The 54,542-nt window shown below is 68.5% G+C and carries 58 protein-coding genes (2 of these 58 running past the window's edge); 31 read left to right on the top strand and 27 right to left on the bottom strand.

Annotated features, from left to right (window positions below):
• The 3 genes from ACN5W5_RS22710 to ACN5W5_RS22700 all read right to left on the bottom strand — a co-directional run.
• Positions 1–1,086: the 5' portion of a TRAP transporter large permease gene (locus tag ACN5W5_RS22710; protein ID WP_420050706.1), read on the bottom strand. The gene continues 198 nt to the left of window position 1, outside the view; only the first 1,086 of its 1,284 coding nucleotides appear in the window; its start codon is at positions 1,084–1,086; its stop codon lies off the left edge, out of view.
• Positions 1,086–1,637 (bottom strand): TRAP transporter small permease, encoded by a 552-nt coding sequence (locus tag ACN5W5_RS22705; RefSeq protein WP_420050705.1) that lies wholly within the window; start codon positions 1,635–1,637, stop codon positions 1,086–1,088. Before ACN5W5_RS22705 ends, ACN5W5_RS22710 begins: the two co-directional genes overlap by 1 nt.
• 74 nt (positions 1,638–1,711) lie before the next feature.
• Complete coding sequence (locus ACN5W5_RS22700) at positions 1,712–2,692, bottom strand: TRAP transporter substrate-binding protein (RefSeq protein WP_420050704.1); 981 nt, start codon at positions 2,690–2,692, stop codon at positions 1,712–1,714.
• A 178-nt stretch (positions 2,693–2,870) separates the two neighbouring features.
• Between ACN5W5_RS22700 and ACN5W5_RS22695 the strand changes: the two genes are divergently transcribed.
• The 13 genes from ACN5W5_RS22695 (at position 2,871) to ACN5W5_RS22635 (ending at position 12,897) form a co-directional block, all read left to right on the top strand.
• Positions 2,871–3,599: a FadR/GntR family transcriptional regulator gene (locus tag ACN5W5_RS22695; RefSeq protein ID WP_420050703.1), complete on the top strand. Its 729-nt coding sequence runs from the start codon at positions 2,871–2,873 to the stop codon at positions 3,597–3,599.
• A 116-nt stretch (positions 3,600–3,715) separates the two neighbouring features.
• Positions 3,716–5,044, top strand: coding sequence for a glucarate dehydratase (gene gudD / locus ACN5W5_RS22690; RefSeq protein WP_420050702.1), 1,329 nt, complete (start codon positions 3,716–3,718; stop codon positions 5,042–5,044).
• Positions 5,045–5,082: 38 nt separating this feature from the next.
• Entirely contained in the window at positions 5,083–5,967 is an 885-nt protein-coding gene (locus ACN5W5_RS22685; protein WP_420050701.1) for a 2-hydroxy-3-oxopropionate reductase, read from the top strand.
• 59 nt (positions 5,968–6,026) lie between these two features.
• Positions 6,027–6,791: an HpcH/HpaI aldolase family protein gene (locus ACN5W5_RS22680; protein WP_420050700.1), complete on the top strand. Its 765-nt coding sequence runs from the start codon at positions 6,027–6,029 to the stop codon at positions 6,789–6,791.
• 20 nt (positions 6,792–6,811) lie between these two features.
• A complete protein-coding gene (locus tag ACN5W5_RS22675) occupies positions 6,812–7,633 on the top strand; it encodes an NAD-dependent epimerase/dehydratase family protein (protein WP_420050699.1) in 822 nt (273 codons plus the stop codon).
• 21 nt (positions 7,634–7,654) lie between these two features.
• Positions 7,655–8,002, top strand: a complete 348-nt coding sequence (locus ACN5W5_RS22670) for an EamA family transporter (RefSeq protein WP_420050698.1) — start codon at positions 7,655–7,657, stop codon at positions 8,000–8,002.
• Entirely contained in the window at positions 7,999–8,160 is a 162-nt protein-coding gene (locus ACN5W5_RS22665) for a hypothetical protein (RefSeq protein WP_420050697.1), read from the top strand. The genes ACN5W5_RS22670 and ACN5W5_RS22665 overlap by 4 nt, the downstream gene beginning before the upstream one ends.
• A 137-nt stretch (positions 8,161–8,297) precedes the next feature.
• The gene (locus ACN5W5_RS22660; RefSeq protein ID WP_420050696.1) at positions 8,298–9,047 is read left to right on the top strand and encodes an SDR family NAD(P)-dependent oxidoreductase; all 750 of its coding nucleotides are present in this window, start codon (positions 8,298–8,300) and stop codon (positions 9,045–9,047) included.
• A 40-nt stretch (positions 9,048–9,087) separates the two neighbouring features.
• Positions 9,088–9,666: a BON domain-containing protein gene (locus ACN5W5_RS22655; protein ID WP_420050695.1), complete on the top strand. Its 579-nt coding sequence runs from the start codon at positions 9,088–9,090 to the stop codon at positions 9,664–9,666.
• Positions 9,663–10,202 carry a ferritin-like domain-containing protein gene (locus tag ACN5W5_RS22650; protein WP_420050694.1) on the top strand — a complete coding sequence of 180 codons (540 nt, stop codon included), beginning with the start codon at positions 9,663–9,665 and terminating at the stop codon, positions 10,200–10,202. Before ACN5W5_RS22655 ends, ACN5W5_RS22650 begins: the two co-directional genes overlap by 4 nt.
• Before the next feature lie 250 nt (positions 10,203–10,452).
• Positions 10,453–11,049, top strand: coding sequence for an NnrU family protein (locus tag ACN5W5_RS22645; RefSeq protein WP_420050693.1), 597 nt, complete (start codon positions 10,453–10,455; stop codon positions 11,047–11,049).
• 74 nt (positions 11,050–11,123) lie between these two features.
• Positions 11,124–12,248 carry a PQQ-dependent sugar dehydrogenase gene (locus ACN5W5_RS22640; protein ID WP_420050692.1) on the top strand — a complete coding sequence of 375 codons (1,125 nt, stop codon included), beginning with the start codon at positions 11,124–11,126 and terminating at the stop codon, positions 12,246–12,248.
• 364 nt (positions 12,249–12,612) lie between these two features.
• Positions 12,613–12,897 carry a hypothetical protein gene (locus ACN5W5_RS22635; RefSeq protein ID WP_420050691.1) on the top strand — a complete coding sequence of 95 codons (285 nt, stop codon included), beginning with the start codon at positions 12,613–12,615 and terminating at the stop codon, positions 12,895–12,897.
• Between the two features lie 16 nt (positions 12,898–12,913).
• Here the strand turns inward: ACN5W5_RS22635 and ACN5W5_RS22630 are convergent, their stop codons facing one another.
• From ACN5W5_RS22630 to ACN5W5_RS22600, 7 genes are all read right to left on the bottom strand, one after another.
• The gene (locus ACN5W5_RS22630) at positions 12,914–13,105 is read right to left on the bottom strand and encodes a hypothetical protein (RefSeq protein WP_177138852.1); all 192 of its coding nucleotides are present in this window, start codon (positions 13,103–13,105) and stop codon (positions 12,914–12,916) included.
• 410 nt (positions 13,106–13,515) lie between these two features.
• A complete protein-coding gene (gene egtB / locus ACN5W5_RS22625) occupies positions 13,516–14,811 on the bottom strand; it encodes an ergothioneine biosynthesis protein EgtB (RefSeq protein WP_420050690.1) in 1,296 nt (431 codons plus the stop codon).
• Positions 14,808–15,365 (bottom strand): methyltransferase domain-containing protein, encoded by a 558-nt coding sequence (locus ACN5W5_RS22620; protein WP_420050689.1) that lies wholly within the window; start codon positions 15,363–15,365, stop codon positions 14,808–14,810. Before ACN5W5_RS22620 ends, egtB begins: the two co-directional genes overlap by 4 nt.
• A 105-nt stretch (positions 15,366–15,470) precedes the next feature.
• Positions 15,471–16,298, bottom strand: a complete 828-nt coding sequence (gene phnE, locus ACN5W5_RS22615; RefSeq protein ID WP_420050688.1) for a phosphonate ABC transporter, permease protein PhnE — start codon at positions 16,296–16,298, stop codon at positions 15,471–15,473.
• Entirely contained in the window at positions 16,295–17,143 is an 849-nt protein-coding gene (locus ACN5W5_RS22610; protein WP_420050687.1) for a PhnE/PtxC family ABC transporter permease, read from the bottom strand. The genes phnE and ACN5W5_RS22610 overlap by 4 nt, the downstream gene beginning before the upstream one ends.
• Before the next feature lie 96 nt (positions 17,144–17,239).
• Positions 17,240–18,070 carry a phosphonate ABC transporter ATP-binding protein gene (locus tag ACN5W5_RS22605; RefSeq protein WP_420050686.1) on the bottom strand — a complete coding sequence of 277 codons (831 nt, stop codon included), beginning with the start codon at positions 18,068–18,070 and terminating at the stop codon, positions 17,240–17,242.
• 15 nt (positions 18,071–18,085) lie between these two features.
• Positions 18,086–18,949 carry a putative selenate ABC transporter substrate-binding protein gene (locus tag ACN5W5_RS22600; RefSeq protein ID WP_420050685.1) on the bottom strand — a complete coding sequence of 288 codons (864 nt, stop codon included), beginning with the start codon at positions 18,947–18,949 and terminating at the stop codon, positions 18,086–18,088.
• Between the two features lie 164 nt (positions 18,950–19,113).
• On the opposite strand from ACN5W5_RS22600, the gene egtD reads away from it, so the two are divergent.
• Entirely contained in the window at positions 19,114–20,115 is a 1,002-nt protein-coding gene (gene egtD, locus ACN5W5_RS22595; protein ID WP_420050684.1) for an L-histidine N(alpha)-methyltransferase, read from the top strand.
• A gap of 68 nt (positions 20,116–20,183) precedes the next feature.
• Here egtD and senA read toward each other — a convergent pair whose 3' ends face one another.
• Positions 20,184–21,422: a selenoneine synthase SenA gene (gene senA / locus ACN5W5_RS22590; protein ID WP_420050683.1), complete on the bottom strand. Its 1,239-nt coding sequence runs from the start codon at positions 21,420–21,422 to the stop codon at positions 20,184–20,186.
• Here senA and senB point away from each other — a divergent pair.
• From senB to ACN5W5_RS22535, 11 genes are all read left to right on the top strand, one after another.
• Positions 21,421–22,401 (top strand): selenoneine biosynthesis selenosugar synthase SenB, encoded by a 981-nt coding sequence (senB, locus tag ACN5W5_RS22585; RefSeq protein WP_420050682.1) that lies wholly within the window; start codon positions 21,421–21,423, stop codon positions 22,399–22,401. The two genes, senA and senB, sit on opposite strands and share 2 nt — an antisense overlap.
• A gap of 189 nt (positions 22,402–22,590) precedes the next feature.
• Positions 22,591–23,727 (top strand): acyl-CoA dehydrogenase family protein, encoded by a 1,137-nt coding sequence (locus ACN5W5_RS22580; protein WP_420050681.1) that lies wholly within the window; start codon positions 22,591–22,593, stop codon positions 23,725–23,727.
• Between the two features lie 26 nt (positions 23,728–23,753).
• Positions 23,754–24,617 carry a phosphate/phosphite/phosphonate ABC transporter substrate-binding protein gene (locus tag ACN5W5_RS22575; RefSeq protein WP_420050680.1) on the top strand — a complete coding sequence of 288 codons (864 nt, stop codon included), beginning with the start codon at positions 23,754–23,756 and terminating at the stop codon, positions 24,615–24,617.
• Complete coding sequence (locus tag ACN5W5_RS22570) at positions 24,601–25,818, top strand: ferritin-like domain-containing protein (RefSeq protein ID WP_420050679.1); 1,218 nt, start codon at positions 24,601–24,603, stop codon at positions 25,816–25,818. The genes ACN5W5_RS22575 and ACN5W5_RS22570 overlap by 17 nt, the downstream gene beginning before the upstream one ends.
• A gap of 35 nt (positions 25,819–25,853) precedes the next feature.
• Positions 25,854–26,927 carry a selenide, water dikinase SelD gene (gene selD, locus ACN5W5_RS22565; RefSeq protein ID WP_420050678.1) on the top strand — a complete coding sequence of 358 codons (1,074 nt, stop codon included), beginning with the start codon at positions 25,854–25,856 and terminating at the stop codon, positions 26,925–26,927.
• Positions 26,928–27,117: 190 nt separating this feature from the next.
• Complete coding sequence (gene lepB / locus ACN5W5_RS22560) at positions 27,118–27,786, top strand: signal peptidase I (protein WP_420050737.1); 669 nt, start codon at positions 27,118–27,120, stop codon at positions 27,784–27,786.
• A 55-nt stretch (positions 27,787–27,841) separates the two neighbouring features.
• The gene (locus ACN5W5_RS22555; RefSeq protein ID WP_420050677.1) at positions 27,842–28,147 is read left to right on the top strand and encodes a hypothetical protein; all 306 of its coding nucleotides are present in this window, start codon (positions 27,842–27,844) and stop codon (positions 28,145–28,147) included.
• 10 nt (positions 28,148–28,157) lie between these two features.
• A complete protein-coding gene (locus ACN5W5_RS22550) occupies positions 28,158–28,619 on the top strand; it encodes a methyltransferase family protein (protein ID WP_420050676.1) in 462 nt (153 codons plus the stop codon).
• A 21-nt stretch (positions 28,620–28,640) separates the two neighbouring features.
• On the top strand, positions 28,641–29,339 hold the full coding sequence (locus ACN5W5_RS22545; protein ID WP_420050675.1) for a haloacid dehalogenase type II: 699 nt from the start codon (positions 28,641–28,643) through the stop codon (positions 29,337–29,339).
• 77 nt (positions 29,340–29,416) lie between these two features.
• A complete protein-coding gene (locus tag ACN5W5_RS22540; protein ID WP_420050674.1) occupies positions 29,417–29,881 on the top strand; it encodes a rhodanese-like domain-containing protein in 465 nt (154 codons plus the stop codon).
• Positions 29,882–29,959: 78 nt separating this feature from the next.
• Positions 29,960–30,946, top strand: a complete 987-nt coding sequence (locus ACN5W5_RS22535) for an MBL fold metallo-hydrolase (RefSeq protein ID WP_420050673.1) — start codon at positions 29,960–29,962, stop codon at positions 30,944–30,946.
• Here ACN5W5_RS22535 and ACN5W5_RS22530 read toward each other — a convergent pair.
• On the bottom strand, positions 30,915–31,970 hold the full coding sequence (locus ACN5W5_RS22530) for a LysR substrate-binding domain-containing protein (protein ID WP_420050672.1): 1,056 nt from the start codon (positions 31,968–31,970) through the stop codon (positions 30,915–30,917). The two genes, ACN5W5_RS22535 and ACN5W5_RS22530, sit on opposite strands and share 32 nt — an antisense overlap.
• Before the next feature lie 84 nt (positions 31,971–32,054).
• Between ACN5W5_RS22530 and ACN5W5_RS22525 the strand changes: the two genes are divergently transcribed.
• The gene (locus tag ACN5W5_RS22525; protein ID WP_420050671.1) at positions 32,055–33,053 is read left to right on the top strand and encodes a Bug family tripartite tricarboxylate transporter substrate binding protein; all 999 of its coding nucleotides are present in this window, start codon (positions 32,055–32,057) and stop codon (positions 33,051–33,053) included.
• Positions 33,053–34,153 (top strand): CaiB/BaiF CoA transferase family protein, encoded by a 1,101-nt coding sequence (locus ACN5W5_RS22520; protein WP_420050670.1) that lies wholly within the window; start codon positions 33,053–33,055, stop codon positions 34,151–34,153. Before ACN5W5_RS22525 ends, ACN5W5_RS22520 begins: the two co-directional genes overlap by 1 nt.
• Here ACN5W5_RS22520 and ACN5W5_RS22515 read toward each other — a convergent pair.
• Together ACN5W5_RS22515 and ACN5W5_RS22510 are read right to left on the bottom strand one after the other, a co-directional pair.
• Positions 34,146–34,463, bottom strand: coding sequence for a hypothetical protein (locus ACN5W5_RS22515; RefSeq protein ID WP_420050669.1), 318 nt, complete (start codon positions 34,461–34,463; stop codon positions 34,146–34,148). The two genes, ACN5W5_RS22520 and ACN5W5_RS22515, sit on opposite strands and share 8 nt — an antisense overlap.
• Positions 34,464–34,542: 79 nt before the next feature.
• Positions 34,543–35,256 carry a hypothetical protein gene (locus tag ACN5W5_RS22510; RefSeq protein ID WP_420050668.1) on the bottom strand — a complete coding sequence of 238 codons (714 nt, stop codon included), beginning with the start codon at positions 35,254–35,256 and terminating at the stop codon, positions 34,543–34,545.
• Between the two features lie 183 nt (positions 35,257–35,439).
• On the opposite strand from ACN5W5_RS22510, the gene ACN5W5_RS22505 reads away from it, so the two are divergent.
• Entirely contained in the window at positions 35,440–35,820 is a 381-nt protein-coding gene (locus ACN5W5_RS22505) for a hypothetical protein (protein WP_420050667.1), read from the top strand.
• Between the two features lie 49 nt (positions 35,821–35,869).
• On the opposite strand, the gene ACN5W5_RS22500 is transcribed toward ACN5W5_RS22505, so the two are convergent.
• The 4 genes from ACN5W5_RS22500 to ACN5W5_RS22485 all read right to left on the bottom strand — a co-directional run bounded on the left by ACN5W5_RS22500 (position 35,870) and on the right by ACN5W5_RS22485 (position 40,382).
• Positions 35,870–37,222: a ferritin-like domain-containing protein gene (locus ACN5W5_RS22500; RefSeq protein ID WP_420050666.1), complete on the bottom strand. Its 1,353-nt coding sequence runs from the start codon at positions 37,220–37,222 to the stop codon at positions 35,870–35,872.
• 411 nt (positions 37,223–37,633) lie between these two features.
• A complete protein-coding gene (locus tag ACN5W5_RS22495) occupies positions 37,634–38,026 on the bottom strand; it encodes a VOC family protein (RefSeq protein WP_420050665.1) in 393 nt (130 codons plus the stop codon).
• A gap of 266 nt (positions 38,027–38,292) precedes the next feature.
• On the bottom strand, positions 38,293–39,486 hold the full coding sequence (locus tag ACN5W5_RS22490; RefSeq protein WP_420050664.1) for an FAD-dependent oxidoreductase: 1,194 nt from the start codon (positions 39,484–39,486) through the stop codon (positions 38,293–38,295).
• A 23-nt stretch (positions 39,487–39,509) separates the two neighbouring features.
• Positions 39,510–40,382: a DUF3047 domain-containing protein gene (locus ACN5W5_RS22485; protein WP_420050663.1), complete on the bottom strand. Its 873-nt coding sequence runs from the start codon at positions 40,380–40,382 to the stop codon at positions 39,510–39,512.
• Between ACN5W5_RS22485 and ACN5W5_RS22480 the strand changes: the two genes are divergently transcribed.
• Positions 40,348–41,244, top strand: coding sequence for a hypothetical protein (locus tag ACN5W5_RS22480; protein ID WP_420050662.1), 897 nt, complete (start codon positions 40,348–40,350; stop codon positions 41,242–41,244). The genes ACN5W5_RS22485 and ACN5W5_RS22480 overlap by 35 nt on opposite strands.
• 33 nt (positions 41,245–41,277) lie before the next feature.
• Here the strand turns inward: ACN5W5_RS22480 and ACN5W5_RS22475 are convergent, their stop codons facing one another.
• Together ACN5W5_RS22475 and ACN5W5_RS22470 are read right to left on the bottom strand one after the other, a co-directional pair.
• On the bottom strand, positions 41,278–42,090 hold the full coding sequence (locus ACN5W5_RS22475; RefSeq protein WP_420050661.1) for a DUF547 domain-containing protein: 813 nt from the start codon (positions 42,088–42,090) through the stop codon (positions 41,278–41,280).
• 31 nt (positions 42,091–42,121) lie between these two features.
• Positions 42,122–44,290, bottom strand: coding sequence for an FAD-dependent oxidoreductase (locus ACN5W5_RS22470; RefSeq protein WP_420050660.1), 2,169 nt, complete (start codon positions 44,288–44,290; stop codon positions 42,122–42,124).
• Positions 44,291–44,354: 64 nt separating this feature from the next.
• Between ACN5W5_RS22470 and ACN5W5_RS22465 the strand changes: the two genes are divergently transcribed.
• The gene (locus ACN5W5_RS22465; RefSeq protein ID WP_420050659.1) at positions 44,355–45,116 is read left to right on the top strand and encodes a YiiX/YebB-like N1pC/P60 family cysteine hydrolase; all 762 of its coding nucleotides are present in this window, start codon (positions 44,355–44,357) and stop codon (positions 45,114–45,116) included.
• A 42-nt stretch (positions 45,117–45,158) separates the two neighbouring features.
• A complete protein-coding gene (locus tag ACN5W5_RS22460) occupies positions 45,159–47,888 on the top strand; it encodes a cation-translocating P-type ATPase (RefSeq protein WP_420050658.1) in 2,730 nt (909 codons plus the stop codon).
• Between the two features lie 40 nt (positions 47,889–47,928).
• Here the strand turns inward: ACN5W5_RS22460 and ACN5W5_RS22455 are convergent, their stop codons facing one another.
• The 7 genes in view from ACN5W5_RS22455 to ACN5W5_RS22425 are tightly spaced (at most 34 nt apart) and all read right to left on the bottom strand, a layout consistent with a single transcriptional unit that may run on beyond the window.
• The gene (locus tag ACN5W5_RS22455) at positions 47,929–48,381 is read right to left on the bottom strand and encodes a hypothetical protein (RefSeq protein WP_420050657.1); all 453 of its coding nucleotides are present in this window, start codon (positions 48,379–48,381) and stop codon (positions 47,929–47,931) included.
• A gap of 24 nt (positions 48,382–48,405) precedes the next feature.
• Entirely contained in the window at positions 48,406–50,247 is a 1,842-nt protein-coding gene (locus ACN5W5_RS22450) for an ATP-binding protein (RefSeq protein WP_420050656.1), read from the bottom strand.
• A gap of 12 nt (positions 50,248–50,259) precedes the next feature.
• Positions 50,260–50,970, bottom strand: a complete 711-nt coding sequence (locus ACN5W5_RS22445) for a PspA/IM30 family protein (RefSeq protein ID WP_177138783.1) — start codon at positions 50,968–50,970, stop codon at positions 50,260–50,262.
• A gap of 34 nt (positions 50,971–51,004) precedes the next feature.
• Positions 51,005–51,874 (bottom strand): hypothetical protein, encoded by an 870-nt coding sequence (locus ACN5W5_RS22440; RefSeq protein ID WP_420050655.1) that lies wholly within the window; start codon positions 51,872–51,874, stop codon positions 51,005–51,007.
• Positions 51,875–51,890: 16 nt separating this feature from the next.
• Positions 51,891–53,462, bottom strand: a complete 1,572-nt coding sequence (locus tag ACN5W5_RS22435) for an extracellular solute-binding protein (RefSeq protein WP_420050654.1) — start codon at positions 53,460–53,462, stop codon at positions 51,891–51,893.
• A 32-nt stretch (positions 53,463–53,494) separates the two neighbouring features.
• Positions 53,495–53,974, bottom strand: a complete 480-nt coding sequence (locus ACN5W5_RS22430; protein ID WP_420050653.1) for a hypothetical protein — start codon at positions 53,972–53,974, stop codon at positions 53,495–53,497.
• A gap of 4 nt (positions 53,975–53,978) precedes the next feature.
• Positions 53,979–54,542 carry the 3' portion of a methyl-accepting chemotaxis protein gene (locus ACN5W5_RS22425; RefSeq protein ID WP_420050652.1) on the bottom strand. 93 nt of this gene lie beyond the right edge of the window, so only the last 564 of its 657 coding nucleotides appear in the window; its start codon lies off the right edge, out of view — the gene reads right to left on this strand; its stop codon occupies positions 53,979–53,981.

Raw genomic sequence — 54,542 nt, 5'->3', positions numbered from 1 at the left:
CATGATCATGCCGAAGTGCACCGGGTCGACGCCCATCATCTTCACCACCGGCAACAGGATGGGCGTGAGGATCAGGATCAGCGGCGACATGTCCATCAGCGTGCCCAGCACGATCAGCAGCACGTTGATCAGCGCCAGGATCACGTATTTGTTGTCCGAGAGTTCCGTGAGGAAGGTCGTGACCCGCAGCGGGATCATCATCAGCGTCATGATGTAGCCGAAAGCCGCGGCAAAGCCGATCAGGATCATGACGATGGTCACGGTCTTGACCGTGCGGTGCATCAGCTTGGGCAGGTCGCTCCACCGGTAGTCGCGGTAGATGAACATGGTCACGAAGAAGGCCCAGACCACCGCGATGGACGCCGACTCGTTGGCCGTGAAAACGCCCGAGAGAATGCCGCCCAGGATGATGACCATGGTCATCAGACCCCACAGGGCTTCACCGCAGATCTTCAACGCCTGGCGCAGTGGAATCACCTCACCCTTGGGGTAACCGTGCTTCTTCGCCTTGTAGAGGCACAGCACCGAGAGCGTCAGCCCCATCAGCAGGCCGGGCAACACGCCGGCCATGAACAGCGCGGCGATGCTCACCGTGCCGCCCGCTGCGAGCGAATACAGCACCGCGTTGTGGCTGGGCGGGATCAGGATCGCCTGCACCGATCCGCTGATGGTGACGGCGGTGGCGAACTCGCGCGGGTAGCCCTTCTTCTCCATCTCGGGGATCAGCACCGTGCCGACCGAGGCGGTGTCGGCCACGGAGGAGCCGGAGATCGCACCGAAGAAGGTGGACGCCAGGATGTTCACGAGCGACAGGCCGCCGCGCACAAAGCCGATCAGCACACCCGCGAACGCCACCAGGCGCCGCGCCATGCCGCCCTCGGCCATGATGGCGCCGGCCAGCACGAAGAAGGGGATCGCGAGCAGCGAAAACTTGTTCACCCCTGCGGCAATCTGGATCATCACCGCGTCGAGCGGGATCTCGATGTAGATGGCGCCGGCCAGCGCGGCCAGGCCGAGCGAGAAGGCGATGGGCACGCCCAGCGCCATGAGCAGCACGAAGCTGCCGATCAGCACGAACGCGTCCATCAGTGGTTCCCCCCGTGGGCCAGGGCGGCGCCCCGGTCCGTCTTTTCCGGTTCTTCGAAGCGCATCAGCCGGCGGTGGTCCTGCGGGCCGATCCAGCGCCGCTCGATCACGAACAGCAGGGTGAACAGCGAGCCCAGCGGCAAGGCGGCGTAGGTCACGCCCACCGGCAGCCAGGGCAGTTCGCTGATCGACTGGCCCATGGTGGCCAGGCTGAGGCTGGTGCCGTACCAGGTCACGAAAGCGCAGGCCGCGGCCATGCACAAGTCCACGAGCCAGGCGCACAGCGCGCGCAGCGGCGCGGGCAGCACGTCGGTGAGCATGGTCACGGCGATGTGGGCATTGGCGCGGTAGGCCGCGGCCGCGCCAATGAAGGTGAACACCATCATGAGCAGGATGGCGATGGGCTCGGGCCATTGCGAGCCGGTGCCCAGCACGTAACGCGTGAACACGCCCCAAGGAATGATCAGCGACATGCAAACGATGGCGATGCCGGCGGCCCAGATGCACGCCAGATAGAGGCGGTCCATCGCAGCGACGTAGAGGGATTTCATGGATCGTTTTATGCAAGCGGCACCCCGGCGCGAGGCCGGGGTGCCTGGAGGGGCTGCGGGCGGAGGGCGCAGGCTTACTTGACGTCGCCGATGCGCTTCATCAGATCGGCAAACTGGGCGCCGTACTTGGCGCGCACCGGGGCGGTGGCGTCAAAGAAAGGCTTGTTGTCGATGGCGATGAACTCCACGCCTTCGGCCTTGAGCTTGGCGCTGTAGTCGGCCACGGCCTTGTCCCACAGGCCGCGCTGCTCCATCTGCGCTTCGCGGCCGAGCTTTTTCACCAGCGCCTGGTCGGCGGGGGTGAGCTTGTCCCAGGCCACTTTCGACATCACCAGGATCTCGGGAATGATCAGGTGGTTGGTCTGGGTGTAGTACTTGGCGCCGGCCTTGAAGTGGTTGGCGGTGTACAGGCTGGGCGGGTTGTTTTCAGCGCCATCGACCACACCGGTCTGGATCGCGGTGAACACCTCGCCGTAGCCCATGGCGATGCCGTTGCCGCCCATGGCGTTCATGGTGTCGACAAACAGCGGGTTGCCCATCATGCGGATCTTCTGGCCCTTGAGGTCGGCGGGCGTGCGCACAGGCTTCTTGGTGTAGAGGCTGCGGCTGCCACCGTCCATCCAGGCCAGGGCGACCATCTTGGCCGGGCTGGCGCTGATCTTGTCCAGCAGCTCCTGGCCGATCGGGCCGTCGATCACGGCGCGCATGTGGGCGATGTCGCGGAACACGAAGGGCATGTTGAACACGTTGACCTCGGGCACCACCGGGCCGACCGGGCCGAGCGAGGTGCGCAGCAACTGGATCGCGCCGACCTGCGTCTGCTCGATCATGGCCTTCTCGTCGCCGAGCACGCTGCCCGGGAACATTTGGAACTTGTAGCGGCCCTGGCTGGCGGTTTCGAGCTTTTTGCCCATGGCCTCCACCGCGACCACGGTGGGGTAGCCGGCGGGGTGCACGTCGGCGGCTTTCAGCACGGTCTGGGCGCTGGCAAGGCCCAACACGCTGGCACAGGCGGTGGCCACGGTGGCCTGGATCAGGGTTCTGCGTTTCGTCATGTCGGTGTCTCCTGGGCGCTGCGGCGCCGTGGTGGGGGGGGGGAAGGTTGTCTGAGCGGGTTGTCGACCTATCCAAAGCCGGAATGCATCTGTTACAGTGAACCTACACATCTCATCATCGGTTGTCGTACAACTAATCTAGCAGATGCAAATCACAGCCCCTATCGGGATAACCCCTATGAACCGGGATCTGGCCAGCCGCAGCAAGTCGCGCACGCTCTCCACCGAACTGGCGCACGTGCTGGTGGGGCGCATCCGCAACGGCGACTACGCGCCGGGTGAAAAGCTGCCCAAGGAGGCGGCCTTCATGGACGAGTTCGGTGTCAGCCGCACCGTGGTCCGCGAGGCGATTTCCTACCTGCAGGCGGTCAACCTGGCCGAGACCCGCCATGGCATCGGCACCTTTGTGCTGAAGGCGGACGAGAGCGCACCGTTCCGCATCCAGCCCGAACAGCTCGGCACCTTGCGCGACACCATCGCGCTGCTGGAGCTGCGCATCGGCATCGAGACCGAGGCCGCGGCCATCGCGGCCGCGCGCCGCACCGAGGCGAATCTGGTCAGCATGCAGGCCGCGCTGGAAGCCTTTTCCGAAGCCATCGAGGCCGGGCAGGATGCCGCCAACGCCGACTTCCAGTTCCACCGCGAGATCGCGCTGGCGACCCAGAACAGCCACTTCGTCGAAGTCATGAACTCGCTCGGCCCGGGCGTGATCCCGCGCGCCCGCCTGGCGATGGCGGCGGCCCAGGATCCGAACCGCCTGATGTACCTGCGGCGCGTGCACCTGGAGCACGAGAGCATCTACAACGCGATCCGGGACCAGGATGTGGACAGCGCCCGCGCGGCCATCCGCACCCACCTGTCCAACAGCCGCGAGCGCCTGCGCAAGAGCGAAACCCAGGCCGGTTGAGGCGGCGCGGGAGGCGGGTGCGAGGGTTATCCCGAATGGGTTGGGTCGGTTCAAGTTGTATGATGACTGTCAACTTAAACGGGTTTCCGTTGTTGACCTGTCCTCACGCACCGACCATGAACGCCACGCCCTCCGTCACCCGTCTGCAAGTGATCCCCGTCGCGGGTCACGACAGCATGCTGCTCAACCTGAGCGGTGCGCACGGTCCGTTTTTCACCCGCAACCTGCTGATCCTGACCGACTCGTCGGGTCACACCGGCGTGGGCGAGGTGCCGGGCGGCGAAAAAATCCGCCAGACGCTGGAAGACGCGCGGCCCCTGATCGAAGGGCAGCCCATCGGCGCCTGGAACCGCGTGTTGAACAGCCTGCGCAGCGGCTTTGCCGAACGCGACAGCGGCGGGCGCGGCAACCAGACCTTTGACCTGCGCGTGACCATCCACGCCGTGACCGCCGTGGAGTCCGCCTTGCTCGACCTGCTGGGCCAGCACCTTGGCGTGCCGGTCGCGGCCCTGCTCGGCGAGGGCCAGCAGCGCGAGCGCGTTCAGATGCTGGGGTACCTGTTCTACATCGCCGACCGCAAGCAGACCGACCTGGCCTACCGCAGCGAGCCCGACGCGGCCGACGACTGGCAGCGCCTGCGCCACGAAGCCGCGCTCACGCCCGAAGCGGTGGTGAAGCTCGCCGAAGCCGCGCAGGCGCGCTACGGCTTCCAGGACTTCAAGCTCAAGGGCGGTGTGCTGCGCGGCGAAGACGAGGTGGAGGCTGTCGTGGCGCTGCACGAGCGCTTCCCGCAAGCGCGCGTGACGCTCGATCCCAACGGCGGCTGGCTGCTGAAAGACGCGGTGCGCCTGCTGCGCGACCACCGCAACACCCTGGCCTACGCCGAAGACCCGTGCGGCGCCGAGGGCGTGTTCTCCGGCCGTGAGGTGATGGCCGAATTCAAGCGCGCCACCGGCCTGCCCACCGCCACGAACATGGTCGCCACCGACTGGCGCGAGATGGCGCACAGCCTGATGCTGCAGTCGGTCGATATCCCGCTGGCCGACCCGCACTTCTGGACCCTGCAGGGCTCGGTGCGCGTGGCCCAGCTGTGCCAGATGCACGACCTGACCTGGGGTTCGCACTCGAACAACCACTTCGATGTGTCGCTCGCCATGTTCACGCACTGCGCCGCCGCCGCGCCGGGCAAGGTGACGGCGATCGACACCCACTGGATCTGGCAGGACGGCCAGGGCCTGACCAAGGAACCGCTGCAGATCCAGGGCGGCTATGTGGACGTGCCCCAGCAGCCGGGCCTGGGCGTGGAGCTGGACATGGACAAGGTGCAGAAGGCGCACCAGCTCTACCAGCAGCACGGTCTGGGTGCACGCGACGACGCCGTCGCGATGCAGTACCTGATACCGGGCTGGTCATTCAACAACAAGATGCCGGCGCTGGTGCGCTGAAGCGTCTTGCTCTTCCTCTGCTCTTTAAGGACATCAACATGAAACTGGGATTCATCGGACTGGGCATCATGGGTGCGCCCATGGCGGGCCATTTGCTGGCCGCGGGCCACGAGCTGTTTGCGCAGTCGCGCAGCGGCGTGCCGGCCGATCTGCTGGCCGCGGGCGCCAAGGCCTGCACCACGGCGGCCGACGTGGCGTACGCCGCCGACATCATCTTCCTGATGGTGCCCGACACGCCGCACGTGGCCGAGGTGCTGTTTGGCGAGACCGGGCTGGACAAAGGGCTCAGCAGCGGCAAGACGGTGGTGGACATGAGCTCGATCTCGCCCATCGCCACCAAGGAATTTGCCAAACGCATCCAGGCTCTGGGCTGCAACTACATCGACGCGCCCGTGAGTGGTGGCGAAGTCGGCGCCAAGGCCGCCAGCCTGACCATCATGGTCGGTGCCACCGAGGCCTCGTTCGCCACCGTGAAGCCGCTGTTTGAATTGATGGGCAAGAACATCACGCTGGTGGGTGGCGTGGGCGACGGCCAGACCTGCAAGGTGGCCAACCAGATCATCGTGGCGCTCAACATCGAGGCCGTGGGCGAGGCGCTGCTGTTCGCGGCCAAAGCCGGCGCCGACCCGGCCAGAGTGCGCCAGGCGCTGATGGGCGGCTTCGCGGCCAGCCGCATTCTCGAAGTGCACGGCGAACGCATGATCAAGCGCACGTTCAACCCCGGCTTCCGCATCGAGCTGCACCAGAAAGACCTGAACCTCGCGCTCGAAGGCGCCAAGGCGCTGGGCCTCAGCCTGCCGCACACCGCCAGCGTCGCCCAGCTCATGAACAGCTGCGTCGCCCTGGGCGGCGCGGCCTGGGATCACTCGGGCCTGGTGCGCGCGCTGGAGACGGCGGCCAACTTCCAGATCGCCGGCAACTGAAGCGGCCGCCCGGTGCCGAGCCCGGAACCTGTGACCCCCACCTTCCAACGGAGACACCCATGGACCTGCCCGTCAACCATTTCAAGCACGCGATCCACGCGGGGCGAAAGCAGATCGGCCTGTGGTCGCACCTGTGCAGCCACCTGAGCACCGAGATCCTGGCCGACAGCGGCTTCGACTGGCTGCTGCTCGACATGGAGCATTCGCCCAACGAACTGCCCGAGCTGCTCTCGCAGCTGCAGGCCATGAAGGGCACCCCGGCCTCGGCCATCGTGCGCCCGCCGTGGAACGACATGGTGGTCTTCAAGCGCCTGCTCGACATCGGTGTGCAGACCCTGCTGGTGCCCTATGTGCAGACCGCCGAGGAAGCGGTCAACGCCGTGGCCTACACGCGCTACCCGCCGCACGGTGTGCGCGGCTTTGCGGGCGCGCCGCGCGCCAGCGGTTACGGTCGCGTGAAGGACTACGCCCACCGCTGCGGCGAAGAAATCTGCGTGCTGGTGCAGGTCGAAACCGTGCTGGGCCTGCAGAACCTTGAGGCGATAGCGAACGTTGAAGGCGTGGACGGCGTCTTCATCGGCCCCGGCGACCTCTCGGCCGCGCTCGGCCACCTCGGCAATCCCAAACACCCCGAGGTGCTTGCCGCCATCGACGACGCCATCGCGCGCATCCGCGCCTGCGGCAAGGCGCCGGGCATCCTCACCGGCGACGAAGCCCTGGCGAAGCACTATGTGCAACAGGGCTGCCTGTTCGTCGCCGTCGGTGCCGACCAGAACCTGCTGCGCGACAGCGCGCAGGCGCTGGCTGGCCGCTTCAAGAATTGATTGTTTCCCCGGAGCCCACCATGCTTGCCCAGCCCGCCACCCCGCTGAAGTTCAACCGCCTGCTGCTCACCGGCGCCGCCGGCAACCTCGGGCGGGAGCTGCGCCCGCGCCTCAAGGCGTATTGCGAAGTCTTGCGCCTGAGCCACCGCAGCGACCTGGGCGCGCCTGCTGCGGGTGAAGAGGTGTTCACCGCCGACCTGGCCGACAAGGACCGCGTGCACGCCATGCTGGCCGACGTGGACGCGGTGGTGCACATGGGCGGTGTCTCCACCGAGCAGCCCTGGGAGCCCATCCTCGCCGGCAACATCGTCGGCATGGTCAACCTCTACGAAGCCGCGCGCCTACACGGCACGAAGCGCATTGTCTTCGCCAGCTCCAACCACGTCACCGGCTTCTACCGGCAGGACGAAGTCATCACCCCCAGAGCCGCGCCCAGACCCGACGGCTTCTACGGCCTTTCCAAGGCCTTTGGCGAAGACCTGGCCCAGCTCTACTGGGACCGTTGGGGCATCGAGACCGTGAGCCTGCGCATCGGCTCGTCGTTCACCGAACCGCGCGACCGCCGCATGCTCGCCACCTGGCTGAGCTACGACGATCTGGAGCGCCTGATCGTGGCCGCGCTCACCGCGCCCATCGTCGGCCACAGCATCATCTATGGCGTCTCCGACAACCAGACCAGCTGGTGGGACAACACCCCCGCCAGACACATCGGCTACCGCCCGCAGGACAGCTCCGACGTCTTCCGGCCGGCGGTGGAAGCGCGCCAGCCGGCCATTGACCGCCACGACCCGGCCGCGCTGTACCAGGGCGGTGCGTTTGTGAAAGCCGCGCCGCACGGATGACGGCCCGCGACAGCGCGCCCGATGGGCAAGCCGGTGTGGGCGCTGTCCACGGGGCCATGGCGTCAGGTGGCGCTGCTGGGCGAAGGCTTCATCGTCGTCGCGGCTTTCGTGCTCTCGGCCGCCAGCATCCATGGCAAGCGCGTGTCGCAGCGGCTGGACCCGATGGTCATGACCGCCTGGCAGCTCGCCATTGGCGGGCTGGTGCTGCTGCTGGGCGGGCTGGCCGGTGGCGGCGCCATCACAGGCTGGGGCGTTGGCTCGCTGGCCTTGCTGGGCTACATGGCGGTGCTCTCAGCGGCGGCCTTTGCGCTCTGGGCCGCGCTGCTCAAGCACAACCGGGTGGGGCAGGTCACGGTGTTCAACTTTTGATCCCGGTGTTCGGCGCGCTGCTCTCGGCCCTGTTCCCGGGCGAGACGGTGCTCGAATGGCGCAACCTGATCGCGCTGGTGCTGGTGCTGGTGTGCGGGGGCATCTGGCTGGTTACCACCGAAACCGCTGCGGCGTCGGCGCCCGCGCCAGCGGGCTGACCCAGCGCTTGGTCTGGCAGCGCACAGACGCCCGGCGCTCCGACACCTAAGGTCCATCCACATCCCCGCTGTTGGCTCGCACCAGCGGCGGGGTCTGCAGCGTGCAGCCCCGGGCTGCACCCCTTCGGATGGAACCCATGCTGAAAAACAAAGTGGTGCTCGTCACCGGTGCCGCCTCGGGCATCGGCCGGGCCATTGCCCTCACGGCCGCGCGCGAAGGCGCGCTGCTGGTGCTGTCGGACATCGACGCCGACGCCGGCGTCGAAACCGGCGCGATGGTGCGCTCCCAGGGCGGCGAGTCGCTGTTTGTGGCGGCCGACGTCGGCAGCGCCGACGAGTGCCAGGCCCTGGTGTCCCAGGCCATGGCGCATTTCGGCCGCCTCGACGTGGCCTGCAACAACGCCGGCATCGGCGGCGCCGCCGCGCCGCTGGCCGACTACCCGCTCGACGCCTGGGCGCAGGTGATCAACATCAACCTCAACGGCGTGTTCTACGGCATGCGCGCGCAGATCGCGGCCATGTTGCTCCATGGCGGCGGCTCCATCGTCAACGTGGCGTCGATTCTGGGCGCGGTCGGCTTTGCCACCGCGTCGGCCTACACCGCGGCCAAACACGGCGTGGTGGGCCTCACGCAGGCCGCCGCCCTCGAATACGGCGCCCAGGGCGTGCGCGTCAACGCGGTCGGTCCCGGCTTCATCCACACGCCCATGATCAGCGGCCTCGAAGACGACCCGGCGGTCAACGCCCTGCTGGTGGCGGCCCACCCGATCGGTCGCCTGGGCCGCGCCGAGGAGGTGGCCGAACTCGTGGTCTGGCTCGCCTCGGAACGGGCGTCGTTCGTGACCGGCTCCTACTACCCGGTGGACGGCGGCTACCTCGCCCGCTGAACCCGCCTCCCCACCCTTCTTTTTTTTCTGGAGTACCCCAATGACCCAACGCAAACCGACATTCATCCTGGCCAGCAGCCTCATCGGCCTGGCCGCCCTGACGCTGGCGGCCTGCAACAAGCCACCCGTGATGGTGCAGGAACCCGCGCCGAGCATCACGCTGGGCACCCAGGTGGACGATGCCGTCATCACCTCGGGTGTCAAGTCCGCCTTGCTGGGCGACGAAGCGATCAAGAGCTTTGACCTGCAGGTCGAGACCCGCAAGGGCACCGTGCAGCTCAGCGGCTTTGTCGACAACCAGGCCCAGATCGACCAGGCGATCGCCGTCACGCGCAGCGTGGCCGGTGTGACCGAAGTTGAGAACGGCGTCACGCTCAAGGGAACCCCCAGCACCGTGGGCACCAAGATCGATGACGCGAGCGTGACCGGCCGCGTCAAGACCGCGCTGCTGGCCGACCCCGACATCAAGAGCTTCGACATCAGCGTGGTCACCTTCAAGGGCGAGGTGCAGCTCACCGGCTTTGTGAACAACCAGGGCCAGATCGACCAGGCCAGCAAGCTCGCCGGCGTCGCCGAAGGTGCCACCAGCGTCAAGAACGAACTGATGGTCAAACAATGAACCACGCCCACAAACTCACCGACGTCGCCACCCTGCGCAGCCAGGCCCGCCAGCACATCGAAGCCGGTGCCGTGACCGCCGGCTACAACGCCAACCGCGACCAGGTGGTCAAGCTGCTCAACGAAGCGCTGGCCACCGAGATCGTCTGCGTGCTGCGCTACCGGCGCCACCACTTCATGGCGCGCGGCATTCACGGCCAGAGCGTGGGGGCCGAGTTCCTGATCCACTCCAACGAGGAGCAGGGCCACGCTGACCTGCTGGCCGCGCGCATCGTGCAGCTGGGCGGTGAGCCCGACTTTTCGCCCGACAGCCTGAGCCAGCGCAGCCACGCCGAATACGTGGCCGGCGACACGCTGACGCAGATGATCCGGGAGAACCTGGTGGCCGAGCGCATCGCCATCGACAGCTACCGCGACATGGTCCTGTACCTGGGCGACCAGGACCCGACCACCAGCGTGCTGCTCAAGCAGATCCTGGCGGTGGAAGAAGAACACGCCGACGAACTGGCCGATCTGCTCGAAGGCATGAGCGGCTGAGGTAACCCCCCGCAGCGCTTCGCGCTACCCCCCGGGGGGGCGGCACTGGCCGTCTGGCGAAGCCAGCCCGGCGGTGCCCTGGGCTTGGGAACCTCGCATGTCTCCGGTCTCGCGCTCCGGCGCCGGGCTTGCAGGCACGGTTCATTGATCAGCAAGACCCGGCACGCTGCGGACTTGAGCCCAAGCCGCTACAGTTCGCCCCAAGCGGGGCGCGGTGCCTTGCGGCCCGGTCTGGGCACAGGAGTTCAACATGGTGTGGCTGGTTCTGGGTCTGGTGCTGTTTCTGGGCGTGCACAGCATCGCCATCGTCTCGCCCACGGGGCGCGACCGGCTCGCCGCGGGCATGGGCGAGAACGCCTTCAAGGGCCTCTATGCGCTGGTCTCGTTCGCAGGTCTGGGGCTGATCGTCTGGGGCTACGGCCTGTCGCGCGAGACGCCCGTGCTGCTCTATGCCTTGCCGGGCGGCTTTCGCCACCTGGCCGCGCTGTTGCTGCTGCCGGTGTTCGTGCTGCTGCTGGCGGCCTACCTGCCGGGGCGCATCAAAACCCTGACGAAACACCCCATGCTGCTGGCCGTCAAGCTCTGGGCGCTGGCGCACCTGCTGGCCCAGTCGGTCACCGGCGGCACGCTGGCCGATGTGCTGCTGTTCGGCGGCTTCTTGGCCTGGGCCGTGGCCGACCGCATCTCGCTCAAGCGCCGCGCTTTGGCCGGCGCCTTGCGCCCCGTGCCCGCGTTGCCGGCCGGTGGCGCCAACGACGCCATCGCCTTGGTGGGCGGGCTGGCGCTGTACGCGCTGTTCGTGTTCTGGGCCCACGCCTGGCTGTTTGGCGTGCGCCCGTTCGGCTGAGTGGCCGAGCCGCTGAACCGGGAACCCGTGAGCCCGGTTCAGGCACCAACCGGTTTCACCTGGAGGGCCTTGTCATGCGCTTGCCGATATTGATCCCGATCCAGCGCCTCGCGCTGCTGGTGTTCGCCGTGCTGGCCACCACGGCCCACAGTCAGACAGCGGCGTTGCGCGTGGAGGTGGTGGCCAGCGGTCTGCAGAACCCCTGGGGCGTGGCCTTCATCGACGGTGGCCGTTTCCTTGTGACCGAACGGCCGGGCCGGATGCGTGTGGTGGCGGCCGACGGCCGGCTGGGCGAACCGCTGGCCGGTTTGCCGGAAGTGGATGCGGGCGGGCAGGGCGGTCTGCTCGACGTCATCACCGACAGCGGTTTTGCCCGCAACCGCACCGTGTACTTCTGCTACGCCGAGCCGGGCGCGGGCGGCAATTCCACCGCGCTCGCTTCGGCACGGCTGTCAACCGATTCCACACGCCTCGAAGCGGTGAAGGTGATCTTCAGCCAGGCGCCGAAGTTCAGCAGCCGGGCCCACTTCGGCTGCCGCATCGTGGAGACGCCCGACGGCCTGCTCTTCCTCACCCTGGGCGACCGCTTCAGCCGCAAGGACGACGCGCAGACGCTGGACAACCACCACGGCAAGGTGGTGCGCATCGCCAAGGACGGCAGCGTGCCGCCCGGCAACCCGTTCGTGGGCCGCGCCGGAGCCAAGCCCGAAATCTGGAGCCTGGGCCACCGCAACCTGCAGGGCGCCGCACTCGGCCCCGACGGGCGGCTCTGGACCAGCGAACACGGGCCGCAGGGCGGCGACGAGATCAACCGCCCGGAGGCCGGCAAGAACTACGGCTGGCCCGTCATCACCTACGGCGAAAACTACGGCGGCGGTGCCATCGGCGAGGGCATCACCGCCAAGGCCGGGCTGGAGCAGCCGGTGTTCCAGTGGACACCGTCGATCGCACCATCGGGTCTCGCTTTCGTAAAGGGTGAACGCTACGGCAAGGCCTGGCAGGGCAACCTGCTCGCGGGCTCGCTCAAGTTCCGCTACCTGGTGCGGCTGGAAGTCAGCGGCGGCCGCGTGGTGAAAGAAGAACGCCTGCTGCCCGACCTCAACGCGCGCGTGCGCGATGTGCGCGAAGGCCCCGACGGCTTCATCTACCTGTTGACCGACGAGCGCAACGGGCGACTGTTGCGGCTGCTTCCGGGCTGAGGTGGTCAGCATCCCGGCCCCGGCGCGACCGCTGTGCACCGGGCGGTCCCTTGGGGCTTGGCGCCCGATCGATTCCCCGCTGGTGCGTTCCAGCAAAACCGTTGACCCACGCCGCCCGCCGACCGTCCCCCTGCTGCTTTTCAATTGCGACCGGCTCGCCGCGGCGCATCAGCGCCTGGCCCGCCGCGCCGACAACCACGCCGAGCTGTACCACCACACCCGCTTCGGTGTCTGGTAACTCCGGCTGATCCGCCGCCTGGTGGAGCCCTTCGAGCGTTGGGTGCGGGCACGGCTCGGGCCCGGGGTGCCCAGGCCTTCATGCGCCACCAGATCCCGAGCGTGCTGCCGCCCACGGCGCAGGCGCGTGCGCTCGCCGTGGTGCGGCTTCCTGCTGGCCGTGGGCTTCACGCACGGCCTGTTCAACATGATGGCCGGCTGCACCCTCCAGCCCGATCGCGACCTCACCGGTCCCGACGCACCCCGCGTGCTCGCGGTGGACGCCGACGCGAAGATGGCCGATGGGGTGCTCAAGCCCGACTTTGGCCACTGGGTCAGCTTGTCGCGCGAATTCCGCGGGCGCGCCGTCCACGCGGGTTGCCGCGAGACGCTGGCGCAGGCCGGTGCCTTGCGCGCGCTGCACGCGGTTTGAACTGCGGGGGCTGGGTTCAGATCCTGGGGTTCTTCGGGGTGTCCGTGGTGGGCTTGCCGTCGTCATCGAGATCCGGGTTGGGCTTGATGGCCGGAGAACCAGCGCCGGGAGCGTCTTCGATGTTGTCTTCCACCATGTCGAGAAACTCATCCACTTCGTCGGTTGAGTGCCTGGATGGCTCAATGTGGGCCGTTTTTTCGCGGGTCATGGGGTTTCCTTTCGGTTGGGGGAGCGGGGCCTTTGGCGGCTGTGCAATGCGCTTCCGTTGACCAGGTCTTCAGAAGCTGCGACAAGCCGGCGCAGAGCCCCCAATAGGGGCAGATTCGGGGCCGCCTGTCTGTTCGCCAGCGAACCATCAGGGTCCTGCGGCCGCCGGTTGGCCGGTATGAGCGCTGGCGCACAGATCAGATGCAGCGCCGCCGCTAATGTGAGGGTGGCGGTGCCGTGCCTGAGCGGTGAATGCGCCGCATCACATCCCACCTACGCGAAGGAAAACTCTCATGAACAGCATCATCTACATCGTCGGCCTGGTCGTGGTCGTTCTGTTCGTCCTGTCCTTTTTCGGCCTGCGCTGAGGCGCCGACGTCGTTCCATGGGGTGCCTTGATGGAACGCTGGATCAAAGATCCTTCGCCAGGCGCACGCCGCTGAACTGCCAGCGCGCGTCGGTGGGGAAGAAGTTGCGGTAGCTGGCGCGGATGTGCGAGCGCGGCGTGGCACACGAGCCACCGCGCAGCACCATCTGGTTGACCATGAACTTGCCGTTGTATTCGCCCACCGCGCCGGCCCAGGGGCGGTAGCCAGGGTAGGGGGTGTAGGGGCTGGCGGTCCATTCCCAGACATCGCCGCCCATCTGGCGCGGGCCGGGTGTCCTGCGCGCCAGCGGCATCGGGTGCAGGGCGCCGCTCTCCAGGAAGTTGCCCTGTTTCTGCCAGGTGTCGCCCAGTGCCTGGGCGGCAAACTCCCACTCGGTCTCGGTCGGCAGGCGCAGCGCCAGCCCGTCCTGCGCGCCGCGCCAGCGCGCGTAGGCGTCGGCCTCGAACCAGCTGATGTGCACCACCGGGGTGTGCGGGTCCAGCGGCACGCGGCCGTGCAGCGTGAAGTTGGTCCAGCCGCCGTCGGTGGCCTGCCAGTAGAGCGGCGCAACGGCCTGTTGCGCCTGCACCCAGTCCCAGCCCGCCGCCATCCACCAGCGCGGGTCGCGGTAGCCACCGCCGTCCATGAAGGCCAGCCAGTCGCCGTGGGTCACCAGCCGGTTGGCCAGGGCGTAGGGCCGCAGCAGCACGGCGTGGCGCGGGGCTTCGTTGTCGAATCCGAAACCGGCACCCGCGTGCCCCACCTGGGCGATGCCACCGGCGTATTCCACCCAGTCCACCGGCGTGGCGACCACGCTGCTCAGCGGCCATTGCGGGTGGTAGACCGGGTCCAGCGGGTTCATCGCCAGCAGGTGCTTGATGTCGGTGAGCAGCAGCTCCTGGTGCTGCTGCTCGTGCTGCAGGCCCAGCTCCATCAGCTCGCGCAGCTCGGGTTTGTCCGTGCGCGACAGCAGGGCGGCGATGCGCGTGTCCACATTCGCGCGGTAGGCCTTGACTTCGGCGAGGCCAGGCCGCGTGACCAGGCCGCGCTGCGGGCGCGGGTGCTGCTCGCCCACACCCTGGTAGTAGCTGTTGAACAGCACGCGAAAACCGGGGTGGAAAGGCTGGAAGCCGGGTTCGTAACGTTCCAGCACGAAGGTCTCGAAGAACCACGTCACGTGGGCCAGGTGCCATTTGGTCGGGCTGGTGTCGGGCATGGACTGGACCTGGCAGTCGGCCTCAGACAGGGGCTCGGCCAGCGCGAGCGTCTGGGCGCGCACGCTGGCGTAGCGCCGGGCCAGGTCGGTGGGGGCGGTCTGGGGGGCCGGGGTCGCGGTCATCGGGGTGCTCCTTTCAGCGTGGCGCTGGCGATGTAGCCCATGCCCCATTGCGTGATGTTCCAGCGGAAGTCCTTGCATGGAGCGGTCAAGCGGATCCAGGGTTCCCACAGGTCGGCGGCCCGGGCGTTGCAGGGCCGGTCTTTCAGCCAGGCCAGCAGGTTGAGCGGGCCGGTCCACCAGGGGAAGTCCTTGATGCCCGCCATCGCCACGCGCGCACCCGGCTTCACCTGGCGCAGGATGTTGGCCACCGCCGCCGGGCTGCGGCAGATGTCGTGCGTGTGGTTGGCGAGCATCGCGTCGTCCAGCGCCGGCAGCTGCACCGTTTCGGCCGCTGCGCTGGCGTGCCACACGTTGGCCCAGTCTTCGCGCTGCACGCGTTGCTGTGCCAGCGCGAACATGTCGGGGCGCTGCCCGAAGACCAGCACCCGGCCGGTGCCGCCCACGCCCGCGCGCAGCGGCGCACAACTCAGGCCGGTGCCGGCGCCCACGTCGGGCACGGCCTGGCCGGGTTGCAGCTGCAGCAGCACGATGGAGATGTCGTTGCCGGTCGTCATGTCCACCTTGTTCGTTGGGACGTCGTGGAACTTGCGGAACCCCGCGCGGGGGGGCAGGATACAGGCCTTGGGCGCAGATGACGAGGGTCCGGTGCCGGGCGGTCTTCAGCGCGTGAGCAGGCGCCGCGAGCCGTGGCTGGCGGCGTCCACGAAGGCCACGAGCAGCAGCATCGCGGCCAGGATGGTGGCGGTCTTGCCCATGTGGAACAGGCCCATGTGAAAGGCCAGCAGCTGGCCCAGGCCGCCCGCACCCACCACGCCCAGCACCGCCGCGGCGCGGATGTTGTTTTCCCAGCGGTAGAGCGTGTAGCTCATGAGCTGCGGAAGCACTTGCGGCAGGGTGGCGTAGAGGAACACGCGGCCGTTGCCCACGCCCTGCGCGCGCAGGGCATCGCCGGGGCCGGGCGGGGCGTTTTCGATCGCTTCGGCGAACAGCCGGCCGAGCACGCCGGTGGTGTGTAGCGCCAGCGCCAGCGTGCCGGCAAACGGGCCCAGCCCGGCGGAGATCAGCAGCAGCGCGGCCCACACCAGCTCGGGGATGCTGCGCAGCGCGTTGAGCAGCAGGCGCGTGGGCGCGCGACTGTGGGCGGCATCGCCCTCGTGCAGGCGACTGGCGGGCAGCGCCAGCGCCAGCCCGGCCAGCGCCGCCAGCAGCGTGCCCAGCGCCGACATGGCCAGCGTTTCCCAGGTGCCGAGCGCGACCTTTTTCAGGAACGCGGGCGATGTGTCGGGCGGCACGAACTCGGCCAGGAAGCGGCCCATGCTCTGCGCCGCTTCGAGCGACAGGAACTGGGCCCATTGCAGGTCGAGTGACCAGAAGCTCGCCACCACCAGCAGCAGCAAGCCGGCGCTGAACCAGCAGGCCTTGCAGCGCGCACTGAACAGCGGCGGCGGCAGCCGGTAGGTCTGGTTGGCGGCCTGGGGCTTTTTCATCCCAGCGACCTCCGCAGCCCCGCGCTCACGCGGTCGGCGAGCGCGACGAGCGCCATGAACACCAGCAGCATGGTGGCGACCTCGCCGCCGTTGAACATCTTCATCGAGTTGTCCATCTGCTGGCCCAGGCCGCCCGCGCCCACGAAGCCCAGCACCACCGACGAGCGGATCGCGCACTCCCAGCGGTAGACCGTGTAGCTGGTGAGCTCGGCCGCGCTGGCCGGCAGCAGACCGTAAAAGAAGGCCTGCAGGCGCCCGCTGCCATTGCGCAGCAGGTTCTGTGTGGCATCGGTTTCGCCGCTTTCCAGGATCTCGCCGTACACCTTGCCCAGCATGCCGCCGTAGGTCAGCGCGATCGCCAGCACACCGGCCGTGGGGCCGAGGCCGACCACGCGCACAAACACCAGCGCCCACACCAGCTCGGGGATACTGCGCAACACGACCAGCAGCCAGCGCACGCTCTGGCGCAGCCAGAAAGGGCCGCGGGCCATCGGGCCGGCCAGCGCCGAAATCGACAGCACGCGTGTGGACATCAGGGTCAGCGGCAGCGCGATGATGAGCGCCAGCGTCATGCCGGCGGTGGCCATGGCGACCGTGCGCCAGGTTTCGCGCGCCACCATCGCGAGAAACTCGCCGCCGTGGGCCAGCGGCCAGAAGCTGCCGATGAAATGCCCGCTGACCTGGAGGCTCTCGGGCGCCAGCAGCACCCAGGGTTTGAACTCGGTCGCCACCAGCAGCGGCCACAGCAGCACCAGCGCGGCCAGGCTCCAGAACACGCGGCCGAGCCAGGCCGGGTCGCGCGTGGGCGGAAGGCGCAAGCGCAGCTCAGCCATGGCGAGGTGCATGAACCCAGCAGCAACCGCAGAACCGGCTTTGCCGGGCGGCTGGTTGCGCCCCCCTGGAGGGGGATGACTCGAAGCGGCGCGGGGGGTGTTTCATGATCACCGGCAGTGCATGGCCACGGGTTGTGGTGTGGGCGGCGGTGCCGCGTCGAGCGGGGCCGGGCCGTGCAGCTCGTCTTCGTGCTGGTCGTACAGGCGGGCCAGGTGCTCGCGTGTGACCTGTGCCGCCGGCAGATCAAAAGCCAGCGCGCCGTCGCGCAGGCCGACGATGCGGGGGAAATGTTCGAGGGCGACTTCCACCTGGTGCAGCGTGGTCACCAGCGTGGCACCGTGCTCGCGCGCGCCCGCCAGCAGCGTGTCGATGGCCTGGCGCGCACGCGCCGGGTCGAGCGCCGACAAGGGTTCGTCAATGAGCCAGAGCGAGGCGGGCGCGAGCAGTGCGCGTGCCAGCCCCACGCGCTGGCGCTCACCCCCCGAGAGGCGGTCGACGCGCTCGAAGAGTTTGTCGGCGAGATCGAAGCGGTCCAGTGCCTCGAAGGCCGTCGGAATGTCGACCGGGTAGAACAGCGAGCGCAGGCTCTGCCACAGGCCCATGGCCGGCAGGCGGCCGGCGAGCACGGCCGTCACCACGCGCTGGCGCGGCGGCAGCGGCGGCACCTGCGGCGCCAGAAAGAGGCGTCCGCGCAAGCGCTGCAGGGCACTGCGCGGCAGTTGCCAGGGCGACGCGCCATCCAGCTGCAGCGTGCCGGCCTGCAGCGGCATGGCGCAGGCGATCACCTGCAGCAGCGTCGTCTTGCCCGCGCCCGAGGGGCCGATCACCGCCACCTGCTCGCCGTGGGCCACGCGCAGCGTCAGTCCCAGGAGGGTGGGCGCCGCGCCCGGTCGGGCGGCGGGGTGGCGGGCGCTGACGCCCTGCAGGTCGATGTTCAAGCGCGGGGCTCCGGGTCAGAGCAGGCTGCCGCTGCGCGCGGCCGCTTCGATGCCTTTGTAGTTCTCGGCCTTGGTCGGCACGAACTTGCTGGCGCGTTGCAGGTCGAGGATCTGCTTGCCTTCGGGTGTGGCCGGGCTCAGCGCGAGGAAGGCGTCGGACAGCTTCTGGCGCGTGGCGGCGGGCATGTCGGCGTGCACCGACCAGTTGTAGTCAAAGTAGGGCGGCGTGGTGTAGATCACGCGCACCTTGGTGGTGTCGACCTTCTTGTCGGCGACGAACTTTTCCCACACCGAGATGTTGAGCGCACCGCCCTGCACCTTGCCCGAAGCCACGGCCGCAATGGTCGCGTCGTGCGCGCCGCTGTAGGCCACGCGCCTGAAGTCCTTGTCGGGGTTGAGGCCGGCTTCCATCAGGAAACTGCGTGGCATCAGGTGGCCGCTGGTGGAGCTTTGCGAACCGAAGGACACGTCCTTGCCCTTGAGGTCGGCCAGGGTCTTGACGGCCGGGTCGCTGGTGATGAAGACCGACTTGAACTTCTCGTCTTCCGCGCGCTGCACCAGCGGGATGATCTTGCCGCCCGAGCGCGCATGGGCCTGCACGAAGGTGAATCCACCGAACCAGGCCATGTCGACCTTCTTGTTGACCAGGGCTTCCACCGAGGCCGCGTAGTCGGTCACGGGGATGTATTCGACCTTCATGCCCAGCTGGGTTTCGAGGTACTGCATCAGCGGGCCGGCCTTGCGGGCGAGCTCGGTGGGCGACTCGTCGGGGATGGCGGTGACGCGGAACACCTGCTGCGCTTGCGCGAGGGTGCAGAGGCCCAGCACGGCGCAGGTCAAGAGTGCGCGAGCGGTGCGTGAATAAAACGGTGGGTTCATGGTGGTATCCGGTAAAGAGGGATGGGGAGGCGTATTAAACCGCGATACGGCGGCGGTGCGCCGGGTGGGGCCATGCGGGGATTCCCCTGAAAGAAAAGCCGGATTCTGCCGGCCGCTGAGACGGTCCACCCGGTATAACCCGGTCTGAACGGAGACCACCACGCATGCCCATCGACACACCCACCGCCCATTTTGTGCAGATCCATCGCGAAGACCTGGCGGCCGTGCAGGCCGAGCTGACCGCGGGGCTGAAACAGACGCCGCCGCGCGTGGCGCCCAAGTTCTTCTACGACGCGCTGGGCTCACGCCTGTTCGACGCCATCACCGAGCTGGCCGAGTACTACCCCACGCGCACCGAGGCCGCCATCTTCCGCGAGCACGGCGCCGCCATGGCGCAGCAGGTGCCGGCGGGTGCGGTGCTGGTCGACCTGGGCGCGGGCAGCTGCGCCAAGGCCGCGCGGCTGTTCCCCGTCTTGCGGCCGGGCGCCTATGTGGCGGTGGACATTTCGGTGGACTACCTGCGCGAGGCCATGGGTGAACTGCGGCAGCGCCACCGCGCGATACCCATGCTGGGGCTGGGCATGGACTTCTCCGCCGAGCTGGCGCTGCCGCCCGCCGCCACCGACTGGCTGGCGCGGCACGACCTCAGCACCGCGCCGGTCTGCGTGTTCTACCCCGGTTCCAGCATCGGCAACTTCAACCCCGCCGAGGCGCTGACCCTGCTGCGCCAGGCGCACGCCGTGTGCGCCGCGGGCGGGCCAGGCGGCGGCATCCTGATCGGCGTCGACCGGGTGAAAGACAAGGCCATCCTGGAGCCCGCCTATGACGATCCGCTGGGCGTGACGGCGGCCTTCAACCGCAACCTGCTGCTGCACACCAACGCCCTGCTGGGCACCGACTTCGCGCCCGCGCGCTGGCAGCACGTGGCCTTTTTCAACGAGGCCGATTCGCGCATCGAGATGCACCTGCAGTCCGACGGCGCGCAGACGGTTCGCTGGCCCGGCGGCGAGCGCCACTTCGCCGACGGCGAGCGGGTGCACACCGAGAACTCCTACAAGTGGCAACCGGCCGATTTCGACGCGCTGCTGCGTGAAGCGGGCTTCGGCCCGTCCACCCACTGGAGCGATGCGCGCGGCTGGTTCAGCGTGTTCTTCGCGCCCGTCTGAACGGCTGGCTGGGGTTCCGTCCCCCCCAGGGAGAAGGCTGGGATGGGGCCGGCGAAGGACAGAGGGTGTCAGGCTGCAGCCACCGAGCGGAACCCCGCCACGATGTCGTTGCGCTCGGGCGTGAAGTAGTTGCGGTACTGCGGGTGGCGCATGCGCGGCACGGTGGCGGGGCTGGCGCCCTTGAGCACCGGGCGGCCGTCGAACCACGGGCGGGAGTAGTCCACATAAGGGTGCGGCGCGAAGCCGGGGAAGGGCGCGAAGGCGCTGGCGGTCCATTCCCACACACTGCCCCATTCAAAGCCCGCCTCTTGCGCGGCCACCGCCCATTCGGACTCGGTCGGCAGGCGCCGCCCGGCCCAGGCGCACCAGGCCTGCGCCTCGAACGCCGTGAGGTGGCTGGCCGTTGCGGCCGGGTCCAGCGGCTGCCAGCGACCAAACACCTGCTGCTCCCAGCCTTGCGGGGTTTGTCGCAGGTAACGCGGGGCCTGCCGTTCCTGCGAGAGCCGCCAGATCGTGCCCGCGGCGCTCCAGAACTGGCGTTGCACATACGAGCCGCCTTCGACGAAGGGCAGGAACTGCGCCCAGGTGACGGGCTGTGCGTCGATCTCGAAGGGACCGACCGACACCGCGTGCGCGCCGAGTTCGTTGTCGAACGCAAAGCCGGGGCCGCTGCGGCCCAGCGTGTGGTCGGTTGCGGCGACGCGCAGCGCTTTCGGCCGCTGGACCGTGGTCGTGTCGGCCGGAAGGTGGTGCAGCGGGTCGAAACCCAGTGTCTGCGCCATGTAGACCGCGGCTTCGGCGTGCATGTCTTCGTGGAACAGCGCGAGGCGGAAGAAATACAGGCCGGTGTCGTCTTCGGGCGCATCGGCGAGCAGGGCCAGCGTGTCGCTCAGGCTGGCCTCGAGGTCGGCGCGCACGGCGTCGGCACCGGGCAGGTCCAGCCGCCAGCGCGCGTCGTGCGGCACGTCGCTGGAGTTGTAGAGCGCGTCGGCGTCCACACCGCGCGCGGCTTGGCGCGCCGGGCTGCGCACAGCTTGCGGATCGGCGTGGACGCCCCGGTGGCGCTGCGGGTAACGCGCCAGCCACCAGTCGGCGAACCAGCCGATGTGGCCCAGCTCCCAGAGCGGCGGGTTCAGCTCGGGCGTGTTGGGCACACGCAGGCCCGGGCCGAGCGCGGCCTCGTAGGCATCCAACAGCGCCAGGCTGCGCGCGCGCGTTTCGCGCAGCGCACCGGCCAGCCACGCCTTGCCACCGCAGCGCGCGCGTTCGGCATCGGACACAATCGCTGAGCTCAGCTTCACATCCATGAAAAAACCCTTTTTGTGCATCGTCACCCCGGCCCTGGCCGATGCCAACAACGGCAACTGGCAGACCGCGCGACGCTGGGCCCACATGCTTCGCGGGCATTATGCGGTCCGCCTGGTGAAGGCATGGCCCGACGCGAAAAGCACCGACGACGGCACGGACATCCTGCTCGCGCTGCACGCGCGGCGCTCGGCCGCCAGCGTGGCCGCCTGGGCGCAGGCGCACCCGCACAAACCGCTGGTGCTGGCGCTCACCGGCACCGATCTCTACCGCGACATCCAGAGCGACGCCAGCGCGCAGCGCTCGCTGGCACTGGCGCAGCGGCTCATCGTGTTGCAGGAACAAGGGCCGCAGGCACTGCCCGAAGCGCTGCGCGCCAAGTGCCGCGTGGTGTTCCAGTCCAGCACGCGGCGCGCCACGCTGCCCAAGACCCAGGCCCACCTGCGTGCGGTCATGGTGGGCCATCTGCGCGATGAAAAATCGCCACAGACCCTGTTCGAAGCCGCGCGGCTGATCGGCCCCGACGAAGGCATCTTCATCGACCACATCGGCGAAGCGCTGGACCCGACGCTCGGCGAGGCCGCGCGCCAGACCGCGGCCGATTGCCCGCACTACCGCTGGCTCGGCAACCAGCCGCACGCCGCCACACGCGCCCGCATCCAGCGCGCCCATGTGCTGGTGCACACCAGCCGCATGGAAGGTGGTGCCCACGTCATCATGGAGGCCGCGCTCAGCGGCACGCCGGTGCTGGCCTCGCGCATCGCGGGCAACGTGGGCATGCTGGGCGCCGACTACGCGGGCTACTTTCCGCCTGGCGACGCCGCCGCGCTGGCCGCGCTGCTGCGAACCGCGCGAGATGGTCAGTTGCGCGGCGGTGCCTGGCTCACCGACCTGCAAACGCAATGCCAGGTGCGTTCTGCCCGCTTTGAACCGGCCGCCGAGCGCGCGGCCTTGCTGTCCCTGCTGGCCGAGCTGAACTGAACCAGCACCAGGCTTGTGCCCGTTCTGGCGCAACCCGGATGCATTACGCTCTCACTGTTCTTCGAGTGCAGCGCCACTCCCGGCCCCACCGCCGGTCCGCGGGCGCCCCACCACCTGTCCCTTCTCCGCAGGTGCGCTCAAGACACGTTCCACCCACCACCCCATCCACTCTTTATCTGGATCTGCGCCATGACCCAAACCGCCCCCGCCCAAGCCCTGCTGAACGCCCTTGACGGCGTTGTCACCGCCGTCATCGACGCCGCGGCGATCGAGACCGACAAGCTAGGCCAGTTCCCCGCCACCAGCCTGGCGGCCTTGCGCAGCGCCGGCCTGCTGGGCCTCATCAGCGATGCCAGCGTCGGCGGCGCCGGGGGTGACATGGGGCACGCCAGCCGCGCGGTGCGCCGCATCGCGCAGTCCTGCCCGTCCACCGCCATGATCCTGGCCATGCACTACAGCGCCACGGCCGTGATCGAGAAGTTCGGCGACGGGACCACGCGCAAGGCCATCGCCGCCGGCCAGCACCTGAGCACGCTGGCGTTTTCCGAAGCCGGTTCGCGCAGCCACTTCTGGGCGCCCACCAGCACCGCCCGCGCCGACGGCAGCGACGCCGTGCTCGACGCGAGCAAGAGCTGGGTCACGGCCGCCGGCCACGCCGATTCGTACGTGTGGTCCAGCCAGCCCGTGGCCGCAACCGGCGCCAGCAGCATCTGGCTGATGCCGCGCGAGATCGCGGGCCTTTCCACCGTGGCGCCGTTTGACGGCATGGGCCTGCGCGGCAACGCCTCGTCGCCGGTGCGCGCCGAGGGTGTGCGTCTGCCGCTGACGGCGATGCTGGGCGCCGACGGCACCGGCTTCGACGTGATGATGGGCACGGTGCTGCTGTGGTTCTCGGTGCTCAACGCGTCGGGTTCGGTGGGCATGATGGACGGCGCGATCACCCGCGCCGCCGCCCACGTCAACGCCACCCGCTTTGCCCACCTGGGCACCAGCATCGCCGACCTGCCCACGGCCCGTGCCTACATCGCCCGCGCCAAGATCCAGGCCGACAGCGCCGCTGTGCTGCTGGACGACACCATCGCCGCCATCGCCGGCGCACGGGCCGACGCCATGCTGCGCGTGCTGCAGGTCAAGGCCCACGCGGCCGAGTCCGCCATGCAGGTCACCGACCTGGCCATGCGCGTGTGCGGCGGCGCCGCCTTCCGCAAGGAGGTGGGCGTCGAGCGCCTGTTCCGCGATGCGCGCGCGGCCTCCGTGATGGCGCCCACGTCCGATGTGCTCTACGATTTCATCGGCAAGGCCACGCTGGGCATGGACCTGTTCTGAACACCCCCCACTGAAAAGGACACCACATGTCGCAAACCCTCGTTCTGGGCGCCGTCGCCTACGCGCCCAAGGTCGTCACCATCTGGGAAGGCTTCAAGGAATTTTTCGTCCGCAACGGCCTGCCGTTCGACTTCATCCTGTACTCCAACTACGAGCGGCAGGTCGAGGCGCAGTTCAGCGGTGAGGTGCACGTGGCCTGGAACTCGCCGCTGGCCTGGCTGCGCGCCGAGCGCATGGCGCGTGCACGTGGCGTGTCGGCTCAGGTGCGTGCCATCGCCATGCGCGACACCGACTGCGATCTCACCTCCGTCATCGTGGTGCGCACCGGTGCCGGCATCAACACCCTGGCCGACCTGCGCGGCAAACGCATCGGTGTCGGCGCGATCGATTCGCCCCAGGCCACGCTGATCCCGCTGCAGTGGCTGCGCGAGCAGGGCATTGATCCCGACAGCGCCTTGACGGTGGTGCGCCACGACGTGCTGGGGGGCAAACACGGTGACCACGTCGGCGGCGAGCGCGATGCCGCGCGCGCCCTGGTCGCGGGTGAGGTCGACGCGGCGGTGATGATCGACGGCAACCACCTGCAGTTCACGCAGGAAGGCACCTTGCCCGCCGGCCGCACCACGGTGCTGGCGCGCACGCCCGCCTTCGACCACTGCAATTTCACCACCAGCCCCGGTGCGCCGGCCGACCTGATGGCGCGTTTCGAGACCCTGGTGCGCGCCATGTCCTTCGACGACCCGCAGGTGCGCCCGCTGCTGGAGCTCGAAGGCCTGCGCGAATGGAAGGACGGGCGCACCAGCGGCTACGCCTGGCTGGACCGCGCGGTCGACGCCAGCGGCTTCTACGACGCACAGGGGAACATCACCGCCCATGACTACCGCTACTGACACCGCCACCGGCGGCCCGGTGCTGGAACTGGGCGCGCTCGGCATGGACACCGGCGCCCACGTGCTGGTGGCCCACGCCCTGCGCCAGCGCGACCCGGCGTTGGCGCTGCGCGTGCGCGGCAGCCACCCCGATCTGGGTGTGCACCTGAGCGGCTGGTGCCGCAAGCGCGGCCTGACCGTGACCAGCCAGGATGGCGAACACCGCATCGCGCCCGGTCCAGGTGAAGCGCAGCGCTGGCGTGGCGCGCAGCGGGCCGGCGCGTCCGACCCGGGCGCGCCCGGTGCCGTGGTGGCCCAGCCCAGTGCCCGCTGGGGCGTGGCCGCGCGCGGCGCGCTGGTGGAAGCCGGCGCTCCCGAGTTCCACTTCCCGCTGTCCGACAAAGCCGCGCTCTGGGCCGACGACGCCGCGCGCCTCTACGCCGCCGCCGTGGCCGCGCAGTGGGACCCGAACGAGGCCATCGACTGGGCGGCCCCGTTCGAGCTGCCCGACGAAGTGGAAGACGCCGTCGTCCAGGTGATGACCTACCTGGTGGAGAACGAAAACGCGGCCCTGCTGGTGCCAGCGCGCTTCCTGGGCCAGATGCACCCGCACTTCCGCGAGGTGCTGCAGTGCCTGGCCATCACGATTGCCGACGAGGCGCGGCACGTTGAAGTCTTCACCCGGCGCATCAGGCTCAAGGGCCGCGGCCCGGCCTTGTCCACCGCCGGGGCGCAGGCCTCGCTCAAGACCCTGTTCGACGAGCCCGAGTTTTCGGTGGCCTCGTTCCTGCTGTCGGTGCTGGGCGAAGGCACGTTCGTGAACCTGCTGAACTTCCTCAACACCTACGCGCCCGACCCGGTCACGCGCCAGATCTGCCGCCTGGCCAGCCGCGACGAAGCGCGCCATGTGGCCTTCGGCATGTCGCACCTGGCCTGGCAGATGGAGCAGGACCCGGATCTGAAACACCGCCTGAACGCGGCGGTGGAGCGGCGCTACGACGAACTCGCCAGCACCGACGGCCTGAACGAAGAGGTGTTCGACGGGCTCATCGTGCTGGCCGCCGGCGCCTTCACGCCCGAGGCCGTGGCCACGGGCTACGAACGGGTGCAGCGCCTGAAACAGGAAATGGCCGACGGCCGGCGCGCGCGCCTGGCCAAGCTGGGCTTCGCGCCCGAAGCGGCGCAGGCCCTGGCCGAGCGGCACACCCGCAACTTCATGTGAGCCGACGCGCTCCTTCTTCTACCGCTTCCGAGCTTATGAACGCACCCACCACCCCCCAGCAGACCCAGCCCCGCCTCACCAGCCTCTCGCACGGCGGCGGCTGCGGCTGCAAGATCGCACCCGGCGTCTTGAGCGAAATCCTGAAGGGCACGGCCGCGATGCCCATGCCGAAAGCGCTGCTGGTCGGCATTGAAACGGCGGACGACGCGGCGGTCTACCAGCTCAACGACGAGCAGGCGCTGATCGCCACCACCGATTTCTTCATGCCGATCGTGGACGACCCCTACGAGTTCGGCCGCATCGCCGCCACCAACGCCATCAGCGACGTCTACGCCATGGGCGGCACGCCCATCATGGCGCTGGCCCTGGTGGGCATGCCCATCAGTGTGCTCAGCACCGAGACCATTGGCAGAATTTTGCAGGGGGGGCAGGATGTGTGCCGCGCCGCCGGCATCCCCATCGCAGGCGGTCACACCATCGATTCGGTCGAACCCATCTACGGCCTGGTGGCCATGGGCCTGGTGCACCCCAAGCGCGTCAAGCGCAACGCCGACGCGAAGGGGGGCGACCGCCTGATCCTCGGCAAGCCGATTGGCGTGGGCGTGCTCTCGGCCGCGCTGAAGAAGGACGCGCTGCCCGCCGAGGGCTACGCGCAGATGATCGCCAACACCACGAAGCTGAACACACCCGGCCCCGATCTGGCGAAGCTCGACGGCGTGCACGCGTTGACCGACATCACCGGCTTCGGTCTCGCCGGCCACGTGCTGGAGATGGCGCGCGGCTCGAACACCACGGTGCGGATTGACATGGCCCGCGTGCCGCTCATCACCGGCGTGCGCGAGCTGGCCGCGCAAGGCATGGTCACCGGCGCCAGCGGCCGCAACTGGGCGGCCTATGGCCACGAAGTGCGTCTGGGCGCTGGCCTGCAACCGGTGGACCAGGCCCTGCTGAGCGACCCGCAGACCAGTGGCGGTCTGCTCGTGGCCTGCGCGCCCGAAGCGGTGGCCGAGGTGCTGGCGATCTTTGAACGCCACGGCTTTGCGGCGGCGGCCGAGGTGGGCGAGATCGTTGCCGCCGAAGCCGATGGCGTGCGCCTGCGCGTGGCCTGAGAGGCTGAGAGGAAATCGGTCATGCCCGCCTTGACGCCCCAAACCACCGCCAGCGGCGTTGCAAATGCGCGCCGTAGCCCGAGCTACGGCTGTGCTTTGCGCCTTGCCGGCAGCGCTTTGGGACGCCCTTTCGGCCACGCCCAATTCCCTCCCAGCCTCTGAATCAACGGTTTCAGGAGGAACCATGAACATGAAAAAATGGCTGCGTGACAACCGCGGTTTTCTGGTGCTGCTGCTGTGTTTTGGCGTCTTCCGCACCGCCATCGCCGACTGGAACCCCGTGCCCTCGGGCTCCATGCGACCGACCATCCTGGAAGGCGACGTGGTGCTGGTGAACCGCCTCGCCTACGACCTGAAGCTGCCACTCACCGATGTGTCGCTGGCGCGGCTGGGTGAACCGCAGCGGGGCGACATCGTCACCTTCAGTTCGCCGGCCGACGGCACGCGCCTGATCAAGCGCCTGGTGGCGCTGCCGGGTGATGTGGTGGCGATGCGGGCCGGGGTGCTGGTCATCAACGGCCTGGCCGCCGACTACTCGGACGTCACCGAGGTCAGCGAAGCCCTGGCGCCCGGTGTGCGGGTTCCGGCCTTGCGGGCCACCGAACGGGTGGCTGGCCACAGCCGCGTGGTGCAGAGCCTGCAGGGCGCCAACAGCCGCCACACCTTCGGGCCGCTGACGGTGCCGCCCGACCACTACTTCATGCTGGGTGACAACCGGGACAACAGCGCGGATTCGCGCTACATCGGCTTCGTGCCGCGCGCCCTGCTGATCGCACGGGCCGAAGGCGTGCTGGTGTCGGCCGACATCACGGGCAACTGGATGCCGCGTCTGGAGCGTTTTGCTTCGCGATTGCACTGACGTGCTGCTGCGCCCGCCCTCGCTCCGAACGGTTGTGGTCAAAGAGGAGAACCGCATGAAGCCGCGCCGCACCTGGAAGGTGTTCGCCTGGATCGTTGGTCTGTACGGCGCGGTGCTGTTGCCCGGGGCCTGGTTTCCCGGCTATCTGGACAGCCCCGTCGGCGTGCTGGCCGCCATCCCGTACCTGTCGGTTTACCTGTTCCATACGCTGGGCGTGCCCTGGCTGCTGCAGAACAACGGCGCCTGCGGCTGGGGCTGGTGCATGCCGACGCCGTTCGGCTGGGCCTTTCTGCTCTGTTTTTGGCTGGGGTTCGCCTGGGGGCTGGCGCGCCTGTTGTCGCGACCCGTTTCGTCGTCATGAAGGATTCGCCTTGAAAGCGCTCGAACTCAAAATCCCGCCGCCGGTGGTGGCGCTCTTGCTGGCGCTGGCCATGTGGGCGCTCGTCGCGCTCGGGCCCGCGCTGCCCTGGCCCGAGGGCATCCGCCGTGCGGTGGCCCTGGTGCTCGCGCTGGTGGGCGCCAGCTTCGACTTCATGGGCCTGATCGCCTTCCTGCGCCGCCACACCACCATCAACCCGCTCGCCCCGCGCAAGACCACGGCGCTGGTCACCACCGGCGTCTACCGCATCACACGCAACCCCATGTACGTGGGGCTGGTGATGTTCCTGACCGCCTGGGCGGTCTGGCTCGCCGCCGCCTGGCCGCTGCTGGGGCCGGTGGTGTTCGTGCTCTACATCACCCGCTTCCAGATCCAGCCCGAGGAACGTGTGCTCACCACGCTCTTCGGCGATACCTACACGGCCTACACCCGGCGCGTGCGCCGCTGGCTCTGAGCAACGGAAAGGCACCTGCCCATGAACCCCGTGCCCCGCATCCTCGCTTTCGACATCTTCGGCACCGTGGTCGACTGGCACGGCAGCATCGTGCGCGAAGTGAGCGAACGCCACCCGCAGGTCGATGCCAACGCCTTCGCGCTCGCCTGGCGCGCGGGTTACCAGCCCGCCATGGCGCGCGTGCGATCGGGCGAACTCGGCTGGACACGCATCGACGAGCTGCACCGCCTGATCCTCGACGAGCTGCTGCTGCGCTTCGGCCTGGACCACCTGGGCGAAGCCGAGCGCGCCGATCTCAACCGCGTCTGGCACCGGCTCGATGCCTGGCCCGACAGCGTGGCCGGGCTCACCCGCCTGAAATCGAAACACCTGATCTGCACGCTCTCCAACGGCAACATCGGTCTGCTCACCGACATGGCCAAGCGCGCCGGCCTGCCCTGGGACTGCATCCTCTCGGCCGAGATGTTCCGCGTCTACAAGCCCGACCCGCGCACCTACCTCGGCGTGGCGCAGACCTTCGACGCCGCGCCGGCCGAGGTGATGCTGGTCGCGGCCCACCAGGACGATCTGGCCGCCGCGCGCGCCTGCGGTTTGCAGACCGCCTACATCGAGCGCCCGCTGGAGTTCGGCGCCGGGCAGCCGAAAGACGTGTCACCCGACCCGGCCAACACGCTGCACGCGCGGGACTTGCTGGACCTGGCGAACCTGCTCGACTGCTGAGACCGCGGGTTTGAACCGATCACGTTCGCGCGGGAAAAGGCGAAAATATCAGCATCAACTGATATTTGGACACTGACATGAATTTCCGCACCCTGGCGCTTGCCGCCCTCACCGCCAGCACCCTGCTGCTGGTCCCCGCCGCCCACGCCGACAACAAGGCCATCGCCGTTGACGAGATGGAGGCGTATCTGGAGTTCGTGGACTATGGCGGCGGCGTGATCTTTGCCGAGCAGATTCCAGCCGACGAGTGGAAAAAGATGCTGGTGATCGACGCGCGCGATGCCGGCCAGTTCGCCAAGGGCCACATTCCCGGCGCCATCAACATGGACTGGCGCCAGGTGCTGGCCAAGCGCAACACCATCCCCAAAGACAAACCCGTGCTGATCTACTGCAACACCGGTTCGCTTTCGGCCCAGGCCGGTTTTGCCATGCGCGTGGCGGGCTGGGACAACCTGCGCATCCTGCAGGGCGGCATGGAAGAATGGAAGGCCAAGGGCGGCTTCGACGCCGCCGCCAAAGCCACCGCGCCGGCCAAACACTGAGAGACAGTGAATTGCTCGGACACGCCCGAACAACGCCCCGCCTCTGAGCGCGTTTTTTCAACACCCAAGGAGCCGATCATGCTGAACCCGTTGTTTGCCTCGGTGCGGCGGCTCTCACGCCACATGGCCCATGGCGCTTCGGCGCTGCTGCTGTTGACCGCTTCGGCGGTGGGCGCACAGCCCGTGCCCGACATGGCGCTCCAGAAGGTGGGCCCCAACGCCTACTACGTGCAAGGACTGGCCGCGCTGGGCACGCCCGCCAACCAGAACTTCATCAGCAACGCCGCCTTCGTGGTGGCGCCGCAGGGCGTGGTGGTGATCGACGCGCTGGGTTCGCCCGCGCTGGCGCAGCGCCTGCTGAGCAAGATCGCCGAGGTCACCCCGAAGCCGGTCACGCACGTGCTGGTGACCCACTACCACGCCGACCACATCTACGGCCTGCAGGCCTTCAAGGCCCAGGGCGCGCAGATCATTGCCCACAGCGCCGCACGGGAATACCTCCATTCGGAGACGGCCCAGCAGCGGCTGGAGGCATCGCGGACCGAGCTGGCGCCCTGGGTGGATGCCAAGACCCGGCTGGTGCCCGCTGACCGCTGGCTCGATGGCTCCACCACCCTGGAACTGGCCGGCGCCCGCTTCGTGGTCGAACAGGTGGGGCCGTCGCACACGCCGGAAGACCTGGCGATCTACGTGCCGGGTGAGCGGGTGCTGTTTGCGGGCGATCTCATCTTCAGCGGGCGTCTGCCTTTTGTGGGCAAGGCCAACAGCGACCAGTGGATCAGCGCGCTCAGCCGCCTGCTCACCTTCGACGCCCTGGCCGTGGTGCCCGGTCACGGCACGGCGTCCACCGACCCGCGCAAGGACATCGGCGTCATCCGCGACTACCTCGGCTACCTGCGCAGCACCATGGGCAAGGCGTCTGAAGAGATGGTGCCGTTTGAAGAGGCCTACGCCAGCACCGACTGGAGCGCCTGGGCACACATGCCGATGTTCCCGTTCGCCAACCGCATGAACGCCTACAACACCTACCTGCTCATGGAGCAGGAGGGCCTGCGCGGCAAATGAAGCCGGTCGCCCGGTTCACCTCACCGCGGTAGCCGCCCGGGCCCGGCGCGGCCGCTGAGCGATCAGGGTCGAGACCTCGGCGCGCACCAGCGTGAGCAGGCTGTCCAGCGCGACCGACGGCGGGGCCGAGTGCAGCCGCAGGATGCCGATCTGGGGCAGCTTGATGGCGGGTGTGATCGGCAGCATCTCCAGCCCGTCGTGGCGCACGACGGTAGCGCCCGGCGTCCACGCGCATGGCGCCGACGGTGCCCGGCGCCTCGCTCAGGATGGCGCCGATGGCCTGCACCGAGCTGGTTTCGAGCACGCCCGAGGGCAGGGCGAGGCCGGCGGCCGTGAACGCCTGGCGCAACACCTTCCAGACCTGTGAGTCGCGCGGCGGGATCACCCAGGGCAGGTCCAGCAGCTGCCCCAGTTTGTTGAGCCGGGTTCGCCCCGGCGTGTCCGGGTGCACGACGAAGGTGACGTGATCGTCGTAGAGCCGTTCGAAGTGCAGTTGCGCGAGGTCGACGTCGCTCGATGATCCCTCGTCGAAGCTGCCGATGACGCAGTCCAGGTCGCCCGCCTGCAGGGCCGCCAGCAGCTGGACGCTGACCCCGTCGCTCATTTGCACCCGGGCGCCGGGTGTCTGCTGCAGCCAGCGCGCCACCGGTCGCGCCAGCAGCACCGCGGCCGTGAACGAGGGCGAGCCGATGCGCAGCGCGGGCTGGTCGCCGTCCCGGTAGCGTGGCAGCTCTTCCTCCAGCTGTCCGAGCGCCGCCAGCGAGCGCTGCGCATGGGGCAGCACCGCCAGACCGAAGGCGGTGAGCCGCCGGCCCGAGGCGCTGCGGTCGAACACCTCGGCGCCGAGGGTCCGCTCCAGCTCTTGCGCCATCTTGGTGATGGCCGGTTGCGTCACGTGCAAGGCCTCCGCCATCTCGCGGAAATTGGCGCCGTCCCCGGCCATGCGAACCATCTGCAGCTGGGGCAGGCGCAAGCGCCGGGCCACGGACGGGGCCTTGTTCGGGGAGGGCTCTTTGTTAACCATGGGTTAATTCTTGAGTACGTTATTTCAATTGAAGGAATGGTACGCGCTGCCTACCATGCGTTCAAACACAACAGGAGACAGACCATGACCACGCGACGCCAGTTCCACCTCCATTCGCTCGCCACGGCCGGCGCCCTGCTGGGCCTCCCGCTGACGGGCTTCGCGCAGGCCAGCGACTTCCCCAGCCGGCCCATCAGGGTCATCGTGCCCTTCGCGGCCGGCGGTGGCCCGGACCTGCTGGCGCGCAAGATGGCCGTCAAGCTGGCCGAGGTGCTGGGCAAGGGCGGCGTGGTGGTCGAGAACGTCGTGGGGGCGGGCGGCATCCTGGCCGCACAGAACGTCGCGCGCATGCCGCCCGACGGCTACAGCATCCTCATGGGCGCCTCGTCGCACATCACGCAGAAGGCCATGCAGCCCGGTGTGAAGTTCGACCCGCTCAAAGACTTCAGCTTCGTCACCCGCACCGCCTTCTCGCCGTCCATGCTGGTGGTCCACGCCGACTCGCCCTTCAAAACCGTCGAAGACCTGGTGGCCGAGGCCCGCAAAAACCCCGGCAAGTTCAACTACGCGTCGGGCGGCATCGGCAGCGCGGCCCACCTGGCGGGCGCTGCCATGGTGCTGCAGGCGCAGATCGACGCGGTGCACGTGCCCTACAAGGGCTCGGTGGAGATCGTGCCGTCCATCCTCTCCAACACCACGCACTTCGCGTTTCCCATCGCCTCGACCGCGATCCCGCATGTGCAGGCCGGCAAGGTGCGCGCACTGGCCGTGACCAGCGCCCAGCGCATGGCCGGATTCCCGAACGTGCCGACGCTGGTGGAGGTGTTCAAAACGCCCGACCTCGCGCTCGACGCCTGGTTCGGCCTCTGGGCGCCGGCCGGCACGCCACCGCAGGTGGTGGACCTGCTGTTCAAGGCGGTCGCCAAAACCTACGAAGACCCGGCCCTGCGCGCCGATGCCGAGGCCGCTGGCTCCATCGTCGCGCTCAGCCGCTCACCGGAAGAGTTCAGAAGCTTCATCGAGAGCGAGACCTTGAAATTCAACCAGCTGGTCAAGGCCGCGCGCCTGGGGGTGAGCAACTGATGCCGCCGGGCTTCTCCCTTCCGCCGCAGGCGCTGCGCGGCGTGCGCGTGCTGGACTTCAGCCATGTGATCGCCGGGCCCTTTGCCACCTTCCATCTGGCGCAGATGGGCGCCGAGGTGATCAAGGTGGAGAGGCCCGGGGGGGGCGACGTCATGCGACGTTCGGCCTCGGGCGCCAGCGCCTTTACGGCGCTCAACGCCGGCAAAGTCACCCGCGAAATCGATATGGGCAGCGACGAAGGCCGGGCCGCGTTGCTGGCCTATGCACGCGAGGCCGACGTGCTGGTCGACAACTACCGCCCCGGGGTGCTGCAGCGCCACGGTCTGGGCCACGACGACCTCAAGGCCATCAACCCGCGCCTCGTCTACTGTGCGATCTCGGGCTATGGCTACGCCGATCCGCAGCGCACCGGCCGCGGTGCCTACGACCACGTCATCCAGGCCCTGACCGGCATGACCATGTTGGCGGGGCAGGAAGGGGATCCACCGGTCAAGGTCGGCTTCCCCGTCGTCGATGCCGCCACCGGCGTCATCGGCGCGCTGGCGATCATGGCCGCGCTGCGTGAGCGCGAGCACACCGGCGTGGGCAGCTTCCTGGACGTGAGCATGTGGGCCAGCGCGCTGCAGCTCATGTACCCCTTCGCCTGCGACGCGATGACGCTGGACCACGACATCGCGCGCGTGGGCAACAAAGGCTACTCGGGCAGCCCGGCCGCCGACACCTTCGCCTGCCTCGACGGCTGGCTCGCCATCGGCGCCAACACGCCCGAGCACGTTGCGCGGCTGCTGGCTGTGCTGGAAATTCCGACCGCCGAGGTGGCGCCGATGCTGGAGCCGGCGGACACCGAGGCCGGCGCCCGCTTCGCACGGGCGCGCGACCCCAAGGCCTTCCGCGACTCCCTGGCCGCGCGCCTGGCGGACCGGTCGGCCGCCGAGCTGGAGCAGCGCCTCAACGATGTGGGCGTGCCCTGTGCGAGGGTGCGCACGCTGCGCGAGTTCACGCGGGAAGCGGTTGAAACGGGGCTGCTGCATCCGGTGGATCTGGGCGAGGGCGAAGCGCGGGCGGTCACACCCGGGCTGGGCTGGCGCGTGCTCAGCTGAACGGCTGCGACGCCTTGATCTGCCGGATCGCGGAGACATCGCCCAGGAACACCTGCAGCACGTCCTTCTCATCCTGCGTGAGGTCTTGGCTCTCCAGCAGCCGGGTCTTCTTCACGATCAGCTCCAGCGCCTCGGCCAGGTGCCCGATCTGCCGGCCATAGCTGCCCACCTTCTCCAGCGCGGCCTGCTCCACCACCGGGTTCGACGACGAGCCGAGGTTCACGTTGAACAGGTGAAACGACCAGTTGGGCAAGATGGGCTGGGTCAGGCTGGTCGGCGCGAGCTGCAAAGGCATGGTGACGGTTTGCACGGTGTCCTCCTGGTGCGTTGCGAATGGATTGGTGAGCAGAATGCCCGCGGCAATGATCGGCCAAACCGGCGCCAATGTCTCAGCCGTCGACCGCGCGACGCTCCCGGTGGAACCGCAGCGCCAGCATCGCGGCCGCGACCGGGAAACACAGCACATAGCCGACAACGCCGATCAGGCGCACCTGCATGTCGCCCAGCGCCACACCCGCCAGACCCGCCAGCGCCAGCACGGCGCTGATCACCAGCAGCGCGCGCGCGCCGCTGGCCAGCCCCGCGCCTTGCACGGCGGGCGCGAGGAAGAGGGCGCCCAGGGGAAAGAAGACATCCCAGGCGAGGATGTCGAGCGCATACACCAACGACGGCCAGCGGAACGAAAAAACCAGGGTGGACCAGGGCTCGCCGGCGAACGCCGGATGCCCGCCCAGCACGAGGATGCCGAAGTGCACCGCGCTGGTGGTGAGCGCACACATGGCGAAGAACACCAGGCCGAGCAGCGCCAGCGGCAAACGCCCGGGTGACGCTGAACAACAGATGGCCACCGCGAGCGCCACCATCGCGGGCGCGATGAACAGGATCAGCAGCTCCAGCAGCGCGAACCAGGGCTGCTGCACCGGGTGATCGGGCGAGGGCAGCGTGGCCAGGCCAATGACCAGCACCACCAGATAGACGAAGCACAGGGCGGCGACGGCCGCGCCCGAGATCACGCCCAGACGCCAGGCCTCGACCGGCCACCGGGGCGCGTGCTGCGGCGCCGGTGCGTCAGAGGCACAAACGGAGGTGTTGCCGGATTTCATGAGGGCATTTTGCAGCGCAAGGCAGGAGGATCGGGTGGGCCTGATGGGACCCTGTGCAGGGCGCGCCTGCCAAGCGCCGCGCAACACCAGGGCGCAGGAAAGGCCGTTCCTTGATTCTGCTCAATGGCGCCCGGTCTGCCACTCCTACAGTGCAAGTGGTCCTATGACCCAGGAGACTCAGACATGCGCACTTTCCCTTCTTCCCTGAAAGCCCTCGCCGCCTTGGCCCTGGTGGCGTGGGTGTCGGTCGCCGGGGCCCAGCCCCAGACCACCGAGGGTGTCATCACCGACGAGCAAGGCATGAGCCTCTACTGGTGGGACAACGACCTGACCACACCGGGCAAAAGCGTTTGCACGGGTGTGTGCATCCTGAGCTGGCCCCCCATGCTGGCCAAGGCAGGCGCCCAGGCGGCCGGGGACTATTCGCTGATCGTTCGCGAAGACGGCCAGCAGCAGTGGGCCTACAAAGGCCGGCCGCTGTACCGGTGGGCGAACGACAGGAAGCCAGGGGACCGCTCGGGTGACGGCTTCCGCGGCGGGGTCTGGCACCTGGCCAGGCCTTGAGGCGGCAACGGCGAACGGTTGAAACACCCGTTCGTTGCCGGGCGCGGATTCATGCGTATTGCGCCCGCTTCTCGGTCAGGGTGCTCATCATGGACTCGCCGACGGCGAGCGGGTAATCGGCCGGCAAACGGTCCTTGAGTTGCTGCGCCAGCTGGTTGGACTCGCCGACCATGCTGGAAACGAAGCGCAGGCGGGCCGCCGTGGTTCGGCAAGGGGCATAACCGGTGCTCAGCGGTTCGCAGGGCATGCCGACGCCCAGCGTTGGCATGTGGCGCGCCAGCGACAGGAAGGGGCCCATCATCTGCTGCTTGGCGAGGTCGATATAGGTGTGGTCGGCGTCGGAATAGGCCGCGTCGGTGAGCAACAGGATGGTCCAGTAGTGCAGGTTGCCGAGCCAGGCCAGACTGAGGGCGAGCGGATCCTTGATCTGGTTGGGGTGGCCGACGAAGGCGCTCGGATTGATCGCCAGCGGCAGGCTCGGGTAGGCCGGGTCGTTCGGTGCCAGCGACCAGATGTTCTGGTGTCCCTTGAAGCCCTCGTGCGTACCGAGAAAGAGGCGCTTGAAAAACAGGAAATGGTTGTCTTCGCCTTCGCGCTTGATCTCTTCGAGCTTGGCGAGCCACGGTTTCATTTCCCCCGAGCGCTTGGGCGTGGTGCTGATGTATTCCTGCAGGGTCTGGATGATCCTGTCGTACAGGCTGCCGACGTGGTTGGGCCGGGTGCTGCCACCGAGGACGCGATCCAGCTGATCGAGGAACTGGTGATCGCTCGGGCTCGAGACCCTGCTGCGCTTCAGCCCATTCACCGGTGCCTCGGTGTAGACGTACTTGGCCAGGGAGGCCTGGGTGAGCGGTTCGAGATTGAATTCGAAGGGGTAGATATCCGGCTGGTAGGGAAAATCCTGGCGGATCAGGTGCGGCGAGGCGTCCAGCGCCATCAGCAGCGCATTGACCTGGCCAAGATGCTGCATCTCCTGGATGGCCACGCCGAGCAGGTCGTTCGAATTCGGGCTGCCATAGCCGGCGATCGAGGCGTAGGCGGGTTTGAGTGAAAACGCGCCGTACAGGTACTGGGCCATCAGGGCGTGTTCGACTTCGGAAGCTTCGCGCAGCAGGCGGATGAGTTCGACATAGGCATCGGCAAAGTCGCGCACGATATGCCCGACGGCCAGGTTGGGTGTCGGGCGTTCGCTGGTCGGCCCGGTCGGCGTTGCGGCGTCGGCCGCGAAAGCGCCCGTCCCGGTCAGCAAACAAGTCGCCGACAGGGTGATGCCGTGGCTCCTCAGCGCCTGCAGGAAGGCCCGTCGTTCGGCCTGTTCAAGCCCGTCGCCCGATTCGAGAACCCGGACGCCGGACGCGTTGCGGCGGGACGGGCGAACATCGTTGTCTGTGACTGGTTTCATGTGACTCCCCTTGGTGACCTGGCTGGCCCGCCAGGAGGGTCGCGGCACCCACACATGGTTTCCATGTTGCCGCGATGGGGATCAGTGTCACGACAGCCGTCTTGGGTATCAATACCGAGCCTCATGTACCTATAAACACGTACTCAAAGCGGTGTATGTGACGTACTTTGTCTTATAAAACCACTTTCAATTCAAGGCCTTTCCACGCGCTGTTCCCAAAAATGGAGGGGCATAAACCGATCGACCGGCATCCATGGGTCGGTAGATTCTGAACGTTTCAAATGTGGCTTTTTGTAATGGACGGCGCGTCCATTGCCAAATCCTGCGGATCACCACAGCACTGCGCAATGGAGAACCGACATGAAAAAGCCCCGCGAATCGCTTCGCGGGGCTCAGACCTCGGACGTTTTTTCAGGCGGCTATCGGCGTGCACAGCTCCACCAGGATGCCGTCCGGGCAACGCACATAAGACACGACCTGCCCCCAGGGTTTCTGCGAAGGCGCCGCCATCTCGCGGGCGCCGGCCGCGATGGTCTTGGCGTGCGCGGCCGGTAAGTCGTCCGTGACCAGCGCAATCTCGAAACCCAGCGGCTGAGCGGACGTGTCCGCGTGCACATGCCCGCCGGCAAAGTTCATGTCACCCAGCGCGTGCGCGGCGAACGACAGCGTGGTCTCGCCGGTGTCGAGTTCGCCGTAGGTGCCGCTTTCGTGCAGGAACTTGCGTTTCAAGTCGAAGGCCTGCTCGAAGAAGGCCAGCGAGGCTGCGACGTCGGGGACGTAGATGATGGTGTAGCCGAGTTTCATGACGCTGGTTTCGTCTAAGGAAGGAGTTGCGCTCATCGGGGGTGCGATAGCGGGCGAGGGTCGTCGCAGCACTCCGGGTACTGTGCCGGTTTTTCCATCACTTGCGAAGCCTCTCAAGCCCCAGACCGCTTGCGCGACCAAAGCCACGGCCACCACTTTCAGGCCGTGCAGCAGACCCGTGCCGGCGCCGCTCTGCAGGGCGTCGCCGGCCTGGGCGCAAGAAGATCAGAAAGACCGCCCAGGCACTGCGGTCGGCCGGGTTGGGCTCAGCGGGGCTGGGGCTGGGCAGGGTCGGCGCGCGGGGCCGTGGCGGGCGGGGTGTACCTGGCCATGAAGGCGCGGTCGATGCGGTCTTTCCAGCGCCAGGCCCAGGCGCCTTCGGCGTGCAGCGGGCCCCAGGTGGCGATGGCGTGGCCCGCGCCGCAGGCGATCAGGTTGAGCGTGTTGGCCGGCGGGTGGTGGGCTTTCAGCGACTGGCCCTCGTGGGCGGCGAGCAGGTTGGCCGCCAGCGGCGGGCCGGCGCGCACGGCGTAGACGCCGCTCTGGGCGTGTGGCCGGTCGGCGCGGGTGCACACGTCGCCGGCGGCGAACACGTTGGCGTGGCTGGGACTCTGCTGGAAGGCGTTGACCAGCACCTGCCCGGTGTCGGACAGGGCCAGCCCGCTGCCTTGCAGCCAGGCGGGTGCGTGCGCACCGATGGCGAGCAGGGGCACGTCGCACTGCAGCGTGGCGCCGCTGCCGAGTTGAAGGCCTTGCGCGCCGATGCCGGTGCAGGTGTCGCGCAGCACGGTGATGCCGCGCTGCTTGAGCCGCCTCAGCACCCGGCGGCGCACGCCCTCGGGGTGGTGGGCCGCGATGTCGGCATCGCCGGTCAGCAGCGTGAACTGCGTGGCCTGAAAACCGGCTTCGCGCAGGCGCTGCTCGGCCGCGAACAACAACTCCAGGCCGATGGCTCCGGCCCCGATGACGGCGATGGACAAGGGCTTTTCCCGGGCCATGTCGAGCACGCGCGGCCACAGGCTGGCAAAGACTTCGGTCGGGCGCACGATGAGCGCGCGTTCGCTGGCGCCGGGCATCTCGGTCTCCAGCCGGCTGCGGTCGATCACGGCGCCGGTGTCGATGGACAGCAGGTCGTAGCGCAGCTCGGGCGGCAGCGCCTTGTGTTTGTCGGTGGAAGCGGCCATCACGGTCTGCGCGGCGGCGTCGAGGCCGGTGCAGCGGCCCTGCAGCCATTTCGCACCCGCGGCCCTGATCAGCGGTTCGAGCGGGATCTGGCAGTCCGCCTCGCTGTAGCGGCCGGCGACGAGGCCGGGCACCATGCGGCTGCAGGTCTGGTGGGGGTAGGGCGTGAGCACGGTCACGTCCAGGTCGGCGGGGCGTTGCCGGGCCAGTTGGGCCAGCACCTGCACGTGGGCATGACCGGCGCCGAGCAGCAGGAGTTTTTTGATGCCGTGGTGCATGGGCCCCGATGTTACGGGTTGTTTCAGGGTTGGCCGTCGACCCAGCGCAGATCGGCCACCCAGCCGGTGCTGGTGCTGGCGGTGTTGTCGCTGTCGGCGCCGATCAGCACGGTGCTCACGCGCGGCACTTCCGCGCCCGCGGGCAGCTCGTCGCCGAAGAGCGCGCTGAAGTCCTGCGCCAGGTCGCGGCTCTGGTTCACCCACTGGCCCAGCGGCGCACCCTGGCCCTGCAGGCTGATGAAGCGCACACGCCGGGTGTAGGGGTTGGCGCCCTGCAGCGGCGCAGGGCGCCCGCTGTCCCACACATAGCAAAGCGTGGCCGCGGGCAGGGTTTCGCCGCTGACGCCGCGTGCGATGCGCAACACCGTGCGCTCCACAAACGGCACGCGACCCAGCGGGTGGTCGAACATGACGCAGACTTTGAGCGCGGCGTCGTCGCCCGCCTTGGTCAGCAGATCGGGCGGCGCCTTGCCGCCGGTGAGCGGCTGGTCCAGCCGCCAGCGCCATTGCAGGCGCGCGGGTGGCACGTCTTTCTGGTCGTGCACCAGCGTGCCGTAAGACGAGGCGGTGACCACCTTCAGCGCCGCCTGGCCGTCCACGCGGCCGGCTTCGAAACGGGTCGCGGGCAGGTCGGCGTGTTTCTTGGGGAAGCCCACGAAGCGCCAGGCCGGGTTGAGTGCGCCTTCGCCCAGCAGCAACGGCGGCAGGGCCGGCGCGGCCTGCGCCATGCCGACCGCCGCCAGCGTCAGGGCGACGAGCCCGCGAACAGCCCGAATACCCCAACCGGCATGGGAATAGCCCTGATGCGGCGTTGCCGCGGCGGCGCTATGGTTCGGGTCAACCCTGGAGGAGACCTGCAAGATGAAAAAACTGCTGCTGGCTGGATGGCTGTTCATGGTGGTCTCGACCTGTCAGGCCTTGTCACCCTACACGAGTGGCACGCCGCTGCCGGCGGGCGAGCTGCAGGCGCAGATGGGGGCTGTAGAGAAAAAGTTGCAGGCCGAGGGTTTCACCCTGCTGGGACGCCACCTGCCCAAGGGGCTGCAGGCGGGCGGCGTGGTGCTGGTGACCGACAGCGCCATGTTGCAGGCCATCCGGGCGTCGGGCGGCAGCGGCATTGTGGCGGCGGCGATCCGGGTCGGCGTGATGCGCGACGGCCGCGTGTCGTACACGACGCCGGAGTACTGGTACCGGGCCTACCTGCGCCAGGCGTATCCGCAGGCCGAGGCAGCGGCCCGCTCGGTGCAGGCGCGGCTGACGAAGGCGCTGGGGACGGGCACCGGCTTCGGTGGTGACGTGCCGGCCGATCGGCTGGCGAATTACCAGTACATGATGTCCATGGAGCGCTTTGATTCCTTCCGCGCCGAGCTGCGCGCATTCGGCAGCTTCGACGAAGCCCTGCAGATGGTGCGCAAGGGCCTGGCCAACGGCGTGGGCACCACCGCCAAGGTCTACGAGGTGGTCATGGCCGACCGCAAGCTGGCGGTGTTCGGCGTGGCGCTGAACGATGCGGCGCGTGGCGAGGGCTGGTGGGTCGGCAAGCTCGGGGCGGCGGGGCAGGAACACATGGCCGCTTTGCCCTACGAGATCTTCATCGTCGACAACAAGGTGTACGCGCTGCCGGGGCGCTACCGCATCGCGCTGGCCTGGCCTTCCCTGAGCATGAGCGAGTTCATGAACATCCGCTACGCGCCCGATGTGATCCTGAAAACCATGAACCAGCTGGCCGAAGTCCAAGAGCAACGCCCCGGCGACTGACGGACGACCGGCCGCGGTCACCCGGTCCACCGCTCAGCGCCCCGCGTCGTTGAGCGACCAGTCGTAGTCGAGGTGGCTCACGCCCAGTGTATTCGCCTTCAGCGCAGCCTGCTCGGCGGGCTGGTCGCTCAGCTGTTCGGCGTATTTCGCGAACACGTCTTCCACCTGCTTGAAGCCGCCGTGGCCTTGCTCGAAGTCTTCGCGGAACCACTTGAAGATGCTGCTGGCTTCGATCCTGTCGCCCTTGATGCGGTTGCGTGTGCGGTCGCCCATGAAGCGACGCATGCCGTCTTCGAGCTGGGCTTCGAGCCGGGTGGCGGTGAAGGCTTCGTCGCGCAGCGCCGGGCAGCCGATGCTGGCGCAGTTGACGGCGGCGTGCACGCGCGGCTCGTTGTAGCGCGGGCGCAGCTGCTCGTGTTCGATCCAGTCGAGGTGGCGTTCTTCACCGAGCAGCGTGAAGAACCTCTTTTTCCACGGTGACTGGATGAACGAGCCCAGCTCCTTGATGGACTTGAGGTCCGGGTATCTGGTGAGGATCAGCTCGACGGTGAAGGCGTTGTAGGCGTTGATCAGAAAGGCCATCTGCTGCGGCCGGCTCCAGCCGTCAAACGTGGCCCTGGGCACGGCGCGCAGGCCGTCGAGCACGGCTTTCAGCACGGCGCGGTCGGCGGCGAAGCCCTTGTAGTTCGTGCGCGACTGCTTGCCGTCGGGCAGCCAGCGCACGTGTTTCTTGAGCAACCCGTCCCAGGCGGCGTGGCTGTGGTCAAACGCGGTCTGGGCGTGGGTGCTCAGCGGGGCGAGGGCCGCGGCGGCGAGCAGGGCGATGAAGTGGCGGCGGCGGTGCATGGGGAGTGGACTCGGTATCTGCCCACAAGGTTCAACCCCGGCGCCAGGTGTGGAACTTCGCCACCCAGGCCAGCAGCCGCTGCGGCGCGTGGGCGCGCTTCCATTCACCGGCCGCGTACTTGTTGGCCTCGGCCAGCGTGGGGTAGGTGTGGATGGTGCCGAGGATCTTGTTCAGGCCCAGGCCGTGTTTCATGGCCAGCACGTACTCGGCCAGCAGGTCGCCGGCGTGGGTGCCGACGAGGGTCACGCCCAGGATGCGGTCCTTGCCCGGCGCGGTCAGCACCTTCACGAAGCCGTGCGCTTCACTGTCCGCGATCGCGCGGTCGAGGTCGTCGATGCCGTACCTGGTGACCTCGTAGGGGATGTTCTTTTCCTTCGCATCCTGCTCGTTCAGGCCCACGCGCGCGACCTCGGGGTCGATGAAGGTCGCCCAGGGGATCACGCTGTAATCGGCCTTGAATTTCTTGAAGTCGCCGAACAGGGCGTTCACCGCCGCGTACCAGGCCTGGTGGGCCGCCACGTGGGTGAACTGGTAAGGTCCGGCCACGTCGCCGGCGGCGTAGATGTTGGGGTAGATGGTCTGCAGGTACTCGTTGGTCTCGACCGTGCGGTTCGTCGGGATGCCCAGGTCTTCCAGGCCGTAGCCGGTCAGTCGCGCCACGCGGCCGACGGCGCAGATGAGCTGGTCGAAGGGGATGCGCCTTTCAGCGCCTTCGTGCTCAACCACCAGGATCTTCTCGCCGTCCACGAGCTCGCAGCGCAGCGCCTTGTGGCCGGTCAGCACCGCCACACCATCGGCTTCGAGCGCGGCCTGGGCGAGCGCGCTCACCTCGCCGTCTTCGCGCAGCATGATGCGCGGCGCCATCTCGACCTGCGTCACCTGCGCCCCGAGTCGCGCAAAGGCCTGCGCCAGCTCGCAGCCGATGGGCCCGCCGCCCAGCACCACCAGGCGCTTCGGCATTTCGTCGAGCTTCGCGAACGCGTCCCACAGCGTGTCGCTGGTCACGTAGCCGACGTCATCGAGCCCCGGCAGCGGTGGCACAAAAGGCCGGGCGCCGGCGGCAATGACGATGCCGCGCGCGGTGAGGCGCTGGGTGCCACCACCGTTCAGCGCGATCTCCACCGTCCATGGGTTCACCAGCCTGGCGTAACCCTGCAGCACCTCCACGCCCAGGCCGGTGTAGCGCGCCACGCTGTCGTGCGGCTCGATGGCTTTGATGACGTCGTGGATGCGCTGCATCACGGCTTTGAAGCTGAACGTGGGCGTGGTGTCGCTCAGGCCGTAGTTCGCGCCGTGGCGCATCTGGTGCGCGAGTTTGGCGCTCTTGATCAGGGCCTTGCTCGGCACGCAGCCGTAGTTCAGGCAGTCGCCGCCCATCTTGTGCGCCTCGACCAGCGTCACCTTGGCCTTGACCGCGGCGGCGATGTAGGCCGACACCAGACCACCCGCGCCCGCGCCGATCACGATCAGGTTGCGGTCGAACGTCGCCGGACGCACGCTGGCCCACTTCGCATACACCTTGCGCTTCTGCACCGCCTCGACGACCTTGCGCGCGATCAGCGGGAACAGGCCCAGCAGCACGAAGCTGCCCAGCAGACCGGGGCTGAGGATGCCCTGGAGCGAGTCGAGCCGGCCGAGCTGCGTGCCCGCGTTCACGTAGACGGCGGTGCCGGCCAGCATGCCGAGCTGGCTGACCCAGTAGAAGGTCCAGGCCTTCATCTTCGTCAGGCCCATCAGCAGGTTGATCACGAAGAAGGGCACGACCGGGATCAGGCGCAGCGTGAACAGGTAGAAGGCGCCGTCCTTCTGGATGCCCTTGTCCACCTCGGCCAGGCGCTGGCCGAAGCGCGCCTGCACGCTGTCGCGCAGCAGGAAGCGTGCGGTCAGGAAAGCCAGCGTGGCGCCGATGCTGGACGCGAACGACACGATCAGCAGGCCCCAGCCGAGGCCGAAGATCGCGCCACCCGCGAGCGTGACGATGGTGGCGCCGGGCAGCGAGAGCGCCGTGACCGCGATGTAAACCAGAAAATAGCCCAGGGCGAGCTGCAGTGGTTGTTGTTCCCGCAGCGCCGCGAGACTGGCCTGGCTCTCTTTCAGGAACGCTAGGCTGAAGTAGCGATTCAGACCGAAGGCGAAGAAGGTCACAATGCCCAGAAGCACCACCAGCAGCAGCAAGATTTTCCGGATGTTCACGACCATTCCTTGTTGGAGTTGTTCGGATTGAGTCGCCGAAACTGCGACATTCTTACACCGGAGGGACCCCATGATCAGACAAGTCATCGGGCGTGCGCTGGCACGCTACCTGACCAAGCCGGGCCGGTCGGCGTCCATCGGTTTTCCGACCGACCAGCGTCTGCTGGCCGCGGCGCTGCGTCCGGCCGACGTGATCCTGGTCGAGGGCACCACGCGCGTGAGCACCGCGATCAAGTACCTCACGCAGTCCACCTGGTCGCACGCGGCGCTCTGTGTCGGGCCACTCAGCGCGGGCGGTCCGCTGATGGTGGTGGAAGCGGACATTCGTGAGGGTGTGCGTGCCGTGCCGCTGAGCACCTACGCGGGGCTGCACTGCCGCATCTGCCGGCCCGCCAGCCTGCGCATCGACGAGGCCCAGGCGGTCTGCCGTTTCGCGGTGCAGCGCATCGGCCACCGTTACGACCTCAAGAACATCCTGGACCTCGCGCGCTACCTGTTGCCCACGCCGCCGGTGCCGGTGCGCTGGCGCCGCCGCCTGCTGGCCGTGGGCAGCGGCGACCCCACGCGCGCGATCTGCTCCACCCTGATCGCGCAGGCTTTCGAGACGGTGCTCTACCCCATCCTGCCCATCGTCGAAGAGACCGCGACCGACGACCCGAGCTGTGACGACTGCGTGCGCCAGATCCTGCACGTGCGCCACCACAGCCTGTTCACGCCACGCGATTTCGACGTGTCGCCCTATTTCGAAGTGGTCAAGCCCACCCTGGCCGCGGGCTTTGACCACCACGCGCTCGAATGGTCGCCCTCGGCCATGGCCGCGCTGGATGCCTGACGGCGCCGGTGCCTGTCACGCCGTTCGGGTTAAGGTTGGCGCATGCCGCATGACGCTCCCCGCCAGATCCCCGATCCCGCATCCGACACGCCAGCCCCGACCGGTTGGCACGCGATCGAAGCCAGCCAGGCGCTGCAGACCCTGGACAGCAGCGCCACGGGGCTGACCCCCGCCGAAGCCGCCGCCCGCCTGGCCACCCACGGCCCCAACCGACTGACCGCGGCCGCGCGCCCGGGCTGGCTGCGGCGCTTTGCGGGGCAGTTCAACAACGTGCTGATCTATGTGTTGCTGGCCGCCGGCTTCACCACGCTCTGGCTGGAAGACGTCATCGACGCCGCCGTGATCTTTGGCGTGGTGCTCATCAACGCGGTGATCGGTTTCATCCAGGAGGGCAAGGCCGAACGCGCGCTCGAAGCCGTGCACGCCATGCTGGCCAGCCGCGCCATGGTGCTGCGCGACGGCGAGCGCCACGAGGTCGACGCCGGTGATCTGGTGCCCGGCGACGTGGTGCTGATCGAATCGGGCACGCGCGTGCCGGCCGACCTGCGCCTGCTGGCGACGAAGAACCTGCGCATCGATGAGGCTGCGCTCACCGGCGAGTCGCTGCCGGTGGACAAGGACAGCGCGCCGGTGGCCCCGCTCGCGCCGCTGGCCGAGCGCACCGGCATGGCCTACGCCGGCACTGTGGCGGCGGTGGGGCAGGGCACGGGCCTGGTGGTGGCCACCGCGGCGCACACCGAGATCGGCCGCATCGGGCGCATGGTCTCGGAATTGCAGACCCTGGCCACGCCGCTGACGCGACGGCTCGACCAGTTCGCGCGCCAGATCACCTTCTTCATCCTGCTGGTCAGCGTGGCGACCTTCCTGTGGGGCAGCCGGGTCGGCGGCCTGCCGGCGCTCGACATCTTCCTCGCAGTGGTGGGCCTGGCCGTGGCCGCGATCCCCGAAGGCCTGCCCGCCATCGTCACCATCACGCTGGCCATCGGCACCGCCGCCATGGCCGGGCAGCGCGCCATCGTGCGCCGTCTGCCCGCGGTGGAAACGCTGGGCTCGGTGGGCGTGATCTGCACCGACAAGACCGGCACGCTGACGAAGAACGAGATGACCGCGGTGGGCGTGATGCTGCCGGGCGACAGCCTGACCGTGAGTGGTGCGGGCTACGCGCCCGAGGGCGGTTTCCATGCGGATGGCCGACCCGTGGCGACCGATCGCCACACGGAGCTGCTGGGACTGGCGCGCTGCGCCCTGCTGTGCAACGACGCGCAGCTGCACCGCGACGCGGCGGGCCGCTGGACGCTGGCCGGCGACCCGACCGAGGGCGCGCTGCTCACGCTGGCGCTCAAGGCCGGGCTCGACCTGGCCGAAGAAACCGCGCGCACACCGCGCACCGACAGCCTGCCGTTCGAGTCGGAAAACCGCTACATGGCCACGCTGCACCACGATCACCGGGGTCGCGTGTTCGCCCTGCTCAAGGGCGGGCCCGAGCGCGTGCTGGGCCTGTGCGTGCGCGACGCGGCCGGCTTGCCGCTGGACGCCGCGGCCTGGCAGGCGCGCATGGACGGGGCCGCCAGCCAGGGCCAGCGTGTGCTGGCCCTGGCCGAGTGCGAGCTGCCCGCGGGCACCAGCGAACTCACGCTGGAACACATCACGCCGCGCTTCACCCTGCTCGGCCTGGTGGGGCTGATGGACCCGCCGCGCCCCGAGGCGGTGGCCGCGGTGGCCGAGTGCCAGCGGGCCGGCGTGCGCGTGCTCATGATCACCGGCGACCACGCCACCACGGCCGCCGCCATCGGTGCCAGCCTGGGCTTGCGTGACGGCAACCCGATCACCGGCGCCGAGATCGACACGCTGGACGACGGGGCCCTGGGAGCGCGCCTGACGCAGACCGACGTGATCGCCCGCGCCAGCCCCGAACACAAATTGCGCCTGGTGGCCCATCTCCAGGCGGGCGGCCAGCTGGTGGCGATGACGGGCGACGGCGTCAACGACGCGCCCGCACTCAAGGCCGCCGACATCGGCGTGGCCATGGGCCAGCGGGGGACGGACGCGGCGCGCGAGGCGGCCGACCTGGTGCTCACCGACGACAACTTCGCCACCATCGCCCACGCGGTGCGCGAAGGCCGCCGCGTGTTCGACAACATCAAGAAGTCGTTGCTGTTCATCCTGCCCACCAACGGCGGCGAGGCCGGCCTGATCCTGATCGCGGTGTTCGCGGGCCTGGCGCTGCCGGTCACGGCCGGGCAGATCCTCTGGGTCAACATGGTCACCAGCATCACGCTGGACATGGCGCTGGCCTTCGAACCCGCCGAAGACGGCGTGATGCGGCGTCCGCCGCGCCCGGCCGGCGAACCGCTGATCACGCGGCTGCTGTTCCTGCGCATCGCCTACATCACGGTGCTGATGGTGGCGGCCACCTTCGTGGTCTACGGCTGGGAGCTTTCGCGTGGCCACTCCATCGAAGTGGCGCGCACCGCGGTGGTCAACATGCTGGTGATGAGCGAAATCTTTTACCTCTTCAACGTGCGCCACTTCACCGCCAGCGCCTTCCGCTGGGAGACCCTGGCGGGCAACCGCATCGCGGTCTGGGCCTGCGTGATCACGCTGGGGTTGCAGGCGCTGTTCACCTACGCGCCGCCGATGCAGGCGCTGTTCGGCACCGCGCCGCTCGATGCCTGGTCGTGGCTGCTGATCACCGCGCTGGCGAGCGCGAAGTTCGTGGTGGTGGAGATCGAGAAGGCGGTGCTGCGCCGGATGGGCATCCGGCGCATGTGATGCGGGCGACCTGAGGCGCCCGACATCCGACCGGTTTTCCTCAGCCGCCAGCGCCCAGTTCGCGCACCACGTTGGCGACCGATCCGGCGTCGGGCAGGTGCGAGATGGCGCCAATGAGTTCGTCGCGCACCTGGCCCAGCAGGGCGTCAAAGCGAGCGGTGTCCACATTCAGGGCGGTGGCGAACGATTGCACCAGCGCGCGCTCTCCGTCGCTCAGGCGGCCGTCGGCGTGGCCGGTCATGAGGCACATCAGCACCACGGTGTCGGCCACGTCCGCCGGGCAACCAGCCAGGGCCTGGGCGTCGAAGGCGTGGGTGCCCGACAGCATCGCCGACGTGGTGGGCATGTCGGGCGAACGCGAGCTTTCGTAGAACTGGCCGATCAGGGCCGCTTCGGCGGGGTGCATGCCGTCCACCAGGGCCACCGACAACATGGCCTGGGTCAGCTGGATGACCTGGGTGGCGCTCAGGTTCTGGTCTTGGATCGCTTGCATGGATGGCTCCTTGTGTGGGGTGGATCAGCGGGTGAGGGCGCGCCGTTTGGCGGCGATCAGGTTGCTCTGGATGTCGGCGATGGCCATGTCGCGGAAACGCTTGGGCAGCATCGAGCGGCGCGAGGTTTCGGACACCGCGAGCAGCTCCATGAACTCGATCATGTCGCGCTCCTGCGGCGGCATGAAATCGGCCGCCGCCTGGGTGAGCGCGTCGGCGTTCAGCGGCGTGGCCTGGTTGCGCGCCAGCTCCACGGCCAGCAGCGAGAGCGCTTCGAGGTCGGCGTTGGAGTAGCCGGTCAGGGTGTCGCACAGGGTCAGCAGCTCTTCCATGCTCGCCACGCAAGGCTCTTCGTAGCGCGAGAGCACGGCCTGCAGCACCTGCACGCGCTCTGCCGCGGTGTCGCAGTAGAAGAACGGGATCTTGCGGTCGAGCCGGCCGGGGCGCTTGATGTCGGTGTCGAGCTTGTCGGGGCGGTTGGTCATCATGACGAACAGCACCTGGCCGCGGTTCTCGGGCTCGGCCATGAATTCCTTGAGCCGCGCGATCACGCGCGAGCTGGTGCCGCCGTCGCTGTCTTCGCCGCCGCCCGAACCGAAGCTGCGGTCGCCTTCGTCGATGATCACGGCGATGGGGCCCATGGCCTTGACGGTGGCGAGCACGCGCTCCAGGTTGGCCTCGGTGGAGCCGACCCACTTGGATCGGAAATTCTTCAGCGCCACGGCCGAGAGGCCGGCCTCTTTGAGGAAGGCCTTGATGACGAAGGTCTTGCCCGATCCCATGGGACCAACCGCGAGCAGGCCCATGGGGGTCAGCGTGGTTTCGCCGGCCTTGAGGTTCTGCGCGATGGCCATCAGCTCGTGCTTGATGTGCTCGTGGCCACCGACCGACGAGAGGCCGTGTTTGGGCTCGATGAACTCGATCAGGCCCGCGCATTCCTTCTCGATCATCTCGCGCTTGCGCGCGTGGATGACCTTCAGCACTTCCTGGTCGGCGTCGCCGGTGGGCAGGGTCTTGCCGGGCTCGATCAGCCGCGTGATCTCGGCGGGCGTCATGCCGGCGGTGATGGTGGCCAGGGTGTCGGCGCGGGCCGTTGCGTCGGGCGTCCCTTCCAGCAACTGGCCGATCAGGGCGCGGCGCTCGGCCTCACTCAGGCCGTGGCCCTTGGAGCCGGCCAGGATGTTCGCGAGCTGCACGGTGCGCAGGCCGCTGGTGCGCTCGGAGAACAGCTCGACCTGGTGCGCGGTGAGCTTGGGCGCGAAAAAGCCGATCACCTTCTTGCGCAGCGGCAGGTCGGGCATCGGGATTTCGATGGCCGCTACCTTGGGGTTGGAGAGCAGGCCCGGGTTGATCGCGTTGAGCGACTCGGTGATCAGCACGACGATGTTGTCGCCCTGGGTCAGCGTCTGGTCGAGCGACCAGCGGTGAAACACCAGGTAGGTCTGGCGGTCGGTCTGCGCCATGAAGCTCGGGTCGCCGGCGGGCAGCAGCGCGTCGGCGTAGGGCACGATGACGGCGGTGGACGGTTGCGCGCGCATGCGCTGCTCCAGCGCGTGCAGCGAGGCCAGCAGGTCGGGCTCGGTGCCTTCTTCATGTTGGCGCAGCAGCGCGCGCTGCTTGTCTTCGCTCGTCCCCGAGAGCACCCGGATGCCACGCTCCAGGCTCACCTCGCACACGTGTTGCTTGGTGTCCTTGAACAGCTCTTCGACCAGGAAGGCGCCGAGGTTGTGCAGCTTGTCGCCGACCAGGACGTTGTCGAAGACGTTGCGGTAGAGCACGAAGGTGGACGCCTCGCCCGCCAGGTACTTCTGCCGCAGGACCTCGGCCCAGCGCGGCAGGTCGTGGCGGGGGGATGCGGGTGCGTTCATGCGGGGGACCGCTCAGAGGGTCTTGGTCGGGGCGGCCTGCGCGGCGGCGCGGGCCTGCTTCATGGCTTCGAGCTGGGCCTTGGCCGTGACGCTGCCGCTGCTCTGGCGCAGCTTGTTGAGCCGCACGTCGAGGTCGGAATTCTGCAGCTCGGCGCCCAGGCTGGCCTGAGCCACCTGACCTTTGATGTGCTCGCGCACGGCGCCCAGCGCCTGCACCTCGGCGTCGACCGAGAGGCCGTCGAGCTGGCCCTGGATCTTGATGCGGGCCTGCGCGCTGTGCATCTGGGCCAGCATGCGCTCTTTCTCGGCCTTGAGCTTGTCGATCTCGGACTTCACCTGGATCAGCGAGTCTTTGGCGTTGTCGGCGTCGGCGGTGGCCTGGGCCGCATCGGCGCGCAGCTCGGTGAGGGCCGCGTCCAGCGTGTTCTTCTTCTGGATCAGCACCACGGCGAGGTCGTCCTGGTTGGTGGCCAGGGCGGCTTCGAGGTCGGTGGTCACGGCAGCGAGTTCGCGCTCGTGCGCTTCCAGTCGCGAGGTGATGTCCTGGCGGCGCGCGATGATGGCGCCGGTGGCCGCCTTGAGCTGGGTGTACTTCTGGATCATCGAGGCGATCGCGTTCTGGTAGGCGATCTCGGGGTGCTCCTTCTCGATGTCCGAGACCCACAGGGAGATGAAGCCGGTCCAGAGGTTGGCGAGGCGGGCGAAGATTGCGTTGTTGGCCATGGGGGACTCCTGGTTGAATGCGGTGGGTTGGGGGTCAGGTCTTTTGGCGTTGCGAGGCCTGGCGGGCGGCCGCGTTCGCTGCGCTGCCGGCGGCGCTGACGCGTGGGGCATTGTTGCCGAAGGCGGCGAGATCGGCGTCGTCGAATTCGGCGGCCACCTCCTCGGCGATGCGCAGGCGGGACAGCGAGTCTTCTAGCTTGCTGCCCATGTCGGTGGCATAGGGCGAGGTGATCACCAGCTGGTACACCTCTTCCATCTTGTCGGGCATGGCCAGCAGCGTGGCTTCGAGCGCGCTGCGACGCACCGCGAGGCGGCGCGCGCGGTTCAGCACCTCGGCGTATTCGGCGAGCGTGGCGCGCAGCTGCCGCGCCTCTTCGTCGCCCAGCGCGGGGTTGCGCAGCTGCGCCTCGACGCTGGCGATGCGGCGGTTCACCTGGTCTTCGCTGATCTGCTCCTTGCGCCGGCGCAGTGAGGCATTGACCGAGCAGAGACCGAGGTAGTCGACGGTGAGGGCTTCCAGCTTTTCCACATCCTGCCGGGTCAGCGTGGTCTGCCGGTCACCCGCCGTTTCGTAGAGCGCCTGCACGCGTTCCCACATGTGCTGGTAGGTGGACAGTGCGCCGGACTCGCCGCGTGCGCTCAGTTCGTCGATCAGCAGCTTGCGGCGCTGGCTCAGACCCTGGTGGTGCGCCTCGCGGTCGACCCAGGCCTTGAACGACGGCAGGCTCGGCACCATCAGCGCCGCCAGGATTTCGGTGCCCACGGCCAGCGTGCCGACCAGCGCCAGCCCGGCCAGCCCCATGGGGATGGACGCGAAGATGGCCACCACACCAGCCGCGAGCAGGGCGGTGCGGTTGACCGGGTGGCGCAGGAACGCGCCCAGGTAGGAGGGCTTGGGGTTCAAGGGGATGGGACTGCGGTCACTTGGTGAAGCGCGACCAGATGCGGGTGATCTCCTGCTCGTCCTGTTCGGACAGCACGGGGATCGGCGACGAGCGGCTCAGCGAGGTGGTGCTGGGCACCACGGCCGGGTTGGACTTCACGCTCGCGCTCATGAACTCGCCGGCCTTCAGGTTGGCGTTGGCGTAGCCCACGGTGTTGGACACCTTGGCGATCACCTGGGGCCGCATCAGGTAGTCGATGAACTGGTGCGCACCGCGCTTGTTTTTTGCATTGGCCGGCACGGCCATGGCGTCGATGGCGAGCAGGCCGCCGTCGGCCGGCACCCGGTATTCGACCGCACCGCGCGACTTGCCCTGCGCTTGCACCGCGTCGCCCGAGAAGCCGATGGCGACGCAGAGCTTGCCGTTGGCCAGCGAGTCGATGAACTGGTCGGTGGGAATGACCTTGACCGTGCCGGCGATGCCCGCCATCACCTTCTCGGCGGCCGCGATCGAGGACCGGCCGGCCCACTTGGTCTGGCCACCGGCCATGGCGGCCAGCGGGATCACGTCGGACGCCGAATCGACCACGCCGATGCCGCAGGACTGGAAGCGCTTCGCGATGGCCGGATCGAACACGGTGGCCAGCGTGTCCACGCTGTGGCCCGGGAAGGCCTTGCTGGTGAGCTTGGGGTTCCAGGCGATGCCGACCGTGTACCACATGTAGGGCAGGCTGTAGGCGCCGTCCTTGTCCCAGGCACGCAGGGTCGCGTCCACGCGCGGGTCGATGTTGCTCAGGTTCTTGAGGCTGGCTTTGTCGAGTTTGCCGAGCAGGCCCTTGGCCGCCATGCCGGGCACGGCGTTGGCCGTGGGGAACACCACGTCGTAGGGCGTGCCGGCCGCGCCCAGGCGGGCCTGCAGGTCGTCGTTGTCCGCGAAGATGTCGTAGATCACCCGGATGTTGTATTCCTTCTCGAAGTCCTGCAGCACGCTGGGTTCGATGTAGTCGGGCCAGTTGAGCACCCGCACCGTTTCCTTGGCGCCGACGCCAGCGCCGTTCACCGCGCGGCGCAGGTTCATCAGCACGGTCGAGGTGATCAGGCCGTCGACGCTCACGCCCTGCGATTCCTGGAAGGCTTCGGTCGCCACCTGCGTCTGGGGGCCGAAGGTGCCGTCCAGCGGCCCGGCGCTGAAGCCCAGCTTGCCCAGCAGGATTTGCGCCTCGCGCAGGCCCTGGGCGTCCACGATCTTCTCTTTGCCCTTGTAATTGCCGCTGGACCAGTTCTGGCTGGTCCAGATGTGCCGGCGGATCGCGTTGAGCAGCGCGTCGTTGACCTCGCTGGCGGGCGCGGTTCCTGTGCGGGCGGCGAAGGCGCGCATGGCGTCCAGCGTGGCCGGGGTCAGCGTGCCCGAGGGCGTTTCGCGCAGCAGGCCCAGGCGGGCCAGCAGGCGCTGCGCCGACTCGACCTTGGCGTTGCGCGCGCCGGCCGGCGCGGCAGCCGGGGCCTTGGGCTCGGCGGTGCCGAAAACGAAGCCCTGGGCCTGGGCGGTTCCGGTGATCCAGATGCCGCTGATCAGGGCGGCGGCCAGGGCGATGTGGCGGAGTTGCATGGGGTGTCCTTGGAAAGCGGGTGGGTGCGGGCTCACTGGCCGGGCGCGAAACAGATGGTGTTGCGGGACTGGGCCAGCTGGAAGAGTTTGGCGGCGGCGTCCTGGTCGGCGGGAATGCCGCCCTGGCCCTTGAGCGTCATCTCGCCGAGGTGGCAGGCCGCGCCGGCGTTGCCACCTTGCACGGCCAGCAGCAGGTGGGCTCGCGCCTGGGCGAAGTCGCCGCTTTCCAGCAGCTGGCGGCCGAGTTCGGCGTGTTCGGCCGCGGACAGGTCGCTGCCGCCGGTCGCGACGACGGGTTCGCTGGCGACCGGTTCGCTCGCGGCCGGCGGTGTGCTCGGTGGCGTCGAGATGACGCTGGAGGTGGGCGTGTCCGGGCTGGTGCTGGGTGCGGTCGACGAGGTCGGGGCTGCGCCAAAGCGTTCCTTGAGCACCAGGTGCCAGACGGCCGAGGCCATGGCACCGACCACGGCCAGAGCAATCAGGCCTTTGGAGAGGGGAGTCAGGCTGGCCATGGGGTCATTCCTTGGGGGTGGTGGCGGGCGCACCGAACTGCGCCGACAGGTTCTGCAGCTGCTGGCCGAGCTGCGACAGGCTGGCCAGCTGGACGGCGGTGTGTTCGCGCGCGGCCTGGAGCTGGGCTTCCTGGCCGGCGATGTCCTGGGCGGCGCGCGACACCTCGCGGTTCATCAGGGCGTCAAGTTCGGACATCTGCCGGCGGATATCGTCCACCACCTTGTCGCGCCGGGCGGTCATGGTCTCGATCCGTGCCAGCGTGTCGCGTTCCAGCGCCTGCAGGTTCAGCTGCAGCAGTTCGGCGTGCATGGACAGCGCCTGGGCCTTGGCCTGTGCGTCGGCCAGCGGGTCGGCGATGGTCCAGGACTCGTCGGCCGCGTCCATGGCCTGGATGGCCATCAAGCGGGTGCCGGGGTCCATCGCACTCAGGCCCTCGATCAGGCGCAGCAGGCGCTCGGCGGGGTAGAGCGACGCCGGCACGCCCGCCTGGGCGTAGATCTCGTCGAGTTTCAGGGGGGCGCCGGCCGGGACGGGCGCGGTGGCGGGCGGCAGGGTGGCGGTGGTTTC

The sequence above is a fragment of the Hydrogenophaga sp. ZJX-1 genome, assembly GCF_048590325.1.
Lineage (GTDB): Bacteria > Pseudomonadota > Gammaproteobacteria > Burkholderiales > Burkholderiaceae_C > Hydrogenophaga.
The sequence above is the reverse complement of the archived record's forward strand: the minus strand, read 5'-3'. Positions and strand labels throughout refer to the sequence as shown.

Bases quoted from the DNA above. Each gene is read 5' to 3' on its own strand.
- ACN5W5_RS22705 (WP_420050705.1), bottom strand. From the start codon at position 1,637: ATGAAATCCCTCTACGTCGCTGCGATGGACCGCCTCTATCTGGCGTGC.
- ACN5W5_RS22700 (WP_420050704.1), bottom strand. From the start codon at position 2,692: ATGACGAAACGCAGAACCCTGATCCAGGCCACCGTGGCCACCGCCTGT.
- ACN5W5_RS22695 (WP_420050703.1), top strand. From the start codon at position 2,871: ATGAACCGGGATCTGGCCAGCCGCAGCAAGTCGCGCACGCTCTCCACC.
- gudD (WP_420050702.1), top strand. From the start codon at position 3,716: ATGAACGCCACGCCCTCCGTCACCCGTCTGCAAGTGATCCCCGTCGCG.
- ACN5W5_RS22685 (WP_420050701.1), top strand. From the start codon at position 5,083: ATGAAACTGGGATTCATCGGACTGGGCATCATGGGTGCGCCCATGGCG.
- ACN5W5_RS22680 (WP_420050700.1), top strand. From the start codon at position 6,027: ATGGACCTGCCCGTCAACCATTTCAAGCACGCGATCCACGCGGGGCGA.
- ACN5W5_RS22675 (WP_420050699.1), top strand. From the start codon at position 6,812: ATGCTTGCCCAGCCCGCCACCCCGCTGAAGTTCAACCGCCTGCTGCTC.
- ACN5W5_RS22670 (WP_420050698.1), top strand. From the start codon at position 7,655: ATGGGCAAGCCGGTGTGGGCGCTGTCCACGGGGCCATGGCGTCAGGTG.
- ACN5W5_RS22660 (WP_420050696.1), top strand. From the start codon at position 8,298: ATGCTGAAAAACAAAGTGGTGCTCGTCACCGGTGCCGCCTCGGGCATC.
- ACN5W5_RS22655 (WP_420050695.1), top strand. From the start codon at position 9,088: ATGACCCAACGCAAACCGACATTCATCCTGGCCAGCAGCCTCATCGGC.
- ACN5W5_RS22650 (WP_420050694.1), top strand. From the start codon at position 9,663: ATGAACCACGCCCACAAACTCACCGACGTCGCCACCCTGCGCAGCCAG.
- ACN5W5_RS22645 (WP_420050693.1), top strand. From the start codon at position 10,453: ATGGTGTGGCTGGTTCTGGGTCTGGTGCTGTTTCTGGGCGTGCACAGC.
- ACN5W5_RS22640 (WP_420050692.1), top strand. From the start codon at position 11,124: ATGCGCTTGCCGATATTGATCCCGATCCAGCGCCTCGCGCTGCTGGTG.
- ACN5W5_RS22630 (WP_177138852.1), bottom strand. From the start codon at position 13,105: ATGACCCGCGAAAAAACGGCCCACATTGAGCCATCCAGGCACTCAACC.
- egtB (WP_420050690.1), bottom strand. From the start codon at position 14,811: ATGACCGCGACCCCGGCCCCCCAGACCGCCCCCACCGACCTGGCCCGG.
- ACN5W5_RS22620 (WP_420050689.1), bottom strand. From the start codon at position 15,365: ATGACGACCGGCAACGACATCTCCATCGTGCTGCTGCAGCTGCAACCC.
- phnE (WP_420050688.1), bottom strand. From the start codon at position 16,298: ATGAAAAAGCCCCAGGCCGCCAACCAGACCTACCGGCTGCCGCCGCCG.
- ACN5W5_RS22610 (WP_420050687.1), bottom strand. From the start codon at position 17,143: ATGCACCTCGCCATGGCTGAGCTGCGCTTGCGCCTTCCGCCCACGCGC.
- ACN5W5_RS22600 (WP_420050685.1), bottom strand. From the start codon at position 18,949: ATGAACCCACCGTTTTATTCACGCACCGCTCGCGCACTCTTGACCTGC.
- egtD (WP_420050684.1), top strand. From the start codon at position 19,114: ATGCCCATCGACACACCCACCGCCCATTTTGTGCAGATCCATCGCGAA.
- senB (WP_420050682.1), top strand. From the start codon at position 21,421: ATGAAAAAACCCTTTTTGTGCATCGTCACCCCGGCCCTGGCCGATGCC.
- senA (WP_420050683.1), bottom strand. From the start codon at position 21,422: ATGGATGTGAAGCTGAGCTCAGCGATTGTGTCCGATGCCGAACGCGCG.
- ACN5W5_RS22580 (WP_420050681.1), top strand. From the start codon at position 22,591: ATGACCCAAACCGCCCCCGCCCAAGCCCTGCTGAACGCCCTTGACGGC.
- ACN5W5_RS22575 (WP_420050680.1), top strand. From the start codon at position 23,754: ATGTCGCAAACCCTCGTTCTGGGCGCCGTCGCCTACGCGCCCAAGGTC.
- ACN5W5_RS22570 (WP_420050679.1), top strand. From the start codon at position 24,601: ATGACTACCGCTACTGACACCGCCACCGGCGGCCCGGTGCTGGAACTG.
- selD (WP_420050678.1), top strand. From the start codon at position 25,854: ATGAACGCACCCACCACCCCCCAGCAGACCCAGCCCCGCCTCACCAGC.
- lepB (WP_420050737.1), top strand. From the start codon at position 27,118: ATGAAAAAATGGCTGCGTGACAACCGCGGTTTTCTGGTGCTGCTGCTG.
- ACN5W5_RS22555 (WP_420050677.1), top strand. From the start codon at position 27,842: ATGAAGCCGCGCCGCACCTGGAAGGTGTTCGCCTGGATCGTTGGTCTG.
- ACN5W5_RS22545 (WP_420050675.1), top strand. From the start codon at position 28,641: ATGAACCCCGTGCCCCGCATCCTCGCTTTCGACATCTTCGGCACCGTG.
- ACN5W5_RS22540 (WP_420050674.1), top strand. From the start codon at position 29,417: ATGAATTTCCGCACCCTGGCGCTTGCCGCCCTCACCGCCAGCACCCTG.
- ACN5W5_RS22535 (WP_420050673.1), top strand. From the start codon at position 29,960: ATGCTGAACCCGTTGTTTGCCTCGGTGCGGCGGCTCTCACGCCACATG.
- ACN5W5_RS22530 (WP_420050672.1), bottom strand. From the start codon at position 31,970: ATGGTTAACAAAGAGCCCTCCCCGAACAAGGCCCCGTCCGTGGCCCGG.
- ACN5W5_RS22525 (WP_420050671.1), top strand. From the start codon at position 32,055: ATGACCACGCGACGCCAGTTCCACCTCCATTCGCTCGCCACGGCCGGC.
- ACN5W5_RS22520 (WP_420050670.1), top strand. From the start codon at position 33,053: ATGCCGCCGGGCTTCTCCCTTCCGCCGCAGGCGCTGCGCGGCGTGCGC.
- ACN5W5_RS22510 (WP_420050668.1), bottom strand. From the start codon at position 35,256: ATGAAATCCGGCAACACCTCCGTTTGTGCCTCTGACGCACCGGCGCCG.
- ACN5W5_RS22505 (WP_420050667.1), top strand. From the start codon at position 35,440: ATGCGCACTTTCCCTTCTTCCCTGAAAGCCCTCGCCGCCTTGGCCCTG.
- ACN5W5_RS22500 (WP_420050666.1), bottom strand. From the start codon at position 37,222: ATGAAACCAGTCACAGACAACGATGTTCGCCCGTCCCGCCGCAACGCG.
- ACN5W5_RS22495 (WP_420050665.1), bottom strand. From the start codon at position 38,026: ATGAAACTCGGCTACACCATCATCTACGTCCCCGACGTCGCAGCCTCG.
- ACN5W5_RS22490 (WP_420050664.1), bottom strand. From the start codon at position 39,486: ATGCACCACGGCATCAAAAAACTCCTGCTGCTCGGCGCCGGTCATGCC.
- ACN5W5_RS22480 (WP_420050662.1), top strand. From the start codon at position 40,348: ATGAAAAAACTGCTGCTGGCTGGATGGCTGTTCATGGTGGTCTCGACC.
- ACN5W5_RS22485 (WP_420050663.1), bottom strand. From the start codon at position 40,382: ATGAACAGCCATCCAGCCAGCAGCAGTTTTTTCATCTTGCAGGTCTCC.
- ACN5W5_RS22475 (WP_420050661.1), bottom strand. From the start codon at position 42,090: ATGCACCGCCGCCGCCACTTCATCGCCCTGCTCGCCGCCGCGGCCCTC.
- ACN5W5_RS22470 (WP_420050660.1), bottom strand. From the start codon at position 44,290: ATGGTCGTGAACATCCGGAAAATCTTGCTGCTGCTGGTGGTGCTTCTG.
- ACN5W5_RS22465 (WP_420050659.1), top strand. From the start codon at position 44,355: ATGATCAGACAAGTCATCGGGCGTGCGCTGGCACGCTACCTGACCAAG.
- ACN5W5_RS22460 (WP_420050658.1), top strand. From the start codon at position 45,159: ATGCCGCATGACGCTCCCCGCCAGATCCCCGATCCCGCATCCGACACG.
- ACN5W5_RS22455 (WP_420050657.1), bottom strand. From the start codon at position 48,381: ATGCAAGCGATCCAAGACCAGAACCTGAGCGCCACCCAGGTCATCCAG.
- ACN5W5_RS22450 (WP_420050656.1), bottom strand. From the start codon at position 50,247: ATGAACGCACCCGCATCCCCCCGCCACGACCTGCCGCGCTGGGCCGAG.
- ACN5W5_RS22445 (WP_177138783.1), bottom strand. From the start codon at position 50,970: ATGGCCAACAACGCAATCTTCGCCCGCCTCGCCAACCTCTGGACCGGC.
- ACN5W5_RS22435 (WP_420050654.1), bottom strand. From the start codon at position 53,462: ATGCAACTCCGCCACATCGCCCTGGCCGCCGCCCTGATCAGCGGCATC.
- ACN5W5_RS22430 (WP_420050653.1), bottom strand. From the start codon at position 53,974: ATGGCCAGCCTGACTCCCCTCTCCAAAGGCCTGATTGCTCTGGCCGTG.